The organism is Pseudomonas fluorescens (genome assembly GCF_001708445.1).
GTDB classification, from domain to species: Bacteria; Pseudomonadota; Gammaproteobacteria; order Pseudomonadales; family Pseudomonadaceae; genus Aquipseudomonas; species Aquipseudomonas gorinensis.
Map to the genome: position 1 here is coordinate 6,522,675 of NZ_CP015637.1, position 57,113 is coordinate 6,579,787.

Here is a 57,113-nt window from a genome sequence, read left to right on the forward strand (position 1 = left end):
CAGCAGGCGGCTCATGGTTCAGAACTCGTTTTGCAGGGCTTTGTAACCGCGGACCAAGTCGACGTTGGTGCGTGCCACGTCTTCGGAAAACTCCGAGGCGCTGACACTGACCGGCGGGAACTGCGAAAGGTCAGTGTTCGGCCCGATGCGGGTAGTGGAGGGCACGTAGAACGCGGTGGGCAAGTCGCGGCCGTCGACCACCGAGTTATGACGCACCACGCAGCCGTCGCCGATGGTGCAGTTGAACAGCACGCTGTTGAAGCCGATGAAGACACGGTCGCCGACGCTGCAGGGGCCATGGACGATGGAGCGGTGGGCGATGGAGGTGAGCTCGCCGATGGTCACCGCCGCGCCCGATTTGGAGTGGATCACCACGCCGTCCTGGATATTGGAGTTGGCGCCGATGGTGATAGGGTCCATGGCGCCGCTGGCGTTGACTTCATCGGCGCGGATTACGGCGTAGGGGCCGACGAAGACGTTCTCGCCAATGATGACCTTGCCGCAGATGATCGCCGTCTTGTCGACGTAGGCCGATTCGGCGATCACCGGCAGATCGCCGGAAGGGTTCTTGCGAATCATGGCTTACCCAACGCGGCGCATAAGGTATTGAGGTTGTATTCGAACAGCCCGGTAAAGGTGCTGGCCGGGCCTTCTGCTGCAAGAGCGTCGGAGTAAAGCGTGCCGCCGATCTGCGCGCCGCTTTCGTCGGCGATCTGCTTGAGCAGGCGTGAGTCCTTGATGTTTTCCATAAACACGGCTTTGACCTTGTCTTTACGGATCTGGGTGATCAGCGCGGCGACTTCGGCGGCCGAAGGCTCACGTTCGGTGGACAGGCCCTGAGGCGCCAGGAACTGGATGCCATAGGCCTGGCCCAGGTAGCCGAAGGCGTCATGAGAGGTCACGATGCGACGGTTGCCCGGTGGCAGCGCGCCGAATTTGGTCTTGGCTTCGGCGAGCAGGCGGTAGATTTCTTTCAGGTAGGCTTGGCTGTTGTGCAGGTAGTCAGCCTTGTTGGCCGGGTCAGCGGCCACCAGCGCCTTGGTGATGTTGTTCACGTAGATTTCGGCGTTGGCCAGGTTGTGCCAGGCGTGCGGATCGGGGATGGTTTCGCCGTCCTCCTCCATGGTGTGGGAGATCACACCTTTGCTGGCGGTGACCACCGTGGCCTTGGTTTCGGTGCTGGTGACCAGGCGGTCCAGCCAGGGTTCAAAACCGAGGCCGTTCTTGATGATCAGCTTGGCCTTGAGCAACGCCTTGGCGTCGTCCGGGGTGGGCTCGTAGGTATGGGCGTCCGCGTCGGGGCCGACCATATTGCTGATCTGGATGTGATCACCACCAATCTGGTGGGTGATGTCATCGAGGATACTGAAGCTGGTAACCACTTGGAGTTTGTCGGCGGCCTGGGCCGTCGATAACGACAGGACGAGACTGAACAGCACGAGTAAAGCGCGCATCGGGAGACACCTCATTGGGATGACAGCAAGGGGGGGCGGCGCAGCAAGCCGTGCACCGGACCGAAGACCACGGACAGCAGGTACCCGCCGCCAGCCACCAGCACAATCGCCGGGCCGCTGGGCAGTGAGTAGTAGAACGACAGCAACAAACCCAGCCATACCGACAGGCATCCCAGCACCGCCGATATCGCGATCAACACCGGCAGGCGCCGGCTCCAGAACCGTGACGCGATGGCCGGTAACATCATCAAGCCCACCACCATCAACGCGCCGATGGCCTGGAAACCGATGACCAGGTTCAACACCACCAGGGTCAGGAACAAACCATGGGCCAGCGGGCCCAGGCGGCTGACGGTTTGCAGGAACAGCGGGTCGAGGGTATCCAGCAGCAGCGGCTTGTAGATCAGCACCATGGCCACCAGGCTGAACCCGGAGACCCAGAGCATGCCGGTCAGGGTGGCCTCGTCGACGGCCAGCGCTGAGCCGAACAGCAGATGCAGCAGGTCCAGGCGTTTGCCGGCAATGCCCAGGATCAGCACGCCGGCGGCCAGTGAAATGGGGTAGATAGCCGCGAGGCTGGCGTCTTCACGCAGGCCGGTGCGGCGAGTGATCCAGGCCGCCAGCCCGGCCATGCCCAGGCCGGCACCCAGGCCACCGACGGTCAGCGCGGGCAGGCTGAGCCCGGCGAACCAGAAGCCCAGGGCCGCACCGGGCAGGATGCCGTGGGCGACGGCGTCACCAATCAGGCTCATGCGCCGCAGGATCAGGAACACGCCCAGCGGCGCGGTGCTGCAGGCGAGTACCAGGCCTCCGATCAGGGCGCGACGCATGAAGACGAAGTCAGCAAAGGGCATCCACAGATGGGAGGCGAAGTGCATCAGGCCACCTGCATGCGAGGGTGTGGACGGATCAGTTCTTGACTGGGGCCGACGACGCAGCCGGTGCTTTTGATCTGCACCACTTGCTGGGTGTGCTCACGCACGGCGGCCAGGTCATGGCACACCACTACCAGCGTGCGACCTTGGGCATGCCAGGCGTGGATATGTTTCCAGCACAAGGCCTGGCCATCTTCATCGAGGGCGGCGTGGGGTTCGTCGAGCAACAGCACCGACGCCTCGGCCAGGCTCATGCGGGCGAGCAGGGCACGTTGCAGTTCGCCGCCAGACAAGGCCATCAACGGGCGATGTTCCAGGCCACTGAGGCACCAGTCCTCCAGCACCGCTTGCAGGCGTTGGCTGCGTTGTTGCGGGGTGAGTTGGGTGCCCCAAAAGCCGGCGGCCACCAACTCTTGCAGGCTGATGGGGAACTGGCGGTCGAGGTGCTGCTGCTGGGGCAGGAACGACAGGCCGCCGCGCCGTGGCACATTCACGGTGACTTTGCCCGCCAATGGCTTTTGCAGCCCGGCGATAACCTTCAGCAGGCTGCTTTTGCCGGTGCCGTTGGCGCCGATCACACCGGTGAGGCTGCCTTTTTCCAGGGTGAAATCCACGGCGGGGGTCAGCGGTTGCCCAGGGGCACCCCAGCGTAAAGCGGTACAGGTGATCATGCAGAGGGTCTCGTCCAGCGGCTTTCAGCCACGGCATCGTGCGCATGCAGGCTTTCGGCGTGGATCACTTTGAGGTGGAAGGCTTTGACGGCATCCGAGCGTTTCAAGGCGAGGTTCAGGCGGCGGGCGGCGTCTTCGCAGAACATCAGGTTCTGCCCATTGGCCAGGGCGAAGGCTTGTTCGTCTGCACGCTTTACGGCGGTTTGCACGGCAGTGCCAAGGGCGGCTTCTGCGTCGTTGATCAACTCGGTCAGCGCCAGATGCTCGCCTTGCAGGTGGACGCGCAGCTGTGCGCTGCTGCGCTGGCTGTGGGGCGTGGCCACAATGCCATTGGCGCTGCCGAGCCAGGTCAGCACGTCTTCATGTCGCAACGGTGTGTTGGCGAAGTCATCGACAAATTGCTGCTGAATCAACTGCCTGGCGAGGGCAGCAGAGCAGGGGCAGGTTGAGGAATAAGTAACGTCAATTTTTAGTTCCACGTGGAACATCTGGTTTTCCAGGTGTGCCTCGATGCTCACCGGGTAGGCCTTCCAGCCGGCCAGTGGGCTGACCAGGGCCGGACGATTCAGGAGCAAATCGGTATGGATACGCAGGTAGGCATTCTTAGATAAACCTTCATGACTGGCAAGAAAATGCTGCAGTACATTACGCAGAAGTGTCGGCGTCAGGGGCTGTTGGCCGAGCATTTCCAGCGCCAGGTACAGGCGTGACATATGAATGCCACGGGCGGTGCCGTCGTCGAGGCTGACGCCGGCATCGGCTTTGGCCGTCAGACGCTGGCCATCGATCAAGATGGGCAGGGCGATGCCGCACATGCCGACCCAGTCGAGGGGCAAGGCTTGGCGTGATGCTTGCGCGGCGATATCCGGCAGAGTCAGCGCATTCATAAGCAGGTCCATCGTTGGAAATAAAAAGACATGTTATATTATAACCATTGAGTCGACGATGAATTTTCTGCTCCAGCCTTTGTTCAGTCATGTCGAGCAGGGACGCTCCTTTATTTGCGGTATATGTCATGCACAGACGTCAGCTCCTCAACCTGCTCCTGGTCAGCCCGCTGTTCACCTTGCCGTTCGCCGCATCGGCCACGCAGATTCGCAATGCCCGCCTGTGGCGCTCGGACGACAAACTGCGGCTGGTGTTCGACCTGAGCGGCCCGGTGCAGTACAAGACTTTCTCCCTGGCTGCACCCGAACGGGTGATCATCGACCTGAGCGGTGCCGGCCTCAGTGGTGACTTTTCTCAACTGGCCTTGAAGAACAGCGGGATCACCTCGATTCGCTCGGGGCATTTCGGCAAAGGCGATACGCGGATCGTGCTCGACCTGGCTGCGCCGATGCAGCTCAACAGTTTTCTACTACCGCCTCAGGATGGCCAAGGTCATCGCCTGGTACTGGACCTGACCAGCGCCACCCACGCGCCACGCCAGATCGCAGTTGAACCGGCGCCCTTGGTCGCTCCGATCGACAAGGCGCATCCCAAGCGCGACATCATTGTGGTAGTCGACCCGGGCCACGGCGGCAAGGACCCCGGCGCGGTCGGCTCCAAGGGCCAGCGCGAAAAAGACGTGGTGTTGTCGATCGCGCAATTGCTGGCCAAGCGCTTGAAACGCGAGAGGGGCTTTGACGTGAAACTGGTGCGCAACGACGACTTCTTCGTGCCGCTGCGCAAGCGCGTGGAGATTGCCCACAAGTACAACGCCGACATGTTTATCTCGGTACACGCAGATGCGGCACCGCGGATCACCGCCTCGGGGGCGTCGGTGTATGCCTTGTCCGAAGGGGGGGCTACCTCGGCCACTGCGCGGTTCATGGCACAACGGGAAAACGGCGCCGATCTGCTGGGCGCCACCAGTCTGCTGAACCTCAAGGACAAGGACCCGATGCTGGCCGGGGTGATTCTCGATATGTCGATGAACGCCACCATCGCCTCCAGCCTGCAATTGGGCAGCTCCATCCTCGGCAGCCTGGAGGGCATCACCTCGTTGCATCAGAAGCGCGTGGAACAGGCCGGGTTTGCGGTGCTCAAGTCACCGGATGTGCCGTCGATCCTGGTGGAAACCGGGTTTATCTCCAATGCGCGGGACAGTGCGCGCCTGGTCACCGCGCGTCATCAACAGGCGGTAGCCGATGGCTTGTTCGAAGGGTTGAAAAAATACTTCCAGAAGAACCCGCCGATGAACAGCTACGTGGCCTGGCTGCAGGAGCAGAAAAACGGCCAGGTCTAACAGCCGGTTATCCGGCTGCAGGTGAACTTGGCGCTGGCGCCACCGGAACTGGAAAACCGGTTGAGGGTGGTCCAGCCCACGCGCCGTGTGTAGCCGACCCACGCTTCACCGTCCGACGCCAACCCGGTAAAGAACGTCAGTTGCCCATAGCGGCTATTGGTCTGGGCCCAATAGCGTTTGCCGATGACTTCGAAACCGCGCAAATACGTGGTACTGCCGGCCGTCGCCACGCTGTAGGCATTGCCTTGCGGGTCCACACACGCCAGCAGGTTGGCGCTGCGCGTGCAGTTGGCCAACAGGCTCGGTACTTGGGCGCAGGCAGATCCTGCTGCTGCCAATAACAGGCCGCACACCAGGTATTTCATAGGGGTTCTCGGGGCAGGAAGATGATCAAGCATTGCGCCCTTCGTCGTGACGAGCAAGGGGGATTGGCTTATTTGTGTTGTTATAATATAACATAAAAGCACAGCCTGACCCGTGAACCGTTCCCATGACCGAACAAGACCTCCTGGCCCAACCGCCCGCCGACTACATGAACGAAGCCCAGCAAGGCTTCTTCCGCACGCTGCTCCTGGCCCAGCGCAACGAGCTGCAAGCGCGAATCGACGCTGAGTTCCTGGTGCTGCGCGAACAGGAACCCAACAGCGACCCTGCCGATGTGGGCAGCGCCGAAGAACAGCGCCAATGGCAACTGCGCCTGCTGGAGCGGGAAAAGAAGCTGTTGGACAAGATCGATGACGCCCTGGAACGGCTGGCCCGCGGCGAATACGGCTGGTGCCGCGAAACGGGCGAACCCATTGGCCTGCAACGCCTGTTGCTACGCCCCACCGCCACCCTGTGTATCGAAGCCAAAGAACGCGAAGAGCTGCGCGAACGCCATAAACGGGCGATTTGACCGGCCAACCCTGATGAGGACTACCTGATGCCCAATCGTCTCCCCGTTACCGTGTTGTCCGGCTTTCTCGGCGCCGGTAAAAGTACGCTGCTCAACTATGTCCTGCGCAACCGCGACAACCTGCGGGTTGCGGTGATCGTCAACGACATGAGCGAAATCAACATTGATGGCAGCGAGGTTCAGCGCGACGTCACCCTTAATCGTTCCGAAGAAAAACTGGTGGAAATGAGCAACGGCTGCATCTGCTGCACCTTGCGCGAAGACTTGCTGGAAGAAGTCGGAAAACTCGCCAAAGAAGGGCGGTTTGATTACCTGTTGATCGAGTCCACCGGCATCTCCGAACCCTTGCCCGTGGCCGAAACGTTTACCTTCCGTGATGAAAACGAACAAAGCCTGGCCGATATCGCGCGCCTGGACACGATGGTCACCGTGGTTGACGGCATGAACTTCCTGCTCGACTACCAGACCGCCGAAAGCCTCGCTTCTCGTGGCGAAACCCTGGGAGAAGAAGACGAACGCTCCATCACCGACTTGCTGATCGAGCAGATCGAGTTCGCCGACGTCATTTTGATCAGCAAGATCGACCTGATCAGCAGCCACGAACGTGAGGAGCTGATGGCCATCCTCGAACGCCTGAATGCTCAGGCGGAAATCATCCCGATGGTCATGGGCGAAGTGCCGCTGAACAAGATCCTCAACACCGGCCGCTTTGACTTTGAACGCGCCGCCCAGGCCCCCGGCTGGTTGCAGGAATTGCGCGGCGAACACGTACCGGAAACCGAAGAATATGGCATCGCATCCACTGTCTATCGCGCCCGCCGACCTTTTCATCCGCAACGCTTCTTCGACTTTATCGATCGCCCGTGGGTGAACGGCAAGTTGCTACGCTCCAAGGGGTTTTTCTGGCTGGCCAGCAAGCACCAGGACGCTGGCAGTTGGTCACAGGCGGGTGGCCTGATGCGCCATGGCTTTGCTGGACGCTGGTGGCGCTTTGTACCGAAAAGCCAGTGGCCGCAGGATGAAGAAAGCGTCGCCGCGATCATGGGCAACTGGCAACTGAGCACGGGCGACTGCCGCCAGGAACTGGTGTTTATCGGGCAGAACATCGACTTCGCACAGATGCGTGCCGAGTTGGACGCTTGTTTGCTCACCGACGAAGAAATGGCCCTGGGCGTCGACGCCTGGCGCTTACTGGCCGATCCTTTCGGCCCTTGGTATGAAGAGGTGGCCGCCTGATGCTGGCGCCGGTCATGTCCCTGCGTCCCGTGATTCGCCAGACCCGCGGTGAAACCCCGCTGGCGCTGTCCGATATCCTTGAGGATGGTGTGAACCTGGCGCTGTGGCAGCGCCAATTACCCCTGCATATCGCCGAGTTCGGCGCCTTGCTGGTGGCGCTCAATGAGCCGTTGGCTGAATCGCTGGTGATCGAGCTGGACAGCGAAGGCGCCGAGCCCAATCTGCACGGCCTGGCGTCCAGTTGCCGCGATCTTGAGGGTTATGAGGGCTTTATCGCCGATGTGTCGTGGCTGATCAGCGCCTTTGCCTGCCTGCTGGGCGCCAGGCGCATCGGCGTGCGCCTGCGGTTGTTGGACAAGGCCATGTGCCCGCGTTTTCATGTTGATCATGTGCCTGTGCGGCTGATCACCACCTATGCCGGCATCGGCAGCCAGTGGTTGCGCGAGGGGGTGATGGACCGTCGCACGTTGGGCCAGTCGGATGCTGAACCCACTGACCGCATCGAGCAAATCCTCTGCGGTGAGGTGGCTCTACTCAAGGGTACGAAATGGCATGGCAACGAGGGTCATGGCCTGATTCACCGCTCGCCGGCCTTGAAGGCGGATGAGCGACGCTTGATCCTGACGCTGGATTGGCTGGCATAACCGCGTAGGATCAAGCGCTCTACACGGTCAAAATGATGCCTCTTATGCTGCAGAACATTCCCACCCACGTGATTGCCGGGCCCCTGGGTGCCGGCAAGACCAGCCTGATCCAGCACCTGCTCGCTCAACGTCCGGCCAACGAGCGCTGGGCGGTGTTGATCAACGAGTTCGGGCAGATTGGCCTGGACGCCGCGCTGCTGACTCAGGATGACGATGGCATTGCCTTGGGCGAAGTTGCCGGTGGCTGCCTGTGCTGTGTGAATGGCGCCCCGTTCCAGGTGGGCCTTGGCCGTCTGCTGCGTAAGGCCAAGCCTGACCGTGTCTTTATCGAGCCTTCGGGCCTGGGCCACCCGGCGCAATTGCTCAAGCAACTGCGGGACCCGCCGTGGCAGGACGTGCTGACGGTTCAACCCTGCGTCCTGGTACTGGATGCCCAAGCCCTGGCGGCGGGCAAGCCCTTGCCACCTGCGCAGCTGGAAGCGCTGGCCAGTGCCGGGCTGTTGGTCTTGAACAAAGATGAGGCGCTGGACACCGCACAGCGTCAGGCCATCGAACGGCAGTTACCCGATTGCCCGGTGTATTGGACCCGCCAGGCGCAATTGCCGCTGAACCGCTTACCAGGCTCAAGCGCACGGGCCGGCGCCACTGTGGATAACTTCACGGTGCCCAAAGGCCTCGCACAAATACCGGCCATCTGGAGCGATCCCCTGCTGCCGATCTGCCTGAGCCAGGCTCAGGACGGTGGCTGGAGCATCGGCTGGCGCTGGCACCCGAGCCAGCAATTCGACCCGCAGCGCCTGCATCAGTGGCTGACCGGTCTCGGCTGGCGCCGCGCCAAACTGGTTATCCACAGTGGCGAGGGCTGGCTATCCGCCAACGCTGTGGATAACAGCCCGATTGCCTGGCAACCCAGCGAATGGCGGCGCGACTCACGCATCGAATTGATCTTCAGCGAACCCCAGGACGTGGCCCTGCTACAGCGTTCGCTGGCCGCCTGCCGTCAGTGACGATGCTTGGTGGCGTGGTCCTGGCGCCATTGGCTCAGCTCGATGACCTCGGCGCTGGGCAGTGGTGTCTTGATCTCGAAGGGGTAGGGCGCCAGTTCGATTTGTGCGCTGTGGGCGCCGAACTGGGTGATGGTTCCCGGATGGCGGGTTTCCCCGGTCACCGTGAATTCAAAGTTGTAGACCCGCGCCAGGCGCCGGCGGCCGTTGGCATCTTTCACAAAGCCGATGCGCTTGAGTGCCACGGCGCCATCCAACAGCTCGATGTCGAGTTTGGCGCAATGCTGCTTGACCCGCTCCAACGCCAGCTCGCGCAGGCCGTGGTTGTGCCAGACCCAGGCGGCACCGGTCGCCAGCAGCATCAACACGAAGATGTTTCCCAAGGTCAGCATGCGAAAAACTCCAACAAAGTGAGAGCAGCTTAACTGTGTCGCCGGTCTGTCGTATAGGCTGCGTTTAGTCGCATACTGCGCGGCCAGAATTTAAACGGCTTTACGGAAATCTCCTGCATGAAACGCACACCTCATCTGCTTGCGATCCAGTCTCATGTGGTCTTTGGCCACGCCGGAAACAGCGCCGCCGTGTTTCCCATGCAGCGCGTCGGGGTGAACGTCTGGCCGCTGAACACGGTGCAGTTCTCCAACCACACCCAGTATGGACAGTGGGCAGGGGAAGTGTTGGCGCCGCAGCAGATTCCGGCGTTGGTGGAAGGCATTGCGGCCATTGGTGAGTTGGGCAACTGCGACGCTATCTTGTCCGGTTACCTGGGCAGTGCCGATCAGGGTCGCGCCATTCTCACCGGTGTGGCGCGGATCAAAGCGATCAACCCGAAGGCCCTGTACCTGTGCGACCCGGTCATGGGGCACCCGGAAAAAGGCTGCATCGTGCCGCAGGAGGTCAGCGATTTCCTGCTGGAGGAGGCCGCCGCCATGGCCGACTTCCTCTGCCCAAACCAACTGGAGCTGGACAGCTTTGCCGGTCGTAAGCCGCAGTCGCTGTTCGACTGCCTGGGCATGGCCAAGGCGTTGCTGGCCCGGGGGCCGAAGGCGGTGCTGGTCAAACACTTGGATTATCCGGGCAAGCTGCCGGATGGCTTCGAAATGCTGTTGGTTACTGCCGACGGCAGCTGGCACCTGCGCCGCCCGCTGTTGGCGTTCCCCCGCCAGCCAGTGGGCGTGGGCGACCTGACCTCGGGGTTGTTCCTGGCGCGGGTGCTGCTGGGCGATAGCCTGCTGGCCGCCTTCGAATTCACCGCCGCGGCGGTGCATGAAGTGCTGCTGGAAACCCAGGCCTGTGCCAGTTACGAGTTGGAATTGGTGCGGGCCCAGGATCGTATTGCTCATCCGCGCGTGCGCTTCGAAGCGACGCCGATCGGCCTGTAAATACGCAGAACCCCATGTGGGAGGGAGCAAGTCCCTCCCACATTTTGATTGGGTTTACCGCTTGGGGTTTATAGCGCGTCGGCTTTTATTTCCTGGTAACGCTTTTCCAGCTCCTGGCGAATCTGCCGGCGTTGCTGGGCCTGCACGAACCGGCGTCTTTCCTCACTGTTATGCGGTTGCAGCGGCGGCACGGCGGCGGGTTTGCGCTGATCGTCCACGGCTACCATGGTGAAGAAGCAACTGTTGGTATGGCGCACCGAGCGTTCGCGGATGTTCTCGGTCACCACCTTGATGCCCACTTCCATCGACGTATTGCCGGTGTAGTTGACCGACGCGAGGAAGGTCACCAGCTCGCCGACATGGATCGGTTCACGAAAAATCACCTGGTCTACCGACAACGTCACCACATAGCGGCCGGCGTAACGGCTGGCGCAGGCGTAGGCCACTTCGTCGAGGTACTTGAGCAGGGTGCCCCCGTGGACATTGCCAGAGAAGTTGGCCATATCGGGGGTCATCAATACCGTCATCGACAGCTGGGCGTTTCCGGGTTCCATAGCACACTCACGGTTGTAGGCATTGGTTGGGGAGGCACCTCTTCGGGTGCTGGAATCTTTGCAGCGCCATCCCTAACGGGACGCCGGTGGGCGCCTTGCCGTCACGCCTGCACCGATCTGTTTCCATATATTGCACCGGCTTTCCGGCGGAAGTCGCGGTGTTAACCTTCAAAAGCCCATATCAGGGCATTTCTTACGATCAAGGCAGACTTTTCCTTCCGCACTTTGCGACCGTTCAAAGGTGCGGGCGGAAGTGGGAAAAGCGCCAGCACCCTCAAGGAGGCCCTCGCCATGCACGCCATCAGCTTTATCCAGGACCTGGCCGTGATCATGCTGGTGGCCGGGGTTGTCACCATCCTGTTTCACCGTCTCAAACAACCTGTGGTGCTGGGGTACATCGTCGCCGGGTTCATCATCGGGCCCCACACCCCGCCATTTGGCCTGATCCACGACGAAGACACCATCAAGACCCTCGCCGAGCTGGGGGTGATCTTCCTGATGTTCTGTCTGGGCCTGGAGTTCAGCCTGCGCAAGTTGTTCAAGGTGGGCGCCACGGCATTTATTGCCGCCTTCCTCGAAATCATCCTCATGATCTGGATCGGCTACGAGATTGGCCGCTGGTTCGATTGGAGCACGATGGACTCGCTGTTCCTCGGCGCGATCCTGGCGATCTCCTCGACCACCATCATCGTCAAGGCACTCAATGACCTGAAGATGAAAAACCAGCGCTTCGCCCAGCTGATTTTCGGCGTGCTGATCGTGGAAGACATCCTCGGCATCGGCATCATCGCTTTGCTGTCGAGTATCGCCGTCAGTGGCACGGTCAGCTCGGGCGAAGTGTTTTCCACGGTCGGTAAGCTCTCGCTGTTCATGATCGTCGCGTTGGTCATCGGCATTTTGCTGGTGCCGCGTTTGTTGGCCTATGTGGCCAAGTTCGACAGCAACGAGATGCTGCTGATCACTGTATTGGGCCTGTGCTTCGGTTTTTGCCTGCTGGTGGTCAAGCTGGAATACAGCATGGTGCTGGGGGCGTTCCTGATCGGCGCGATCATGGCTGAGTCCCGCGAGTTGATTAAGATCGAGCGCTTGATCGAGCCGGTTCGCGACATGTTCAGCGCGATCTTCTTCGTGGCTATTGGCTTGATGATCGACCCGCAGATCCTGTTGCAATACGCCTGGCCGATTGCAGTGATCACCGTCGCCGTGGTGTTGGGCAAGATGCTGTCCTGTGGGATCGGCGCGTTTATCGCTGGCAACGATGGCCGCACTTCGTTGCGGGTTGGCATGGGGCTGTCACAGATTGGCGAGTTTTCCTTCATCATCGCCGCGCTGGGGATGACGTTACAGGTGACCAGCGACTTCCTGTACCCGGTGGCGGTGGCCGTTTCGGCGATCACCACGCTGCTCACGCCGTACCTGATTCGCGGCGCCGACCCGTTGTCGTTGAAGATCGCGGCAGTGATGCCCAAGCGTATGAGCCGAGTGTTCGGGTTGTATGGTGAATGGTTGCGCAGCATTCAGCCTCAGGGTGAAGGCGCGATGCTGGTGTCGATGATCCGCAAGATCATCCTGCAAGTGGGGGTGAACCTGGCGCTGGTGGTGTCGATCTTTTTTGCAGGCAGCTACTTCGCGGTGCGTATTGGCGCGTCTCTGGAAGGTTGGATCAGTGATCCAAGCTGGCAGAAGGCATTGATCTGGGGCGGGGCATTATTGTTGTCGCTGCCGTTCCTGATTGCGGCGTACCGCAAGCTCAAGGCATTGTCGATGTTGCTGGCAGAGATGAGCGTCAAGCCGGAGATGGCCGGACGACATACCCAGCGCGTGCGTCGGGTGATCGCCGAGCTGATCCCGATCCTGTCGCTGCTGGTGATTTTCCTGCTATTGGCCGCCTTGTCGGCGAGTATTCTGCCGACCAACAAGCTGCTGGTGCTGATCGCTGTGGTCGCGGCGGCGGTGGCGGCTGTGCTGTGGCGCTGGTTTATCCGTGTGCATACGCGGATGCAGGTCGCCTTGCTGGAGACGCTGGATAACCATAAGGATACGCCGGAGCACTGATGGGGGGCTGCTGCGCAGCCCAACGCGGGCGGTGCGACGATTCGACAAGCCCGCTCGCCACGGGGATCAGGTCTTAGCTTTCCAACCAGACGTCCCGCGCCCAGTGCCATACCGATTCCCAAGACTCCTCGGTGACAAGTTCTTCTTCGCCGGACCACAGCACCACCGTGCCGTCTTCTTCAACGCAGTAATAGTCGTCGCCGTCCTGGCAGATCGGGATCAACTCGCGCGGCACGCCGCTATCCCAGGCATTTGCTGCGACTTCCGGCAGGTAGGTGTGGGATTGCGGGTCGGTGACGGTCACCGGCTCAAGGCTGCCGTACACCACGTCGCTGACGGTCAGCAGAAACTCCTTGAAGACGAACGGAATATTGATGAACAGCTCTTCTTCGATTTCCACCAGCTGGTCTTCATCAGGCAGCTCCAGAGGAACCGGAACCGGTTCGTTGGCTTCACGCAATTGTTCGATGACTTCTTCCACGTCCGGGATCCTCTTGCTAGATGGCGCGGTTATAGGGGCGTTTTATACAGTAGCTCGCTATAAGTGCAACCGTGAAATAGAAAACCCCGGACAAGTCCGGGGTTTTTGTTACGGCTTGCACAAGCGTGCGGGTATCAGCCGTTCTGACGGATACCGGCGACCAGCCATGGCTGGTTGTCGCCTTGGGCACGTTCCATGTTCCAGCTTTCGCTGAACACTTCACCTTGGTCGAAGCGCGAGGTTTTCGACACACCGCTGAACGTCAGGGTGGCGATGGTCTTGTCGGCGCGGTCATCCACACCGTCCAGCTGGACATGCAGGTCATCGATGTAGGTCGACTGGAAGCCGTCGCCCAGGTCGGCGCGTTCGCGCTTGAGGAACTCCAGCAGTTGCGGGGTCACGAACTCGGAGATCTTGTCCATTTCGTTGGCGTCCCAGTGCTGTTGCAGGGACTGGAAGTGGCTGCGGGCCGCTTCGACGAAACGCTCTTCGTTGAACCAGGCCGGTGCGTTGATCACTGGGCGGGCGGCAGCAGGGGCTGACGAACCACCGAAGATCGAACCCATGGCGGGTTTCTGCTCGAACACTTCACGCTGCATCGGCGCGCCGGCGGGCGCCAGGTGCTCCTGCTGCTTGCGGCGACGGGCGGCGATAAAGCGGAAGATCAGGAAGGCGATGACCGCCATGATCAGGATGTCGAAGATCTGCATGCCCTGGAAGCCGCCGCCCATGAACATGGAGGCGAGCAGGCCACCGGCCGCGATACCGGCCAGAGGGCCCAACCAGCGCGAAGCACCGCCGGCCTTGGCAGCAGCGCCAGCAGCACCGGCTGCGCCTGCGGTAGCGGCAGCACCGCCTACACCGGCGGATGGGGCCATTTGGCTGGTCTGGTGAGTCGGTGCCGAGCCCATGCTTTTGCCGCCACCGAAGCGTTTGGCGTTGGCGTCGAGGCTCATCGTCAGGCCTATGCATAACGCCATGGCGATGCTAAGAAAACGTTTCATAAAGGGAATTCCCATTTGTGGATTGCACGCGCGCCATGTTGCACAGGTGTCGTGACAGTGGCTAGCAACATAATGTTTCGGGCTTTTGCGTAAGATCGATTCAGGATGGTCTGTAGGACTTGTTACAGATATTGGCCCGCGCTCGTTAAAAACAAGGGCGGGCCAGCAACCTTCATGTTTGGAATTGTTTCAGACCGCTTCGAGTTTCGCGTAGCCCATCATCAGCCATTTGCTGCCTTCGGCGAAGTTCACCTGCACCCGTGCCTGGGCGCCGGCACCTTCGAAGTTGAGGATCACCCCTTCGCCGAAGATCGCATGCTTGACCTGCTGGCCCAGGCTGAACGGCGTTTCCGGAATCTCGGAACCCGCAAACATGCTGCTGGAGTTCTGCTGCTGGCCACCGCCGAACGGGCGGCTGACGCTGTTGGAAAGGCGTACTTCCTGGATCAGCCCTTTCGGCACTTCACGTACGAAGCGTGACACCTTGTTGTAGGTCTCGCTGCCGTACAGGCGTCGGGTCTCAGCGTAGGTCATCACCAGGTTCTGCATCGCCCGGGTAATGCCCACATAGGCCAGGCGGCGTTCTTCCTCAAGGCGGCCGGGTTCTTCCAGGCTCATCTTGTGGGGGAACAGGCCTTCTTCCATGCCCACCAGGAACACATAGGGAAACTCCAGGCCCTTGGCGCTGTGCAAGGTCATCAGCTGGATGCTGTCTTCGTGCTCGTCGGCCTGGGTGTCACCCGCCTCCAGCGAGGCGTGGCCGAGGAAGGCTGCGAGCGGGGTCAGCTCTTCATCTTCCTCGGTGTTTTCGAATGCACGGGCGGCGCTGACCAATTCCTCAAGGTTTTCTACCCGGGCCTGGCCTTTTTCACCCTTTTCGGCTTCGTGATAGGCAATCAGCCCGGACTGTTCAATGACGGTCTGGGTCATCAAATGCAGCGGCATTTCCGAACATTTGGCCGCCAGGTTCTCGATCAGCTCAACAAACACCCCCAGCGCCCCGGCAGCCCGGCCGGTCAAGCCTTTGTTGGCGATCAGCAAGCGCATGGCTTCCCACATCGACACATCGGCATGGCGCGCGTGGTCGCGAATGGCTTCAACGGTTTTCTCGCCGATGCCACGGGCCGGGATATTGATCACCCGCTCCAGCGCCGCATCGTTGCCGCGGCCTTCGAGCAAACGCAGGTAGGCCATGGCGTTCTTGATTTCCGCACGCTCGAAGAAGCGCTGGCCGCCATAGATGCGGTACGGGATGCGCTCGCGCAGCAGGGCTTCTTCCAATACCCGCGATTGGGCGTTGGAACGGTACAGAATCGCGATATCACTGCGCGCCAGGCCGGTTTTCAGCGCGCTCTCGATGGTTTCCACCACGTAGCGTGCTTCATCGTGTTCGTTGAAGGCCGCGTACAGGTTGATCGCTTCGCCTTCGCCACCGTCGGTCCACAGCTCTTTGCCCAGGCGCCCGGTGTTGTTGGCGATCAAGGCGTTGGCAGCCTTGAGGATACCGGCGGTGGAGCGGTAGTTCTGCTCCAGGCGAATGGTGACCGCGTCGGGGAAGTCTTCGGAATACTGGTAGATGTTCTCGATTTTCGCGCCACGCCAGCCGTAGATCGACTGATCGTCGTCGCCCACCACCATCAGGCTGTCGCCGCCTTTGGCCAACAGGCGCAACCAGGCGTACTGCACGGCGTTGGTGTCCTGGAACTCGTCCACCAGGATATGCCGGAAGCGCTTCTGGTAATGGGCCAGCAAGCCTGGGTTGTCGCGCCACAGGTCGAGGGCGCGCAGCAGCAACTCGGAGAAGTCGATCACGCCGGCGCGCGCGCAGGCGGCCTCATAGGCTTCATAAATGCTGCGCATGGTGGCCAGGAACAGGTCGCCGCTGGCCTGGATATGCTGCGGGCGCAGGCCCTCGTCTTTCTGGCCGTTGATAAACCACTGGGCCTGGCGCGCAGGCCAGCGCTGTTCGTCGAGCCCCAGTTCGCGGATCACGCGCTTGACCAGGCGTTGCTGGTCATCGCTGTCGAGGATCTGGAACGTCTGGGCGAGCCCGGCCTCCTGCCAGTGCGCCCGCAACAGGCGGTGCGCCAGGCCGTGGAAGGTGCCCACCCACATACCGGCCGGGCTGATGCCCATCAACTGCTCGATGCGGTGGCGCATCTCGGCAGCGGCCTTGTTGGTGAAGGTCACCGACAGGATGGAGTGCGGGGACGCGTTCTCGACCTGGATCAACCAGGCGATACGGTGCACCAGCACTCGGGTTTTACCGGAGCCAGCACCGGCCAGGACCAACTGACGGCCAACGGGGGCCGCTACGGCCTGGCGTTGGGCATCGTTGAGGGAGTTCAGCAAAAGAGAGAGATCATCGCGCATCGGCGCATTCTAGGGTGCTGGGGGGAGTGGGGCAAACCCCAATGCCGGGTGGTCGACGGAAAACATCCACGGTGATTCCGGGCGGCTGAACATTCTGCATGGGGTGATGACCGGTCAGTCAATGGCCGCAGCCCGCGCAGCGTCTCGCTCAAGCTGTCTGGCCCCTGGGTTTGCGCCGGATGACCATGCAGTTTTTATGACGTGGAGCAGTTTGGCCCAAGCGCTTGCTTGTGTATGCTCCGTCGACGTTTCGGGCTCACCATTATAAGAACACTGCCTATGACTCTCAGCACCGATCTGTTCAGCCCCTCGGCGGCGCCAGCGCAGGTCATCCACAAACACTACGCCACCGAGATGGCGGTCGAGCGCACACGCCTGCTCTATCAGGGCTCGCTGCTGCCGACCCTGTTGATGCTGGTCAACGGCCTGGTCTGCGCCTGGCTGCTCTGGAACCCCACGCAATACCTGTTGGACAGCATTTGGCTGGTCTGGCTGCTCGCCCTGGTGGCCATGCGCGTGATCCAGGTGGCGGCCTTTGATTCGGCCATGCCCAGCCGCCAGGCGCAGCCGATCTGGCGCCGCAGGTTCATGCTCGGCTCGGCCGCCAGCGGGCTGACCCTGGCCACTGCCGCCATTGCCCTGGTGCCGGTGGACAGCTTTACGCAGCAGGCCTGGGTGTTCGGCCTGATCGGTGCGGCCACGTTGTCTGCCAGCGTGGCCTACGCGGTGAGCTTGCCCGCATTCCTGTCATTCGCCTTGCCATGCCTGGTGCCGGCCATCGTCTATCTGTTCTGGAACGGTGCCCCGCAACAACAAGGCTGGGGGGTACTTGGCCTGATCCTGCTGGCGTCCCTGAGCGTGGTGGCGTGGCAGGTCAATCGCCTGATCCAGCGCGGGCTGTTGCGACGTTTCCAAAACCAGGCGCTGATCGAACATCTCCAGCAGGCGCAACAGCGCAGTGAGCAGTTGAACCAGGACCTGGTGCGCGAAGTCGAGCAACGCCGCCAAGTCGAACAGGAACTGCGCGAAGCGCAAATCGGCCTGCAAGACCGTGTGGCGCAACGCAGCCAGGAACTGGACGCGGCCAGCCTGGCCCTGAATAAAAGCGAAGCGCGCCTGGCGATGGCCTTGCAAGCCAGCGAACTGGGGCTGTGGGACTGGAACCTGCAAACCGACGAGGTGCACCACACCCAGCTCAAAGAGCTGTTCGGGCTGGAGCCCGAGTACGTCACGGCGATGCTCAGCCACCTCAAGCCGCGCCTGCACCCCGACGACCTGCCGTTGCTCAAGCGTGCCCTGGTGGAGCACCTCAAGGGCCGCAGTGAGGACTACCAGGTGGAATACCGCGTGCGTCATGGCGATGGCCACTGGGTGTGGATCGAAGACCGTGGCCGCGCCGTGGAGCGTGCGCCCAGCGGACGGGTCACGCGCATGCTGGGTACCCGTCGCGATATCAGTGCCGGCAAGGCCCTGGAAGAACAACAGCGCCTGGCCTCGACCGTGTTCGAAGCCGCCAGTGAAGGCATTGTGATCCTTGACCCGGACTACGTGCTGATCGCCGTCAACCGGGCTTTCAGCCGCGTCACCGGCTTCGACATCGACGATATGCTGGGTCGCAATGTCGTGGAGTTGCCCAGCAGTCGTGATGCGCGGCGTCACTTCCCGGTGATCCGCCAGGCGCTGCTCAGCCACGGCACCTGGCAGGGTGAACTGGTGGAGACACGCAAGAGCGGCGAGTTGTATCCGCAGTGGCTGCAACTGAATGTCGTGCGGGATGCTCGAGGAAAAGTCAGCCATATCGTGGGCTTTTTCGCCGATCTGTCGGCGCGGCGTGAGTCCGAGGAGCGTATGCGCTACCTCACCCACTATGACGAATTGACCGGCCTGGCCAATCGCTCGCTGTTTCGCGAACGCCTGCGCGAAGCCCACCAGCGCGTCCGCCAGGGCGGGCGTAGCCTGGCGCTGCTGCATATCAACCTGGACCGCTTCAAGTTGCTCAATGACAGCCTGGGCCATGAAGTGGCCGACCAGTTGTTACAGAAAATGGCGCGGCGCTTGATCAACGCCCTGCCGGAAGCCGACACCATTGCGCGACTGTCCGGCGACGAATTCGCTGTGCTCTTCGATGCCTATGGCAACTTGTCGAGCCTCGCGCGGGTCGCCACGCGGCTACTGGCCAAGCTGCGTGTGCCGGTGGCAGTGGAAGGGCATGAGCTGGTAGTCAGTGCCTCCATGGGGGTCAGCCTGTTACCGGACAACGCGCGGGAAATTTCAGCCTTGGTCAGCCAGGCGAACATGGCCATGCAGCATGCCAAGCACCTGGGCGGTAATAACTTCCAGTTCTACACCGACAGCCTGCAAGCCAGCACGCTGGAGCGTTTGCAACTGGAAAACCATCTGCGTAAAGCCATTGAAGAGCGCCAGCTCACGGTGTTCTACCAACCCAAATTATGCCTGGCCACCGGCCAACTGAACGCCGCCGAGGCGTTGATTCGCTGGGAGCATCCGCAATGGGGCATGGTGCCACCGGGGGACTTTATCGGCCTGGCCGAAGAAACCGGCCTGATCGTGCCGCTGGGCGAGTTCGTGCTGCGCCAGGCCTGCTGGCAGGCCTGCGAGTGGCAGCGCCAAGGGTTGGCGCCGATCCGGGTGTCGGTGAACCTGTCGGTGCACCAGTTGCGCCAGGGCAAGCTGGTCAGCCTGGTGCGCCAGGTGCTGGAAGAAACCGGGCTGGACCCGCAATACCTCGAATTGGAGCTGACCGAAAGCCAGCTGCTCGACAGCGTGGAACACATCATCGCGACTTTCCAGCAACTGCGGGACCTGGGGGTGAAGCTGGCCATTGATGATTTCGGCACCGGTTATTCGTCCCTCAGCTACCTCAAGCGCATCCCGGTGGACTACGTGAAGATCGACCAGACCTTTATTCGTGGCCTCGGCCAGGGGCGCGAAGACGCGGCCATTACGCGGGCGATCATTGCAATGGCCCACGGGCTGGCGCTCAAGGTGGTGGCCGAAGGCGTGGAAGACCAACAGCAGTTGGATTTCCTGCGGGGGGAGCGTTGTGACGAGGTGCAGGGCTACCTGATCAGTCGACCGATGGAAGCCGATGGCCTGGCAGAGTTGTTACGAAAAAAAGCAGATTTTTCCTAGCACCGGGCCTTCAGCCATTGTGGCTACAACTCGCCTGCCCTTAGATTCAAAGGGCAGCAGGGCGATTAAGTGATGCATCGGACGGGCAAAACGACAATTCTTGTAGTATAACTACAAGCTTGCTACATCCCTGGCGCCTGCCAATAACAAGAGTCCTGCCCTTTGAACCTGTTGCAACATATCGCCCAGTCGCGCCACCTGTTACGCAAATCGGAACTCAAGGTTGCCGATCACGTGCTGCTAGACCCTGCGGCCGTCATGCACAGTTCCATGGCCGACCTGGCCCACAGCGTGGGCATCAGTGAGCCGACCATCGTGCGTTTTTGCCGCGCCATCGGTTGCTCCGGGTTCCAGGACTTGAAACTCAAGCTGGCCCAAAGCCTGGCCGCTGGCGCGAGCTTCGGGCAGTTTGCGATCCATGAAGACGACTCGGTCGCTGACTACAGCCTGAAAATCTTCGACACCACCCTGCACACCCTGATGGAAGTGCGTGAGAAGCTCGACCCGGTGGAGCTGCAAAAGGCCGTGACCGCCATGTCCCAGGCCCAGCGTGTCGAGTTCTACGGTTTTGGCGCATCAGGTGCTGTCGCCGCGGATGCCCAGCACAAGTTCTTCCGCCTGCTGTTGACCGCTGCGGCCTATAGCGATCCGCATATGCAGGCAATGTCGGCCGTGACCTTGAAGCCGACCGACGTGGCCATCTGCATTTCCCAGTCCGGTCGCTCCAAAGACCTGCTGATCACCGCCAACCTGGTGCGTGAAAGCGGCGCCACGTTGATCACCTTGTGCCCGAGCCAGACGCCGTTGGCGGAACTGTCCACGGTCAACCTGGCGATCGACGTGCATGAAGACACGGAAATCTACACGCCGCTGACGTCGCGCATCGCCCACCTGGTGGTGATCGACGTGTTGGCGATGGGTGTGGCCATGGCGCGCGGTCCGAGCCTGGTCAATCACCTCAAGAGCGTGAAGCGCAGTCTGCGCAGCCTGCGGCTCTCGCCCAAGTCCGTCAAAGCCCTCGACGACTGATTCTAAGGTTGCATTCGTTCCAAAGGTGGGAGGGGGCTTGTCCCCTCCCACCTTTGCATCTTCTGTGTGTCCAGAATCTTCACCAGGCTGTCATCGTCATGTCATCCGCCGAGCCGATCCTGTACTCCCCGTACTCGCATTGGGAGACTCCAAAATGACCCGGCACTACGAAGACAGCAACAGCTCCGTCAAGACCCGTCGTCAACAGGAAGACCAGCGCCGCATGGCGTTCCGTCGCGCAATCGAAGACCGCTGCGACCAGCGCCAGCTGCAGCAGAGCATCAGTGACTACCCGGAACTGCACTGGCAGGCACCCGCGGCTGCCCAGCGAAGCGCTCAGCCAACGCGCTGATCTGCACCCGCTCGCTGCGGATAAAGCCCAGGAATGCATGGGCCACCGGTGACAGGCGCTTGGCCTTGGCCTGCACCAGGCACCAACTGCGGTACAGCGGCAGCTCTTCCACCGGCAGCTCCTTGAGCCCGCCGGTGGCCAGTTCCAGGTTCAGGGCGTGGCGCGTCAACAAGGCCACGCCCAACCCTGCCACCACGCACTCACGCTGCGCCTCGGCCGAGGCCACCTCCACCGTCTGGGTGAAGTGCACGCGTTTTTCCTTGAAGTACTCCTCGCAGGCCAGCCGTGTACCGGAGCCCGGTTCGCGCAGCAACAGCGTGTAGGGTTCCAGGTCCTGCAAGCGCAAGGGGCCCTGGAGGCTCAAAGGGTGATCGGGTGGCGCCACGGCAACGATGGGGTTGTTAAGGAACGGCAGGAACTCCAGGCCCATGTCCTGAGGCACCATGGACATGATCACCAAGTCATCACGGTTGTCCGAAAGCCTGCGGATCACCTGGGCACGGTTGACCACCGTCAGGTGCAACTGCACTTCGGGATGCTGGCGCTTGAACGCGGCAAACAGGTGCGGTACGAAATACTTGGCGCTGGATTCCACGGCCAGCTTCAACTGGCCCTGCAACGAACCCTGCATGTCTGATAGCTGCATATCGAGGTTTTCCAGGCGCCCGAAAATATCGCGACTGGCCCGTTGCAGGGCTTCGGCGGCCTCGGTCATGTAGAGCTTTTTGCCCACATAGTCGAACAACGGCTGGCCGATCAGCTCTTCCAGCTGGCGAATTTGTAGGCTGACGGCCGGTTGGGTGAGAGACATTTCCTCGGCGGCACGGCTGTACGAGCGCAAATCACACACCTCATTGAAGATCTGCAATTGCCGTAATGTCAGTCTCATCAATGACTTACGCATTTTTAAATCCCCTCGATCCCATCCAGTGTGTCGACTATAAGTCTTTACTTATGCGCGACCCAATAATTATTGATTTTTGTTAATCCCTCTACGGGCTTAGTGTGGGGCTGCGACTGGCTTGAAACATTTGGTCACGCGCCGACCCGGGTCTAGCGGGTCGAAGAACGCAGCAATCGGCTCAAGGGAATTTCCAAGTGATAAAAAAGATCCTGATCGCCAACCGTGGTGAAATTGCCGTACGAATCGTGCGTGCTTGCGCCGAGATGGGCATTCGCTCGGTCGCGGTCTATTCCGACGCCGACCGCCATGCGTTGCACGTCAAGCGTGCCGACGAGGCCCACAGCATCGGTGCCGAGCCCCTGTCCGGCTACCTGAACCCGCGCAAGCTGGTGAACCTGGCGGTGGAAACCGGCTGTGATGCCTTGCACCCCGGCTACGGCTTCCTGTCGGAAAACGCCGAACTGGCAGACATTTGTGCCGAACGTGGGATCAAATTCATTGGTCCTTCGGCTGAAGTGATTCGCCGTATGGGCGACAAGACCGAAGCGCGCCGCAGCATGATCAAGGCCGGCGTACCGGTCACGCCCGGTACTGAAGGCAATGTCGCCGATATCGCCGAAGCCCTCACTGAAGGCGACCGTATCGGTTACCCGGTGATGCTCAAGGCCACCTCCGGTGGTGGCGGTCGCGGCATCCGTCGTTGCAACAGCCGCGAAGAACTTGAACAAGCCTTCCCTCGCGTGATCTCCGAAGCTACCAAGGCGTTCGGTTCGGCGGAAGTGTTCCTGGAAAAATGCATCGTCAACCCCAAGCATATCGAGGCGCAGATCCTCGGTGACAGCTTTGGCAATGTGGTGCACCTGTTCGAGCGCGATTGCTCGATCCAGCGCCGCAACCAAAAGCTTATCGAAATCGCCCCGAGCCCGCAGTTGACCCCGGAACAGCGCGCCTATATCGGCGACCTGTCGGTGCGCGCGGCCAAGGCTGTGGGCTACGAAAACGCCGGCACCGTGGAGTTCCTGCTCGCCGAGGGCGAGGTGTACTTCATGGAGATGAACACCCGGGTGCAGGTGGAACACACCATCACCGAAGAAATCACCGGGATCGACATTGTCCGCGAGCAGATCCGCATCGCCTCGGGCCTGCCGCTGTCGGTGAAGCAGGAAGACATCCAGCACCGTGGTTTCGCGTTGCAGTTCCGTATCAACGCCGAAGACCCGAAAAACAACTTCCTGCCCAGTTTCGGCAAGATCACCCGTTACTACGCGCCCGGCGGCCCCGGCGTGCGCACCGACACGGCGATCTATACCGGCTACACCATCCCGCCGTTCTACGACTCCATGTGCCTGAAACTGGTGGTGTGGGCGTTGACCTGGGAAGAAGCCATGGACCGCGGCCTGCGTGCCCTGGATGACATGCGCCTGCAAGGCGTGAAGACCACCGCCGCTTACTATCAGGAAATCCTGCGCAACCCGGAATTCCGCAGCGGCCAGTTCAACACCAGTTTTGTGGAAAGCCATCCTGAGCTGACCAACTACTCGATCAAGCGCAAACCCGAAGAGCTGGCCCTGGCCATCGCCGCCGCCATCGCCGCCCACGCAGGCCTGTGAGGAACATAATAATGAGCAAGAAAATCTTCGTTACTGACACCATCCTGCGCGACGCTCACCAATCGTTGCTGGCGACCCGCATGCGCACCGACGACATGCTGCCGATCTGCGACAAGCTCGACAAAGTCGGCTACTGGTCCCTGGAAGTCTGGGGCGGCGCGACCTTCGATGCCTGTGTGCGCTTTTTGAAGGAAGACCCGTGGGAACGCCTGCGTAAACTGCGCGCCGCATTGCCTAACACGCGCCTGCAAATGCTGCTGCGTGGCCAGAACCTGCTGGGCTACCGCCACTACAGTGACGACGTGGTCAGGGCCTTCGTCGCCAAGGCTGCCGTGAATGGCATCGACGTGTTCCGCATCTTCGACGCCATGAATGACGTGCGTAACCTGCGCGTGGCCATTGAAGCGGTCAAGGCCGCCGGCAAGCATGCCCAGGGCACCATCGCCTATACCACCAGCCCGGTGCACACCATCGACGCCTTTGTGGCCCAGGCCAAGCAAATGGAAGCCATGGGCTGCGACTCGGTGGCGATCAAGGACATGGCCGGCCTGCTGACCCCGTACGCCACGGGCGAACTGGTCAAGGCGCTGAAAGCCGAGCAGAACCTGCCGGTGTTCATCCACTCGCACGACACGGCGGGTTTGGCCGCGATGTGCCAACTCAAGGCCATCGAAAACGGTGCCGACCATATCGACACCGCGATCTCCAGCTTCGCCTGGGGCACCAGCCACCCAGGTACCGAGTCGATGGTCGCCGCCCTTAAAGGCAGCGAGTTCGACACAGGGCTCGACCTGGAATTGCTGCAGGAAATTGGTTTGTACTTCTACGCGGTGCGCAAGAAGTACCACCAGTTTGAGAGCGAATTCACCGCCGTCGATACCCGCGTGCAAGTCAACCAGGTGCCGGGCGGGATGATTTCCAACCTGGCCAACCAGCTCAAGGAGCAGGGCGCGCTCAACCGCATGGGGGAAGTGCTGGCTGAAATTCCTCGGGTGCGTGAGGACCTCGGCTTCCCGCCGTTGGTCACCCCGACTTCGCAGATCGTCGGCACCCAGGCGTTCTTCAACGTGCTAGCTGGCGAGCGCTACAAGACCATCACCAACGAAGTGAAGTTGTACCTGCAAGGCGGCTACGGCAAGGCGCCGGGCACGGTGAACGAGAAGTTGCGCCGCCAGGCCATCGGCAGCGAAGACGTGATCGACGTGCGCCCGGCCGATTTGCTCAAGCCGGAAATGACCAAGCTGCGCGGTGAAATCGGCACATTGGCCAAGTCTGAAGAAGACGTGCTGACCTACGCCATGTTCCCGGACATCGGTCGCAAATTCCTCGAAGAGCGCGACGCCGGCACCCTCACCCCGGAAGTGCTGTTGCCGATCCCCGAAGCAGGCGGCGTGGCCCGTGCCGGTGGCGAAGGCGTACCGACCGAGTTCGTCATCGACGTGCACGGCGAGAGCTACCGCGTGGACATCACCGGTGTTGGCGTGAAGGCTGAAGGCAAGCGCCATTTCTACCTGTCCATCGACGGCATGCCTGAAGAAGTGGTGTTCGAACCGCTCAACGAGTTTGTCAGCGGCGGCAGCAGCAAGCGCAAGCAAGCCACCGAGCCGGGTCATGTGAGCACGGCGATGCCGGGCAATATCGTAGACGTGCTGGTCAAGGTTGGTGACGTGGTCAAGGCCGGCCAGGCCGTGTTGATTACCGAAGCCATGAAGATGGAAACCGAAGTGCAGGCTGCGATTGCCGGCAAGGTGGCTGCGGTTCACGTGACCAAGGGCGACCGGGTCAACCCGGGCGAAATCCTGATTGAAATCGAAGGCTGATCCCTAGCCTTCGACACTACCGCTTAATCCTCGGGGGGGCAGGTGCCCCCCTTTTTTTTGTCCGCGATTTGGTACTCAGGCGGTGGGATCATTGCGTTTGAAGGTGACGAAGACGCCGTCAGGGCGATAAGTCAGCGTAGGGACCAGGGTCTTCAAGTTGCTGGTGATGCCGGCGAACGGGCTTTCGACGTGCTTGGCGCTGAGGAGCTGCAAGGGTTGCGAGAGCAGCGCATCGTTTTCGTTTTCGACGTGGATAGCCAGCGTCGCCCCGCGCAGGTCGGCGGTGTTGCCAATGTTCGAGGGGGTATGGGTTTGGTCTGCGCCCAGCGTCAGGGCCAGCGTCGAGCCATGTTGCATGCGCAGGTCCTGCTCGACGTGGGTGGCTGGATCCAGCCGCAATGTTCCCGCGACCTCAAGGTTGGCCACGGTGCCGCCGGCGTAGGTGGCGTCAGGTTGGACGGTCATGGAACCGCCGATTTTGCTCTGGTTGACCAGGGTTGCACCGCTGTAGACCGCACCTTGCTGATTGACCGGGACTTCACCTGTGAGGGTCCAGTTGCCAGAGCCCACCCACAGATGCTGCATCTGGCGGGCACCATCGAATGTGCCGCCCCTGGCATCGTCCAGAATTACCTGGTTGGTGCCACTGCCCCCGTCAACCACGCCTTCGAAGCGCCCACCGCTGCGGACGATGAGCATATCGTTGCCGCCCCCCATGCTCAGCGCTACGCCATGGTTGCCAATGATCAAGCCGGCGTTGACCACTTCATCATCCTGGTCGCCGTCCAGCCTTACCCCGGCGCCATTCTTGCCGGTGATGCTGCCGTGGTTTTCGAGCCACACCGGTGCCAGGCCGGTGCTGGTGAAGCCGTTGCGCTCGCCAACGGTTTTGGCCGTCGCGCTGTTGATAATCTCGATGCCGCGCAACGAGGTTGCAGTGCCGGCTGGAGCACTAGGGATAAGCAGCCTGGCGGCGTTGTCGATGTCCAGGCCATTGCCATTGTTGAGTGTGATGGTTGCCGAGCTGAACCGGGCGTCGGGCTTGATCGCAGGTTGATCGTTGAGCGCAGCGGCGATGTCTGTGCGGCCGGCCGGCTTGTCCTGGCGGGTACCTGCGGCGGTGCCAGGCGGCGTCTGCGATATGGATTGCGCCAGTGTGTGTATGCCATACCCCATCAGGGCACCGACGGAAGGGATGTACGGGAAGATCGACGACATAATTTCCGGCCTCGCAAGTGTAGGAGACCGGAATGTAGCCAGTAACGTAGCCGGCGGCTGTCAGGCCTGATAACAACGCTATGAGGGAATGTTCCTCGGTTTCATGAGGTTAAAACCTCATTTGCCATTGCCCCATCAGGCCCTGGCTGTGGCTGTTGGTGCCCGCTTCCCCCTGGTAGGCCAGGCCGACGGTGTGTTGCGGCGACAGCGCGAGGTCCAGCCCGGCCTGCCAGTTCAGGCTGTTGCGGTCCAGGGAAGCGCCGACCAGGGTGAAGTCGTCAATCGCGAACGGCATGTAGCGGTAGGACTGGCGGACGCGGCTGTCGACCTTGCCATAGAGGCGTTTCCAATCGGCGCTGATATGGGGGATGAGCCTGACCTGGTTATCGAACCGATACTGGCTCGCCAGGCGCAGGCCCAGGGTGCTGTTCAGGTTTTGCTGGGTTTGTGAGCCAACGATCAGTGCCGCCAGGCCACCTTTTTCCTGGAACCGGTCGCGGTGATAGCGTTGATAACCAAGGCCGCCGAAGGGCTCGATACTCAAGTCCGCGCTGCCCAACTGATAGCCCACTTCCGAGAACAGGGTTTGGCTCTGGGCTTTGTAGTCGCCCTTGAGTTGCTGTTTGTTATCGAGCAACTGGACGCTGCGTTTGTTCTGCCCGGCGTGGCGGCTATAGATCGCCCCCAGGCGCAGGCCCAGCGGGCCGTCCTGGTGCACGGCATAACCGCCCAGGTGCCAACTGTCCAGGTCGGCGGAAAAACGCTGGGCGTCGAGGCGGCTGGTGGATTTTGCGCCCATTACGCCGATCCGCCAGGCGTGGTCCAGTGCCCAGTCGGCGCCTGTCAGCAGGCCTCGGTTGGCGTACTTCAGGCCCGCACTGCCGCCTTGTTTGTCGAGGCGGCCGTCTTGGCCCAGTCCCTGTACCCAGACATGAGCGTCGTCATTGGTGGGCAGGGCGCGCAGGGTCGACAGCAATTGGCTGCCCAGTTGCTGTGTGATGTTCTGGGTCGCCGCCGCCAGGTTGGCATTCTGGCTGCCGGCCAATTGTTCAAGGGCCGCACCGACCCCTCCGGGCTGCTGCATCAATGCCTCATTGAAGCGTTCCAACTCTTTGATCTGCTCTGAGGTCAGCTCGCCGGATTCCAGTAACCGAATCAAGGCAGGCTCCAGCACCTGGGCCACCCGTAGGCCATTGAGGGTCGTGGCTTGGCGAGTCAGGTAGCCGTCGAGGGGAGTGGCTTGCTCGATCGGGGCCGACATCCATTCGTCGTAATCGTCATAGTCGTCGTAGTCAGGCACAAGCAGTTCGAACTGATAAGGTGTGCCTGTTTGCGCCTGGGCGAGGGGAGCGCTGGCAATACCAATGGCGAGGATGACCGCACGCGTGAGTTTCTGGAGTGTAAAGGGCATGAATTCCTGACCTCTGATAAGTGAGGCCGGGAATTTAGCGAGATGGCGGGGCGATAACTGTCAGGCCATCGACCGCTGGTTTGCGGGAGTTGTCTCTAGTTCAGGGCGATTAAAAACGGATCTGTTTTGACCGAACGATGGTGTACGGGACCTTGATAGATATGCATTTTAATGCAGCTAAGGGTCCAACTTTAGCGCTTTGATTGCATTATATTGCGCTTCGTCTGCTGCTACAGTCAGATTTATGCACTATGTTGCGTTTATCAGGCCGGTCAATTACCTCGAGGTGCATTTAGTTGCGTATGGACAATGCCTACAGGCTTACCTTGCAGATATTCGATGCCGGTCATTGGCAGGATGCGATGACGCTAGAGTTTTCCGAGCCTGATAAAGGTTTTGCAAGCCCCTGCCGTTTTGGCTACGAGTCCACCTACCTGGTCGATCACCTGGACGAGATGGATACCCTTTTTGCCAAGGCGGTGAGTGTAAGGGTGCCATTGAACTGGTCACAGGAGACACCCAAGCACGCGCCGGCCTTTCTCCAATGAGTCTCTCGCTCAGTCAGCGTGCACAAGTGATTGAAAGCATCGAGCAGGGCTTGTCTGACGGTTCGCTCGAAATAGGCGACGCCGTACGCCGCCTGCGTACCGAAGTCACAGGCCTGCACCAGAGCCAGTTCGCGCAGATGTGCAAGATATCCGTGCGTACCCTGGTGCATATCGAGCATGGCGAAGGCAATCAAACCTTGAAATCGCTGAACGCCGTGTTCCGCCCCTTTGGTTTGCAGATGGGCGTGGTCAAGGTGCGTCGCAAAAGGGATGACTAGGTCCGTCGTACGTAGCCCTTGCCGTAATGCCGCTCCATGCGCGCCTGGATCAGCTCCAGCCCGAGGGACATCACCCAATAGATGATCGCTGCAGTGGTGAGCATCTCGATGTAGCGATAGCTGGAGCGACCATAGGATTGGGCCAGGAACATCACTTCCCATACCCCCATCACTGAGATCAGGGACGAGTCCTTGAGCATCGAGATAAATTGGTTGGTGGCAGGGGGAATGATCGTGCGCATGGCCTGGGGCAGGGTGACATGCCAGAAGATCGCACTGTCGCGCATGCCCAGGGCCAGGGCTGCTTCCCGTTGGCCATGGGGTACTCCGAGGATGCCGGCGCGGAAAATCTCGCTCAGGTAGGCGCCATAGTTCAGCGACAGCGCGATGATCCCGGCGACGATGGCGCCCGGTACCAGGCCCAGTTGCGGCAGTCCCAGATAGATCAGCAGGATCTGGATCAGCAACGGCGTACCCCGAAAGAAGGAGGCGTAAAAACTCGCAATGCCAAAGGCCACGGCGCTTTTCGACAGACGCCCCAGCGCAGTGATGAAACCCAGTATCGATGATGCCACGATCGAGCACAGGCACAGGAATACCGTCAGCGCCGCGCCTTGCAGAAAACCGTTGGGCGCCAGGTGCACGCCCACCAGGTTGGGCAGCTTGTCGAGGATGATCGAGAACTTCAGGTCAAAGCTCAGGAAGAAACTGGCGAACAGGCAAAACAGCGCGGCCCAGGTCAGGTACAGGCGCGTACGAAAACCCAGGAGTCGCTGGCGTCGCGACTCGGTCACGGGTGGCTTGGGAGGAGTGGGGAACGCGGTCATTGGCTGATGTCGGCGCCAATCCATTTCTTCGACAGCTGGCTCAAGGTGCCGTCCTGCTTCAACTGCGCAAAGACCTCACGCACTTTGGCGTCCCACTGCGGGTCGCCTTTTTCGATGGACACCGAGTTGGGTTCGGCGTACAGCGGTTCGCCGGCAAGCTTGAAGCGTTTGTCCTGGTTCAGGCGTGGTTGGGCGGTGACCAGGTTGGTCAGGATGGCGTCCAGGCGTACGCCGGCGCCCAGGCCCAGGTCCTGGAAGGCCACGTTATCGGTATCGTACGGGGCGATCTGGACGTTCTCGAAGGGGTACTGCAGTTGCGTGTCTTCGGCGCCTTCGATCACCAGGTTTTTGTTCAGGTAGCTTTCGTAACTGGAGGCGCTGGTGAGGCCGACTTTTTTGCCGCTCAAGTCCTTGGCGCCGTGGATGCGCTCATCCTGGGCGTTGACCACGATCACCGCAGGCGAGGCGTAGTACTCCACCGGGAAGTCGAACACTTCGGCGCGGGCCTTGCTCGGGGTCATCGAGCAGATGCAAATGTCATAGCGCCCGCTCCAGCGGCCGGCGGCAATGACGTCCCAGGAAGGGGTTTCCAGGCGCAGTTTCACGCCCAGTTTTTGCGCCACGGCCTTCGCCACATCGACGTCAAAACCATCGAGTTGGTTTTGTTCGTTGAGGAACGAGAAAGGCGGGTAGCTTTCCATCAGCACCCCCACCAGTTCTTTCTTCTGTTCAACCCGGTCCAGAGTCGCACCGCCGAAGGCTTGGGTGGAGGCAGCCAGAATCGTTAGGCCCAAGGCCAGGAGCGGTTTTAGTTTCAAGGGCGACACCTAAATAAAAAAGAGGTTGTGATGAACCGAAGTGTACGTATTAAATAGTTATAAGAACGACTCTCATAGTGAGTTATTTTCATAAGCTTATGAGTAAAAAGCATATGCCCGCAACACGCACAGTAATTCTCGATGGTGGCATGGGCCGCGAACTGCAACGCCGAGGCGCGCCGTTTCGGCAGCCGGAGTGGTCAGCGCTGGCGTTGAGTGAAGCTCCCCAGGCCGTGGAGGCGGTGCATGCGGCTTACATCCAGAGCGGCGCCAATGTGATCACCAGCAACAGCTACGCCGTTGTGCCGTTTCATATCGGCGAAGCCCGGTTTGCCGCCGAGGGCCAGGCCCTGGCGGCGCTGGCAGGTGAGTTGGCGCGGCGCGCGGTGGAGGCTTCCGGCCAGGCCGTACGCGTGGCAGGCTCATTGCCGCCGCTGTTTGGTTCTTATCGGCCAGACCTGTTTGAGGCCGACCGAGTCAACGAGTTGCTGACACCACTGGTGCAGGGCCTGGCCCCCCACGTCGACCTGTGGCTGGCGGAAACCCAGAGTTCGATCGTCGAGGCGCAGGCCATCCATGCCGGCCTGCCGCGGGATGGGAAACCGTTCTGGCTGTCATTTACCTTGAAGGATGAAGACACCGACGAAGTCCCGCGCCTGCGCTCCGGCGAACCGGTGGTAGACGCGGCCGAAGCGGCGGCACAACTGGGGGTGGAGGTCCTGCTGTTCAATTGCAGCCAACCTGAAGTGATTGGCGCGGCGATCGATGCGGCGCGCCAGACCTTCGAACGCTTGGGCGTGGCGATCCAGATCGGCGCCTACGCCAATGCGTTCCCGCCGCAACCCAAGGAGGCCACGGCCAACGACGGCCTCGACCCGCTGCGTGATGATCTCGACCCGCCCGGCTACCTGCACTGGGCCGCCGACTGGCAGGCGCGCGGCGCCAGCCACCTGGGCGGTTGCTGCGGGATCGGGCCGGAGCATATTGCGGTGTTGGCCCAGAAGCTGGCTTAACCGTTTAAAGAGCCTGGCGGCGACACTCCGCCAGGCTTTTCAATTGGCCTGAACCTGCCTGGTTCGCCTGCGACAACCACGCTTCAAACCCCGCCCCAACGGTTGGCCATTCCGAGTCGATGATCGAATACCACGCGGTGTCCCGGTTCTTGCCCTTGACCACCGTATGCTGGCGAAACACCCCTTCAAAACTGAAGCCCAACCGTTCGGCCGCGTATTTGGAGCGGTCGTTGGCGTTGTTGCACTTCCATTCCAGGCGGCGATAGCCCTGGTCAAAGGCGTACTTGGCCAGCAGGTACACCGCCTCGGTGCTTTTTGGCGAGCGTTGCATCGGGGCGCCGAAGGTCACGTGGCCGATTTCGATGCGGCCATGCTCCGGGACGATGGACATCAGGCTGAGGATGCCTTGGACCTGGCCGGTCGCACGGTCGATCACGCTGAAAAAATAGGGGTCGCTGTGCGCAGCATGGTTGTTCAGCCAGTCATTGAAGGCGCTGCGCTCGGGGAAGGGGCCATAGGGCAGATAGTCCCACAGCTTGGGATCGGCGCCGGGACCTTGCAGGGCGTTGAACAGATCGTCGCCATGGCGGGCCGGGTCGAGTTTCTCCAGGCGGATGAAGCGCCCTTCGAGCAGTTGAACGGTGGGCGCCGGGACGCCTTTCCAGTCGGCGAGAGAAGTGGGCATGCTGCGCTCCTTAAAGACCTTTGCGAAATTGGATGAAACCAGGGCGTTCGGCGATGCGCTCGTAGAGCTGGATCGCGGTGGCATTGGTCTCGTGGGTCAGCCAATGCACCTTGCAGCAACCATCGGCCTTGGCGGTGGTGTAGACGAATTCGATCAGCTTGCGGCCGACACCCGTACCCCGTTGGGCCGGGTCCACCAGCAAGTCTTGCAGGTAGCAGGAATTCTCGATGCTCCAGTTGGAGCGGTGGTAGATGAAGTTGACCATGCCCACGGCCTTGCCGTCTTGCCAGGCCATGGCTGAATGGGTTGGCTCCTGGGGATCGATCAGGCGTTGCCAGGTGTTCTGGCTCACGGCGTCCGGCAGTTCGGTGTTGTAGAACTTCAAGTACGCTTGCCACAGCGGCAGCCAGGCGGCGTGGTCGGCGGCGGTAACGGGGCGGATATCGATCTGGCTCATTCTGGCGCTCCTTGAGGCATAAAGCGGGCGAGGGTCTGGTCGCGCACGTCGACACTGGTGGCCAGGCCCGCCTGCACGCCGGCGATATCCGCCGCGCTGCGGTTCTGGCTGAGTTTGCGTTTGCCGACCAGGCGCTCGATCGGCAGGGCGAAGGCAACAATGGCCTTGAGCATGCCGTCAATGTAGTCGGCCGGGGCGTCGCTGACTTTCCATGGCTGGGGGCGGTTGCCTTCATGACGATCGGTCAGCGCGGTGACCACGGCGAGCACACGTTCGGCGTCGGTGAATACCTCGGCCTTGCCATAGGCATGCACCGCGATGTAATTCCAGGTGGGCACCACTTTGCCGTGCTCGGCTTTCGCTGGGTAAAACGCCGGGCTGATGTAGGCGTCTGCGCCGGCAAAGATCACCAGCGCATCGCTGCCATTTTGCAGGTCGTGCCACTGGGGATTGGCTTTGGCCAAGTGCCCGTAGAGTGTGCCGTTGGGGCCTTCGTCGGGGTTGATCAACAGCGGCAGGTGGCTGGCTTGCAGGCCTTGCTCACCAAAGGTCACCAACTGCGCCAGGCGGGTGTGCTGGATCAGTTGCTGCAGTTCGGGCAAATCGTCGAGAACAAAGGCGCGGGGTGTGTACATGGAAATATTCCTTGGCGAATGCCTGCATCCTAGGCAGGCTAATGGTTCGTTGTAAGAGCCATCTAGGGCCAATTTCATAGGTCCAATTCGCGAGAGTCCAGCATGTCATCCAGTGCGCCGCCGTTATCGTTCAACCCAGCCGGCATTGAGCTGGATCGCCGCCAAGGGCTGACTCGCCAGCTGTACGAAGCGTTGCGCCAACGGGTGCTGGACGGTCGTCTGGTCAGTGGCACGCGGTTGCCCGCCAGCCGTGACCTGGCGGCGGCGCTGTCGATTTCTCGCAACAGTGTGGTGCGCGCCTACGATCAGCTCTACGCCGAGGGGTTTATTGAGAGCCGGGTCGGCGACGGCACTTATGTGGCGCAACTGCCCACCTCAAAAAAACTATCCACAAAACTATCCACAGGGTTTTCAACAGGCTTATCCCCAGGGTTATCCACAAATGACCTTCAAAAAGAGGCTTCAGCGGCCGAAAAAGTTATCCACAGTCTGGCCATGGGACGCCTTGAAACCAATCATTTGCCCCTGCCACCTGTGGGGCCACCTCGGGCATTTCGAGTGGGGGTGCCTGCATTCGATCTGTTCCCTTTCGATGTCTGGGCCAAGCTGAATGCGGCTTTCTGGCGCAAGCCGAACTTAGAACACCTGTGTTACGGCCACCCGGCGGGGGATGAACGACTGCGCGGGTTGATCGCTGCCTACTTGCGCACCTCCCGAGGCTTGCAGTGCACGGCTGAGCAAATTGTGATCACCAGTGGCGCGCAGCAGGCAATCAGCCTTTGTGCACAGTTGCTGGTGGCGCCTGGCGATGGGGTCGCGGTTGAAAACCCGGGTTACCGCGCGGCCGGGCATGCCTTTGCGCTTGCCGGGGGGCGTTTGCATGGCGTGGCGGTGGACGGGGAGGGCATTGATTGCACGGCGTTGAGCCGCCTCATCGACTGCCGTCTGGCCTATGTCACTCCGTCCCACCAGTACCCCCTGGGTGTGGTCATGAGCCTGGCCCGACGCCTGGAGTTGCTGGCCTGGGCGGAACGCAGCGGTGGCTGGATCGTCGAGGATGACTATGACGGCGAGTATCGCTACAGCGGCGCGCCCCTGTCGCCGCTGGCGGCGTTGGACCGTAGCGGGCGCGTGCTGTATGTGGGCACCTTCGGCAAAGTCGCGTTTCCGGCATTGCGCTTGGGCTACCTGGTATTGCCGCCAACCTTGGTCGATGCGTTTGCTCGGCGTCGTGCCGTGGATGTGCGGCACTCAGAGGTCAGCACCCAGGCGGTGATGGCCGAGTTCATGGCGGCGGGCCATTTCCAACGCCATATCCGCCGCATGCGCCGCGCCGCCCTCAGCCGGCGTAATGCGCTGCTGAACGGATGGCCGAGCGGACTCGAGGGGGTGAGCGGCCTGCCGAATGTCGCAGCGGGCCTGCACCTTACCGTGCGGGTGGACAGCCTGGCCCGTGAACAACAGTTGGTGGCGCAGGCTCGTGCGGTAGCGGTGGAGGTCAACGGCTTGAGCAGCTATTGGCTGCCCGACTCCAGCACGCCACCGGACCTGCGGGCCGGGCTGGTGCTGGGGTTTGCCGCAGTGCCGCAGGCGGATATCGCACAGGCCCTGGCGCGTCTCTACAAGGCCTGGCATTGCCAGCCGCCGTCAGGGCGCGGGCACCGACGGAGCGGGCTGTTTGAAGAACAGTAAACGGGCCAGGTGAGGGCCTATTTCGCTGCGGTACACGGCGATGCTCTCGTGGTCGTCGGTTCTGGTCGGTGTCTGGTACTTGCCACCCAATCGTCGCTGCGCCTTGGTCTTGAGGTGTGCGGCGGTGTAAGCCTCTTCGGGACCTACCAGCTCTTTATAGTGAAAGTGGGCATACCACAGCGCATTCGAGCTTTGCGTGTCGAGAATCTCGTACTCCTTCAAATAGCCTTTGTTGCGCCCGGAGAGCTTGCTGCGTGAGCCGGGCAACGGTTTGATAACGATCTCTTTTTCGCGGTACAGCAGTTCGACATGGGCGGCTGTGGGTGGGCGCTGCTTGAGCATGTTGAGCTTGAGCCGGCGTCCCTCGTCATAGAGGCGCTTGACCGCCGTATCGAGATTACGATTGATCAGGGCTGCCGACGGAGCCCCGCTTTCAGTCAGGTTGCTGGCGGTCAATGCCTCCTCGATATCACGGCCGGCCTGTTCCAACTGTTTGATCTGGCGGTGGAAACGCTCTTCGATTTCCACGGGCAACCGTCGTGTGTCACTGGCCAGGCCCTTGGTGCGCTCGATGAAGGGCTCCATCTCGTCGAGCAACGTCTGGCCGCTGGCAATGGCGGCGCTCACGGTGCGTGGCATGGCGTGTGTCGATGGCGCGCTCGGGCGCTCGTGCTCCACCCACACCCCCGGTTCCTTTTCATGAAACAAGGCAATCACTTTGCCGGTCAGCGGTTGCTTCACCTCCACCAGGGGAGTGGATTCGCCACTTAATGGCGCGCGCTCTTCTCCTACCACCACGCCCTGGAAGCGGGTCTTGATCACCTTTTTCTGCGGCCTCGGCACGGGCCTGGACGGGCCCGCCACGTGCGACTCCCAGGCTTTTCGCTGGCGCAGCAATGCCGTCAAGCGTTTGACCGCGCGCTGGGAGAACTCCTCGGTGAGCGCTCGCAGGTCTCCAAGGGCAGGCCGATGCACATCATCGGGAAAGTCAGCCGGTAAGTCGGCCAGGCTTTGGTCCAGGCTGGTGAACTGTTCCACCAGGCTATCGAGGGCTTCGATCTGGTCATCCAGCGGAACCGGGGTATCTGGTTGCAAGGTTTCGCAGAGGCTCTGTACCGCCAGTTCGGTTTTTTCGACGATCTGGTTGACGACCGCACGGGCGGTCGCTGAGCCGGCCGGGGCGTTCTCCTTAATACATAGGAAACGCGACAAGGTGATCCTGAAGGCCTTGAGATTCTCCAGTTCTATCTTGGGTAATAGCTTTTCATTGTGTTGAGCCCGCATCACACCCTTCTCGCCCAGGGCGCGGGCCTCGTTGAAACGCGAGTGCAGGTCACTGAAGCGATTGATCAAGTCCTGGGCCTGCAGGTCGATGGCGCGGCAGTCTTCCAGCGCTGCTTGTGTATCTGACGGCTCGGGATCGTCCAGGAATTGAGAGGCCGTGTTCAAGCTCTCCTGAAAACGCTCCAGCTGTTCGGCCGTGGCGCTTCGCGCCAGTATCATCTGCTCGTCCAGGTATTCGAGCATGGCCTCCTGGTAATTGGGCACGCTATCGAGCAGGTTCAACGATTTCAGCTGGGCGATCGGCACGTCCAACTCACTCAGGCGTGTGGAAACCTGTGTGAGGAAGGCGGTGCTGGCGGCTTCACGATCGGCCGGAGTTGCCGCGTCGATGGCTCTCTGGGACTCAATGATTTGCTCGCGCCGCTGCATGGTCCGGGAGTCGAAAGCCTCCAGTTGTTCGCGTAACTCGTGGATTTTCGGCGGCCTCAGGCGCTCGCCTTTCTTGCGTCGGCTACGCAGCCCGCCGCCCCGCAGCCGCAGCCGGGTGTCGACAAACCACTGCCCCAGGCGGTTGTTGATCAAGGATGGCCCCTCCCGTCGCGGGTCCTTGGGGTCGATAATCATCACCGCGTCATTTTCGTCGATGGTCACCTCAAACCAACGCTCCCCTACAGGGGCATACCATGCTTGGCCCTTGGCATACAGGTGCAGGTGGGGCCCAGGCGTGACGGTTTGGGCCGCCAACCCTTCGGGTTTGGGCAGGCTGAAGCTGTCCAGCAGCTTGGCCAGGCTGAGGCGGCCACGGGTCAATGCACCGCTGCTGCGCAGTATCGGTTCATGGGTTGGGGTCAGGTCGGCGGTGCTGACGGTGGGTTTTTGAATGAACACAGGTTTGCGCCGTAGCGGCGGCTCGGGTGCCAGGGCGGGCTTTTCAAGTGTGCGTGTCGGCGCGTGCTGGAGGCTGATATGCAGGGCCAGGACCAGGCCCAGGGTCAGGAACGCATCCACCAGCGCCGAGGTGCTGGCCGGGCGGTCGCCGCTCGCCTCGGCATCGATGATGTGCTGGATATCGTCCATGATTTGCCAGATCCAGGCCGCGGCACCCACGGTTCGGCCCAGGAATGGCAACGCATTATTGAGAATCAGCCAGCCCGCGTGCTTCAGGCTCTCCCAGCGAGCTTCGGCATTGGAGACTGACTGGCGGTCGGCCAAGGTCACCAGGGCACGGGCGTTAGCGTTGTAAAGTTCAGTGAAGGGATCTGTGCTCAGGGCCTGGGTACTGAATTCGATGGGACCACTCATCACCAATGAACTCACCGGCTCGCTGAGCAGCGTGGGGAGTATCCAGGGCGAAGGCACGCTACCGGGGAAGACGAACTGGGCGTAGTCCGAACGTACGGCTTCGGGAAGCCACGCGAGTACTGATTGGCGCAATGGTGTGTCTTGCTTGATCGCGTAAAGCAGGTTGGCCAATGAGGGGAATTGCATCAAAGGCGCGTCGGAAAGCGGTCGATACAAGAGGCATGGGCCGTTTTTCGGCTCCTGCGGCCCGATGATAAACATGTTGTCGACGGTGTCCGCACCGCCTAGCACACGCCACTTTGGGCGTAGCGCCAAGGGGCGAATGACCACTTCATCGCCATCCACCCGGCGTTCCTGCGCATGGGTGGCCATCGCCGCGCGCACATAGCGATAACCCTGTTCATCAATGTTGAACTGGTCGCGGATTTTGTACTGCAAGGCCAGCAAGGGCAGTTGCAGGCGTAGCTGCCCGCGGTACAACTGTTGACGCTTCAAGGCTTGTTCGGTGTTGGTCAATAACTGCGTGTTGACCTGCGCCGGGTAGCTTTGGCCGATATTCGCCTGGGTGACCAGTTGTTCCACATAGGTGGGCGTCAGCCAGGCGGGTGTCGGGCGCCCACTTTTGTAGCTCACGGTTTTGTTTCCCAGCGGGAGCGCGATCAGGTTTTGCAAGGCCAATTCAACCAGGCTGAATGTCTCGGTTTGCGTCCTGCCAGGTATCGTGACCGTGCCCCAGATCACTTGGCTGGTGACCGTTATTACAATGTGCTCAGGGTCCAGGCCGGTGGCCTCGGGGTGATCCCGGGTGAGCAATGCCTTCAGGGCCTGGCGCGTAAAATCGGTGATAGTCGGCAGGCCGTCCATGAAGGTTTTCCCCTCGTCCCGGGCGTTCTGATTGGCGAGGTCGATCATGTAGCGCCCGTAAGCCGATTGATCGGCCTGCGAGGCTTGCAGCAACCATTGCGGTAAGGCGCGTCGGATATGGCCCATATGCGACTGATCGAGCCGCAGGAGTTGGGCAGCTTCTGTGCTGCCTTCTTTCAGGGACAGCAGGTCCTGGGGTTCAGCGGTTAAAAAACCGAGCGAGCCAATGGCCTCGACTTGCAGGCCAATCAAACTGCAGGCCTGGTGTTCGAAAAAATCACCGTCTGGCTCCAGCAGCCGCCAGTTCAGGGTTTCACCGGATGAGTTGCCAATGCATGCCTGCAGTGATTCGCCGAGCGCCTGGGTGTCGACGAATTTTCTGTACCCGTCGATGATCGAGTAGCTGAGGATGATGGACCGGTCGCCGTGGCTGGCGATCAGTACGGCAACTGCCGTGACGTTAATATGCTGGTTGGCTGCACCATCCTGCATATCGATGTCCACCAGGTAGGCCCGCGTTCCATATTTGTCGCGGGGCTGGCGCTCGACGTAATCGGGGTAATGAAACACCGTGCGGGCAATGGCGCAGTCGTCGGCGTCCCAGCCGTCGACTTCCTGCACATTCCAGGCATTACGCAATGCCTGGGCCAAGGCTCGCCAGCGCGGGCCCCTGCCGTCGCTTTGGTTCCAGAATTCCATCTGCTGTTCCTGGTAGGCGACAAACATCAGCGGCGCCAGCTCGTTGATCAGCCGGGCAATCGCGTCGATTCTGACGGGCAGGTGCGCTTGCGGTTTACCCGTCGAGCGATAGGCCAGATAGTGTTCACGGTCCAGATAGGTCACCGGCTCGCCGGAAAAGGCACTGCGCGCCAGTGCGCTCGTGAGGGTTTCGGTGTGCGGCTTGCCCGGGAGGATTGTGTCATCCACCGGATACCATTGGGGTTGATACACCGTGGCCAGGTCCGGGTTGATTTCCAGTTCCGGGTACATCTCGTCCAAGGCCTGGCGCAGGGTGGCCGAGGCCACTTCACGCACGGAAGGGCCGGAGCTCAGTTGGGTCAGTATTTCGCTGTTTTCGGGTGAAACAACATCGTTCATGTGGGCAGTCCTGATCAGGCGGAAAACATCCGTGTGTCAGAACTTATCGAGGAGCGGTTCGCCCAGGGTGGTAACTAACTGTCGAGTACCTTCAACGACTTACCACCCCTTTGCATTGCCCTCCGATGCCTGCGTTATGTCCCGGACTTGATCTTGGTCCAGGCCCGCGTGCGGGCGCGTTCGGCGTCACGCCCCAGCGGCTTGAGCGTATAGAGCGTGGCCATCGCCGCCTCAGTCGGGTACAGGTTGGGGTTGTTGCGAATCGAGGGGTCGACCTGTTCGGTGGCGTCCTTGTTGGGGTTGGGGTAGCCGACAAAATCGCTGATCGGCGCGATCACCTGCGGTTGCAACAGGTAGTTGATAAAGGTGTAGGCGTCTTGCGGGTTCTTCGCCCCTTTGGGAATGGCGAGCATGTCGAACCAGATCGGTGCCCCTTCCTTGGGCAGGCGCATGTCAACGGTCACGCCGTTCTTGGCTTCCTTGGCGCGGTTGGCAGCCTGGGAGAAGCTGCCGGAATAACCGACGGCCACGCAGATGTCTCCATTGGCGATATCCGCCATGTATTTGGAGGAGTGGAAGTAGGTGATGTAGGGACGGATCTTCAGCAGCAGCGCTTCGGCTTTGTCATAGTCCTTGGGGTTGCGGCTGTTGGGATCCAGGCCCAGGTGCTGCAGGGCCAGCGGCAGGATCTCGGACGGCGAGTCGAGCAGTGCGACGCCGCATTGTTTGAGCTTGCTGATGTTCTCTTCCTTGAAGATCAGGTCCCAGCTGTCCACCGGCGCATCGGCGCCCAGCGCGGCCTTGACCTTGTCCGGGTTGAAGCCGATCAGGATGGTGCCGTACATATAGGGCACGGCGAATTTATTGCCGGGGTCATTGGCCTCGATCAGCTTCATCAGCTTGGGATCGAGGTGGTTCCAGTTCGGCAGTTGGCTGCGGTCCAGTGGCTGGAACACCCCGGCTTCGATCTGCTTGGCCAGGAACACATTGGACGGCACCACCACGTCATACCCGGAGTTGCCGGTGAGCAGCTTGGCTTCCAGGGCTTCGTTGGTGTCGAAGATGTCGTACACCAGCTTGAGGTTGGGGTTCTGTGCCTTGAAGTCTTCCAGTGCCTTGGGCGTGATGTAGTCGAACCAGTTGTAGACTCGCAGGGTTTTTTCTTCAGCGTGGACCATGCCGCTGATAACGGCGGCGCACAGCACGAGTGACTTGAGCATCTTCATTGGGCAGCCCCCTCAAAACCTTCGAGAACGTTGACGGCATTGATGCCGATTTCTTCGACGGCGTAGCCGCCTTCCATCACGAACAGCGTCGGCTTGCCCAAGTGCGCAATGCGCGCGCCCATCGCCAGGTAGTCCGGGCTGTCGAGTTTGAATTGCGAGATGGGGTCGTGCTTGAACGTGTCCACCCCCAGCGAAACGACAACGATGTCGGCGCCATAGCGCTCAATTTCTGTGCAAGCCTCTTCAAGGGCAGCGCTCCAGCGTTCCCAGCCTGAACCGGCCGGCAAGGGGTAGTTGAAGTTGAAGCCAGTGCCTGCGCCTTCGCCCAGTTCATCGGCATAGCCGAGGAAAAACGGAAACTCCGCTTCGGGGTGGCCGTGGATCGAGGTGAACAGCACATCGCTGCGTTCATAGAAAATCGACTGGGTGCCGTTGCCGTGGTGGTAATCCACATCGAGGATCGCGACGCGCTTGCAGCCTTGATCGAGGAAGGCTTGGGCGGCAATGGCGGCATTGTTGAGGTAGCAGTAGCCGCCCATCAAGTCGCTGGCGGCATGGTGCCCCGGCGGGCGGCACAGGGCGAAGGCACTGTGGGCGCCTTGTTGGATGGCAGCCTGGGCCGTGAGGGCGACTTGCGCCGCGCTGTAGGCGGCTTGCCAGGTGCCGGCGGTAATCGGCGCGCCGCCGTCGAAGCTGTAGTAGCCGAGCTGGCCGTGCAGGCTGGCGGGCAATACCCGGCGCAGGGTGCGGGCGGGCCAGGTGTAGGGCAACAGGTCGCCGTCCTGGCCGAATTCGGTCCAGCGTTGCCAGGCCCCCTGGAAGAAGTCGAGGTAGGCGTGGCTGTGGACCCGTTGCAGCGGCGCCAGGCCGAAGTCCCGCGGCCCGTGGACCGGGCCCAGTTCGCGGTCTTTGACCCGTTGCAGCACGTGGTCGGCACGCGAAGGCATCTCGAAGCAGGGCATCAGTTGCCCGTCCATCAGTTCACAACGGCCGTGGTGCAGGTGGTGATCGTCCGAGTAGATCGTCAGCATTTGTTGTTCTCCGCAGGCTGTGTCGGTGCATGCAGTCTTGCGGCGGAGGCGGTTTATGAGAACGGCAGGAGCGGCCAAAAGGGGATAAATACGGCCAAATTATCTGTCCGCAATTCGCCCCTCCGTGGGGCGTCATGCGCGAAATTGGCTCGGCGCCACGCCGCTCCAGCGCACAAATGCGTGCCGGAAGCTGGCCGTCTCGCTGAAGCCCAGCGCCTCGGCAATCCGGTAGATCGGCCATTGGTCTTGCGCCAACAGTTGCTTGGCACGCTCGAAGCGCAACTCGTCGAGCAGGTCCTGGTAGCTGCAACCCAGGTCATGCAAGTGCCGGCGCAAGGTTCGCGCTGAACAGTTCATTTGCGTGGCCAAGCCCTCCACGCCGGGCGCGGCGTGGAGCTGAGTGGTGAGCAGTTGGCGAATCCTGCCCAGCCAAGCCTGGCGCCCGGTGAACTCCAGGTTGTGTTTGCGGCAGCGTTCGGCCATGGCCTGGTGGGTAATCGCGTCAGCCAGGGGCAGCGGCTGTTCGAGCCAGTGCCTGTCGAATGCGAAAGCATTGGCGGTGGCCTGGAATTGCAGCGGGCAGGGGAAACGTTCCGCATAGCGCGCGCGGTAGTCCGGGGCGTCATGTTCGAAGCGTGCGGCGAGCAGCGGCAGGGGCTGGCCGAGCAGGTCGTCGCAGATCACTTTCAGCGACGCCAGGCACAGTTCGACGTTGAACGTCTCCAGCGTCGGGTTTTCCCGGTAGCCACTGGCAGTGAACCAGATGCGCTCGCCCTCTTCTTCAAGGCTCAGCTCGAACAGTGTTCCCAACAGCGCTGGATAACGCAGCGCCAGGCGCAAAGCGTCACCGAAGGTGGCACTGGTGAGCAGCGCGTAACCCAGCATGCCGTAGGCCGACACATGCATCTGGCGGCCCAGCTCCAGGCCGACATCGCGACGCAGGGCCACGGCGTTGGCGCACACGCGCATTTCCTGATTGGTGGTGATGCGCGTGTCGGCACGGCTCAAGTCCGCCGCACAGATGCCGCTGCCCGCAAGCAACGCCTCGCTGTCCTGGCCTTCGGCCTTGAAGGTGTTGAGCACCAGCGACACCGCGTTGAGGGTGGTGAGATGAGCGTGCAGCATCGACGGCTCCAACGTGGCAGGTGCGGTGAAAGAGCAAGTTGTGTGCCGTCGCCCGTGCATCAGGTCAAGTTGAAAAACAGTGTTTGAGCCTGGCTCTCGTTGATCTCGCTGCGGTGGAAGGCCACGCGTTGTGCGCTGCTCAGGCGCCTGATGGTGTCGGCTGTAGCGCCAAGGCTTTGCTCCTGGGGTGTCTTGAGGCGCGCACTGAGAAACGACCTGAGGGTGGTCCAGTCGGCCGAATAGTGGAAATGCGCATACCAGAGCACCTTATGGGTGCTGCGATCGGTGATGGAGTACTCGTCCAGGTAGTCCGGAGTGGCGGATTTTATGCGGCGTCGGTTGATTGTTTTTTTGATACTGATGGCGTTGCGATCCTTGAGCCATTGCACGCCGGAAGGCGTGGGCGGGTGCTGCTTGGTCATTCTCAGCACGTTTTCTATGGATTGCTGATACAGCGTGGCGGTAGCCTCGGCGAGGGATTTCTTGACGCTGCTGGCCAGGGTGACGTCGCCCTGGGCAAGGTTTTTCTGGGTCAGTGCTTGCTCGATGTCGCGGCTGGCCTGCTCCAGGCGATGGGCGTGTTGATGGTAGAGGTACTCGATGCCGATGGGCGTGCGTTGGGCTTGATTGGCCAGCTCGGTGATTCGCTGTTTGAAGGCTGTCAACCCAGTGAGCAGGGTGTTGCCCGTGGTCACACTGGCTTGCAGGTCGATGGGCAGGTTGACCGTTTTTACGGCCTTGGCCCGCTGGACCCAAAAGCCGTCTGATTTTTCGTGAAACGTGGCCACCACGGTATTGGACAGGGGTGAACGGACATCCACCAGCCCGGTTTCCTGGCCCGTTGCAGACAACTGCGGTTCGCCGACCACCATGCCGTGGTAGCGAGTTCTGATGAACTTTTTCTGTGGGAGTGGGGGCGTGGACGGCGGACGGGGGGTGGATCGCAGGGTGCTGCGGCTGGCGGCCAGCAGCGCCAGCTGAGTCGTGGTCTGTTTGGTGTACCCGCTGAGTTGGTCGCGCAAGCGAGTCAATGCTTGCGCCTGGGAAATGTCGGGGAATTCAGTGGGAAAGTCTCGCAGGCGTTCGTCCAGCAGCGTGAACTGTTCGATCAGGCTGCTCAGTGTTTCGATCTGCTCGTCGATCCGCCTGTCACTGCGCTCGCGCAATGTATCGCGCAGGGCCTGGATGGCGATGTCGCAGGCGTCGACAATCTGGTCGATGGCCAGCCACGCCTGGGGTTCGCTCAGTATGGTGTCTTCACGCAGGCAGAGATTGCGGGCAAGGGACACCTGTAACGCCTTGAGGTCATCGCTGCGGTAACTGGGCAGCAGGCTTTTGGTGCTTTGTATCAAGCGTAACCCTTCGCTTGAAAGATCGCGCAGTTGGGTGAATCGTGATTCGAAGTAATCCATGCATTGAATCATTCTCCCCAACATTTCAGTCATTTCGTTGGACTGGGGGATATCCCGCTCTTGCGGGGCTTTGGCCTGGCGCTCGATCTGCTCCAGCGTTGTCTTGAGCTTGGGGGCGAAGGTTTTCAGTATTTCAGTGAGGCCCGCCTGGCTCAAACTCAACTGAGCTTTGATGTACCCGATGGCGCGAAACTGGAAGTCTGGTGTCGGTGCAAAAACATTCAAGGTCTTGAGGTCTTGCAGGGCTGTTTCATAGTTCGCGCATTGACTGTCCAGCAGTCCGAGGTAGGCGTTGCGCTTGGCCTGGGCTGTGGCTGCGGGAGCGTCGAGCATGGCTTGCAGTGCACGTTGCAGCTCCTCTTGCGCAGCTTGTTTGCGTTGCTCGAAAGTCGTGAGTTGGTTGCGCATCTGGTTCACTTGACGCTCGGCCAGTGCCCGGGCTTTTCTTTCCTGGCTCTTGGAGCCGCCTCCGCGCAGACGCAAGCGGGTGTCGATGAACCACTCCCCCTTGAGGTTGCCGATCACAAAGGGGCCAGAGCGAGTGGGTTGCTGGGGATCGATGATCTGCACCTCGTCATTTTCGTCGACCGTGACTTCAAACCAGCGTTGGCCCACCGGTGCGTACCACTTACTGCGCAACGGGTAGAGGTATCGTTGAGGGCCCCTACGTGATGAGGCCGGGTTTTGCACCGCTGGTTTTTCGACTTTGAAACTGTCCAGCAGCTTGCCCAGGTCGGTGGTAGTACGGTTGATCGCGCCGAGGGTATGCAGCACGTGGGGATGATCGCTGGGCAGGGCAGGCGAACTGATGTCGGTCAGTTGTTTGATCACCGTGGGTTTTGCGGTGGCCGTTTGTTGCGTTTGCTCTACCGGTTCTTCGACTGCCAAAGCGCTGCCTGACGGGGCGTTGCGGCTGGCAATATGCAGGGTCAACGCCATGCCCAGGTTGAGGAACAGGCCTGTCAGGGCCGACCATTCGGCCGCTTTGTCTTGCTTTTTATCCGCGTCGACGGCCTCTTGCAGTTGGTCGAGGATCTGCCAGATCCAGGCCGCGGCGTTTACGGTTCGCCCCAAAAAAGGCAGTACGGCAGTGAACGCCAGCCAGCTGGCCTGCTTGAACGATGCCCAGCGGGCTTCTGCATTTGAAACCGATTGACGGTCTGCCAATGTAACCAGCGCATTGGCGTTGGCTTTGTACAATTGGCCGGCCAGGTGGTCGTTGAGCGTCTGGTGGCCCAGGCCCATGGGCCCGTTCATCAGCAGCAGCTTCGCAGGGTCTACGAGAAGCTCGACGGCGGCCCAGGGCGACGGCAGTTCGCCGGGAAAGGCGTAGCGGGCATAGTCGCTGCGCACACCGTCGGGCAGCCAGGCCAATACTGAGTCGCGCAACGCTTGGGATTGGCGGATCGCATACAGCAGGTTGGCCGGTGACGGGTATTGCATCAACTGCGGCTCCAGCATCGGACGGTACAACAGGCAAGGGCCGGTGTCCGGGTCCTGCGGGCCAATCACATACATATTGGCGACCGTGTCTTGCGTGGCGTTGTCACGGTGTTTCGGAATGAAAGCCAGGGGGCGCAGGACAATGGTCTGACCGTCGACCTGACGGTTTGACACCTCTTTATTCAATACGGCGACGATGTAGCGATACCCCAACTCGTCAATCCCATTTTCCTGACGGATCTTGAACTGCAATGCCAGGAGCGGCAGTTGGATACGCAAATGGTTGCTGTACAGGTATTGCCTGCGCGCGGACTCCAGCGGGTTGTCGAGCAGTTTCTGTTTGACCAGGGCGGGGTACTGTTGACCGATGTCCACCTTGCGAATCAGGGCCTCGACGTACGCTACGGTCATCCAGGCCGGTAAGGCATTGCTGTCGCTATCCAAGTGAATGCTTTTGTTACCGACCGGCAGGCTGATCAGGCTTTGCAGGGCAAGTTCGGCAAGGCTGAAGGTTGTGACGTCGACCTTGCCTGGAAGGGTAAAACTGCCCCAGACCACGGGGCTTTGCACCCGGATCTCGACTCTATCCAGGCGCAGGTTCGCGGCATCGCTGTGTTCCTTGAGCATTTCTGCGCGCAGCTTGGTCAGTGCGTATTCCTGAATGGGAGGGATGTCGTCTTGAAAAGACTTGCCAGCATTCAGGCTGTGCAGGGCGGCGAGGTCTTTCAGGTGGCGCGCATAGAGATCCAAGTCGCTGGTGGAGGCGACTTTCAGCCAATCGGGTAGCAGGTGACGTAAGCGTGCCAGGTCGGGGTGTTTATCACCGGCCAGTTCTTCAGCGGCGGCCGGGACGTTGAGTGAGGACTCGGTGGGGTCGACGCGACGCAGTTGCCCAAGGTCGAGCTGCCCGATGAACGCGATCTGCTGGGCAATCAACGCGCAGGCCTGGTGGTCAAAAAAGTGGCCATCGGGCTCGAACAGTCGCCACTGTATGTTCGTGGGGGCTGGGGAGGGCAAGTGACTGGGTAAGCTGCGTCCCAGTTGCTCCAGCGAGGTGAACTTTTCGTAGCCGTTGAGCAGTGAGTACATGAGGATCATCGGCTTCCCTGCGTGGCTGCCGATCAGCACGGCCATTGACAGCATGGCCAGGTGTTTGACGGTTTCGCCGTCCACCCTGTCGACATCTATCAGGTAGGCCCGGCTGGCATAGGGGTCCTTGGCTTGACGGAGCTTGTGCTCCGGCGACATGAACAGATTGCGGGCCATCGCGCATTCCTGCGCGTTCCAGTCTTCGACGGCAGTGACATTCCAGATTGATCGCAATGTGTTGGACAGCACCTGCCAGTGTGGGCCGGAGGTTCCATTGGTTGAGTTCCAGAAGTCCACTTGAAGTTCTTGATACGCCGTCTTCATCACGGGCGCGAGCACGTTGATCAACTGCGCTATTTGAGCGATACGCACGGGGAGATGGCGGGGGGAATGCGTGTTTTTTGGCTGAATGAGGTAATGCTGGCCCTCAGTGAACAACGTCGGAATGCCCGAGACCGCCTGGTTGGCGAGAATATCGGTGAGATGCTGTTGCGTCGGAGCGCCGACGACGATCTCGTCGTCAACGAGCTCGGCTACCGGTGTGACGACCGTGGCAACATCGGGATCGATATGCAGGTCCGGGTAAAGCTCTTGCAGTGATCGGCGCAACAGCACGCCGGCGGCTTCCCTGAAGGCGGGGCCTACGCAGAGCTGAGTGATCAGCGAATCAGTGGGGCTGTGAGGAGCGGTAGAAGGTAGTTGGCTCATGGGGTCCTGCCTTGCCGTTTCATGAATGCTGCCGAAAGAACAGCTTCGGCATGCTAGAAAGGCGCAAGGCAGGCATGAGGCTAACTATGTAGTGGGCCGGTGTTTTTACTCAGGTTTACAGCGCAGCTCAGGCCAGCTCACCGCACAGGTCAAGCTCCACCAGGTGTCGGACGTCATCCGTTGCAAGCCCTGCACCGAGCAGCGCGTGGAGCTTGCCGAAGACGGCTTCGCGGGTCATGCCACCGCCGGAAAGCACACCTGCACCGCGCAACCGGCTGCCGGCCTCGTACACGTCCAGTTCAACGCCGCCTTCGTGGCATTGGGTGATTGCAACCACGACCACGTCCAGGTCTTGCGCCCGCTTGAGGCTGGCGAGGAACGCAGGGTTATCACTCGGTCCCGTGCCGCTGCCAAAGCATTCCAGCACCAGCGCCTGAAGGCCGCTGTCGACCAGTGCATCCAGTTGCCCGGCGGCGATACCTGGCACCAATGGCAGCACGCCCACATTCGCGATGGCCTTGGGTTGGCGGTAATGCAGGGCGGCCGGGATCATTTCGGCCTGGGCGACGCCACCATTACGCTGCAAGGCCGCAAACGGATGGCGACCAAAGCTGCGGATCTTCGCGCAACGGGTCGGCGCCATCAGCGCACCGTGGAAGTACAGTTGCACACCCGGTGCCAGGCCTTCGCCCAGCGCCTGCAAGGCACCGCTGACGTTTTCCCAGGCATCGCTGTCGGGTACCCCGGCAGGCAGCATGGAACCGGTGAACACGACCGGCGCGGGCAGGCCCAGCAATTGAAAACTCATGGCGGCCGCGCTGTAGGCCAGGGTGTCGGTGCCGTGCAGGATCAGTACCGCGTCGCAACCCTCGTCCACGGCCTCGACCACGGCGGTGCGCAGGTGCTGCCAGTAGGCGGGGGTCATGTTGGCGCTGTCGATCAGCGGCGACATTTCCCGAAAGCGCCAGGCGGGCAATGGCTGGTTGGCAAGTTGTTCGCGCATGCGCGCTTCGAAACCGGACGCGGGCGCCAGGCCGTTGGCGCTGGCCTGCATGCCGATGGTGCCACCGGTGTAGAGCACCATGATGTTGTGGGATGGGGACATGAGTTTTCTCCTGAACGAAAAACGCCGCCGGGCCCAGAGCATGCCCAAGGCCGGGCGGCGTGTCATCTATCTACCTGGGCTCAGCGTTGCACTTGAGCGTTCAGCTCAGCTGCCGGGGCCGCTTGCGGCTTTACCGGGTTGGCCGGCCAGGCCTTGCGGTCCAGGTCCAGGTCAGGGAACTGGCTGGAGTCGAACACCGGGGTCTTGATGCCTGCCGCGCGCTGGTTGTCGTAGTCATTCAGGATGCGCATGGCAATCTTGAACAGGAACGCCAGGGCGAACAGGTTGACGAACGCCAGCAGGGTCATGGTGATGTCGGCGAAGGCGAACACGGTGCTCAGGTTCTCGATCGAGCCCCAGAAAATCAGCACCAGCACCAGCGCGCGGTAGCCCATCAGCACCTTGCGGTTGTTACCCACCAGGAAGCGCAGGTTGCTCTCGCCCAGGTAGTAGTTGTACATGATCGAGGTGAACACGAACAACGCCAGGGCCACCGAGATAAACATGCGGCCCCAGTCACCCACTACAGCCGCCAGGGAGTTCTGGGTCAGGGCAATGCCGTCGCCTTCAAAGCCTGGGGTGTAGAAGCCGGAGAGCAGAATCAGCAATGCGGTGCAGGTGCAGATCACGAAGGTGTCGAGGAACACGCTGAACGCTTGCACCACGCCTTGGGCGATCGGATGTTCCACCGACGCGACCGCTGCCACGTTCGGCGCACTGCCCAGTCCGGCTTCGTTGGCGAACACGCCGCGCTTCACACCCATGATGATCGCGCTGCCCACCAGGCCACCGAAGGCTTGGTCGAGGCCGAAGGCGCTCTTGACGATGGTCGCGAGCATGGCCGGCACGTGGTCGAATTGCAGCACGATCACATACAGGGTCACGGCGATGTACACCAGGGTCTTGACCGGTACCAGCAGGTCGGCAATCGACGCGATGCGCTTGATCCCGCCGATGAACACCAGGCCCAGCAGGACTGCGAGGGCCAGGCCGGTGTAGGTGGTATCCAGGCCAAAGGCGTTGTTCAGCGAGTGGGTCACGGCATGGGCTTGCAGGCCGTTGAACGCAAAGCCGAAGGTCACCAGCAGCAGGAACGCCATGACCATACCCAACCAGCGTTTGTGCAGGCCGTGCTGGATGTAATAGGCCGGGCCGCCACGGTAGGTGCCTTCAGCGTCAGTGCGCTTGTACAGCTGGCCGAGGGAGCACTCGATAAAGCTCGAAGACATGCCCACCAGCGCGGTGACCCACATCCAGAACACGGCACCCGGGCCACCCAGGGTCACGGCAATGCCGACACCTGCGATGTTACCGGCACCCACACGGCCGGCGAGGCTGAGCATCAGCGCCTGGAACGAACTGAGCTGGTCGGAGCTGTTTTTCAGGCTGTCGCGAAACACCGAAAACATGTGGAAAAAGTGACGCAACTGGACGAAACGCGAGCGGATCGTGAAATAACCGCCGAGCCCGACAATGAGCACGATCAGTACTTTCCCTGAGAGGAAGTCGTTGATGACTTCGAGCATGGAGTGTTCCTCGCTGATTTTTCTAATGGCAAACGCAGGACGGTCCTACCCCTCGCATAGCACCAGGCAGTGCGCGACGGTTCGACCCATCCTTTTGCGGGTGTTGTTATTCATGCGGTTTCGCGCGTGTCCGGGCCTCGTTGCCGACGGCCGCTGGCGCGAAGAGGGGCGGCACTATACCTAGGCGAACGTGATCCGTCTGCTCGGACTGATTAAAGGTTTCAGCCAAGGGGTGTCGGGTAGGGGCGATGTTGGAATTTTTATGGGCGTCATTTCACAACCTTGAGGCAAAAAAAAGGGCCTGAAGAACGAGCCTTCAGGCCCTCAAAAGGTGAGAGGTGTCTAGTCCCTCAACCTGGTGAGCGGTGCAACAAACGCTTAGGCCTTCAACGGGACCAAACGTGGAGCGATCATGTTTTCGGGGCGCAGGATGTCGTCGAGCATGGCGTCGTCGAGCAAGCCTTCTTCGCGCACCAGTTCCAGCACGCCGCGGCCGCTTTCGAGGGCGATACGCGCGATGCGGGTGGCGTTTTCATAGCCGATGTACGGGTTCAGCGCGGTGACCAGGCCGATGGAGTGCTCCACCAGCTCGCGGCAGCGGGCTTCGTTGGCGGTGATGCCGACGATGCAGTGTTCGCGCAGCATGTCCATGGCGCGTTGCAGCAGGCGGATGGAGTCGAAGATCTTGAAGGCGATCAGTGGCTCCATCACGTTCAACTGCAGTTGGCCACCTTCGGCCGCCATGGTCAGGGCCAGGTCGTTACCGATGACTTGGAACGCCACTTGGTTGACCGCTTCCGGGATCACCGGGTTGACCTTGCCGGGCATGATCGAGCTGCCTGGCTGGCGCGCCGGCAGGTTGATCTCGTTGATACCGGTGCGTGGGCCGCTGGACAGCAGGCGCAGGTCGTTGCAGATCTTCGACAGCTTCACAGCGGTACGCTTGAGCATGCCGGAGAACAGCACGAAGGCGCCCATGTCGGAGGTGGCTTCGATCAGGTCGGCAGCCGGGACCACGGGCTGGCCGCTGATAACGGCCAGGCGTTGTACGGCCAGGGCCTGGTAGCGCGGGTCGGCGTTGATGCCGGTGCCGATGGCGGTGCCGCCCAGGTTCACTTCAGTCAGCAGCTCTGGCGCCAGGGTTTTCAGGCGGGCCAGGTCTTCACCGAGGGTGGTGGCGAACGCGCGGAATTCCTGGCCGAGGGTCATCGGCACGGCGTCTTGCAGTTGGGTGCGGCCCATTTTCAGTACGTGGCTGAATTCGACGCCTTTGGCGGCGAACGCCTGGATCAGGCTGTCGAGGCTGGCCAGCAGCGCGTCATGGCCCAACAGCAGACCCAGGCGGATCGCGGTGGGGTAGGCGTCGTTGGTCGACTGAGCCATGTTCACGTCGTTGTTGGGGTGCAGGTACTGGTACTCGCCCTTCTGGTGGCCCATGGCCTCCAGTGCGATGTTGGCGATGACTTCGTTGGCATTCATGTTGGTTGAAGTGCCGGCGCCGCCTTGAATCATGTCCACCACGAATTCTTCGTGGAAATCGCCGCGGATCAGACGGGCACAGGCTTCGCTGATAGCGGCGTGCTTGGCTTCGCTGAGCTGGCCCAACTCACGGTTGGCGTCAGCGGCAGCTTGCTTGACCATTGCCAGGCCGACCACCAATTTCGGGTAATGCGAAATCGGAACGCCCGAGAGGCGGAAGTTATTCACCGCTCGCAGGGTCTGGATGCCGTAATACGCTTGAGCGGGTACTTCGAGTACGCCAAGCAGGTCTTTTTCTGTGCGGAATGATGCAGCGGAGGACATGACGGAAATCATCTCGATATGGACCCGGAACAGGCCGGAACGCTGCGAATGCTAGGCCTGTAGGAAATTTTGGGCCAATGCTGTTAAACACTGGCCTATGCATAAACGGCATAATGCAGGTGTGACCCGGCTATCATGACGGGCGTGTGTGCCAAAATGGTGCGTATCCGTGGGAGGCAGTGATGAACCTTGAGAGCAAATGGCTGGAAGACTTCAGCGCCTTGGCGGCGACTCGCAGCTTTTCCCAGGCGGCGGAGCGACGGTTTGTCACCCAGCCAGCGTTCAGCCGACGTATTCGCAGCCTTGAGGCCGCACTGGGCCTGACCCTGGTCAACCGCTCGCGCACGCCGGTTGAGCTGACGGCGGCCGGGCAACTGTTCCTGGTCACCGCGCGCACCGTGGTCGAACAACTCGGTGAAGTGCTGCGCCATTTGCATCACCTGGAAGGCGGGCAGGGTGAGGTCATGCAAGTGGCCGCTGCCCACTCCCTGGCATTGGGCTTCTTCCCGCGCTGGATCGCACAACTGCGCAATGAAGGTCTGAACATCGCCACGCGGCTGGTGGCCACCAACGTCGGCGACGCCGTACACGCCCTGCGCGAAGGTGGTTGCGACCTGATGCTGGCGTTCTATGACCCGGATGCGGCGATGCAGATGGACGCCGAGATCTTCCCGTCGCTGCACCTGGGCAACACCGAAATGCTCCCGGTGTGCGCGGCCGACGCCGAGGGCAAGCCGCTGTTCGACCTGGAAGGCGAGGGCAGCGTGCCGTTGCTGGCCTACAGTGCTGGCGCGTTCCTCGGCCGTTCGGTGCATTTGCTGTTACGTCAACGCGCCCTGCGTTTTACCACGGTTTACGAAACGGCCATGGCCGACAGCCTCAAGAGCATGGCCCTGGAAGGCCTGGGTATTGCCTGGGTGCCGCAATTGAGTGTGCGTGCCGAACTGGCGCGCGGTGAATTGGTGGTGTGCGGCGGGCCGCAATGGCATGTGCCGCTGGAAATTCGGCTGTATCGCTGTGCGTTGGTGCGTAAGGCGAATGTGCGGTTGTTGTGGCGTAAGTTGGAAGGTGGGGCGGCGCAGAACACCTGAGCCCAATCTCGGGCCGAATGCAGGGCAAATGTGGAAGGGGGACTTGCCCCCGATTACGGTGTGTCAGGCACTGAATATGTCACTACTACACTGCTATCGGGGTGTAGCCCCTCCCACAGGGTTTTGTGGTGATCTGGCTGACTTGAAAGTCAATAAAGCCGCCGGTTTGCACGGCTAGACAGATGGTCATCCCAGGGGCTGTTTATCTGCGTTATTACGGTATACTGCGCGGCCTTCGGCCGGTCCAACCGGCCAAATTTCGTACAACAAGCCACGCCGGATTTCCCGCGTGGCTTGTTGTTTTTTGACGCGCCTGCGGGCGCCCAGAGAGAAGAGGCACGACGATGAGTGCATTGGTTGGCGTGATCATGGGCTCCAAGTCCGATTGGTCCACCCTTAGCCACACCGCCGATATGCTGGAAAAACTCGGCATTCCGTATGAAGTGAAAGTGGTCTCTGCCCACCGCACCCCGGACTTGCTGTTCCAGTATGCCGATGAAGCAGAATCCCGTGGCATTGAGGTGATCATCGCCGGTGCCGGCGGTGCAGCGCACCTGCCAGGCATGTGTGCGGCCAAGACCCACCTGCCGGTGCTCGGCGTGCCGGTGCAGTCGTCGATGCTCTCGGGCGTGGATTCGCTGTTGTCCATCGTGCAGATGCCGGCCGGCATCCCGGTGGCGACCCTGGCAATCGGCAAGGCCGGCGCGATCAATGCCGCCTTGCTGTCTGCCAGCATCCTGGGCGCCAAGCATCCGCAGTTCCACGCTGCGCTGAAAAAATTCCGTGCTGAGCAGACAGACAGCGTGCTGGACAATCCAGACCCACGCATTGCCTGAGGTTGTTGACGATGAAAATCGGTGTAATCGGTGGCGGCCAACTGGGCCGCATGCTGGCCTTGGCGGGAACCCCGCTGGGGATGAACTTTGCTTTCCTGGACCCGGCGCCGGACGCCTGCGCGGCGGCCCTCGGTGAACACCTGCGCGCTGACTACAGCGACCCGGATCACCTGCGCCAGCTGGCGGACGAAGTTGACCTGGTGACCTTCGAGTTCGAAAGTGTCCCGGCTGAAACCGTGGCGTTCCTGTCGCAGTTCGTGCCGGTATACCCGAGCGCCGAAGCCTTGCGTATCGCTCGCGACCGCTGGTTCGAGAAGAGCATGTTCAAGGACCTGGGCATTCCAACCCCGGCCTTCGCCGATATCCAGTCCCAGGCGGACCTGGACGCCGCCGTTGCCAGTATCGGCCTGCCGGCTGTGCTGAAAACCCGCACCCTGGGTTACGACGGTAAGGGCCAGAAAGTCCTGCGCACCCCAGCGGATGTGGTCGGCACCTTCGCCGAGCTGGGCAGCGTGGCCTGTCTGCTGGAAGGCTTCGTACCCTTCACCGGTGAAGTGTCGTTGATCGCCGTGCGCGCTCGTGATGGCGAAACCCGCTTTTACCCGCTGGTGCACAACACTCACGACAGCGGCATCCTCAAACTGTCCGTGGCCAGCACCGATCACCCGTTGCAGGCCCTGGCCGAAGACTATTCCAGCCGGGTGCTCAAGCAGCTGGATTATGTCGGTGTGATGGCGTTCGAGTTCTTTGAAGTCGACGGTGGCCTCAAGGCCAACGAAATCGCCCCGCGTGTACACAACTCCGGGCACTGGACCACCGAAGGCGCCGAGTGCAGCCAGTTTGAAAACCACCTGCGTGCTATCGCAGGCTTGCCCCTGGGTTCCACGGCCAAGGTGGGCGAGAGCGCGATGCTCAACTTTATCGGCGTCGTACCGTCGGTCGAGCGCGTCGTTGCCATCGATGACTGCCACCTGCATCACTACGGCAAGGCCTTCAAGGCCGGGCGCAAGGTCGGTCACGCCAACCTGCGCTGCAAGGATCGCGCAACGCTGCAAGCGCAGATCCTCAAGGTCGAAGCGCTGATCGCCGAGCAATAAACACAGGGGGCGGCGGGAACCATTCGGCTATTGCCGTCCTCTGATTGCAGGATGCCAAAGCCTGTCCAGGCTTTGGCATAGCTCACTTCATTCAGAGGGAAATGCCATGGGTATCATCGGAACCATCTTTATCGGCTTGATCGTCGGCCTGCTGGCGCGTTTCCTCAAGCCCGGCGACGACAGCATGGGTTGGATCATGACCATCCTGTTGGGTATCGCCGGTTCCCTGGCCGCGACCTACGGTGGTCAGGCACTGGGTATCTACCAGGCGGGCCAAGGTGCGGGCTTTATCGGCGCACTCGTCGGCGCAATCATCCTGCTGGTGATCTACGGCCTGATCAAAAAGAACTGATCAGCCGACAAAGTCCTCTGCGCTGCGCAGGCGCAGAGGGCTAGAATACTCGGCACTTGTTACTTGCCGAGCCTTTCCATGCGCCGTTTTCTGTTGACTCTTCTCTTGCTGGGCTCTGGCCTGGCACACGCCGGCGAACTGCCGGAAACCGACTGGCTCGACCTGATGCCGCTGTCGGACCAGAAGGCCCTCGAGGCCATGCCCGAGATCGACCACAACTCCCCCGAAGCCCAAGGCACCTTCACCGATAAAGGTGGCTTGAAGCAGAGCAAAGGCTTGCCGGCGGTGATGTATTCCACCAAGACCGTGGCCGCCATGAACGGCAAGAACATCCGCATCGGCGGCTACCCGGTCCCGTTGGAAACCGATGCCAAGGGCCGCAGTACGCTGTTCTTCCTGGTGCCCTACCCAGGCGCGTGTATCCACGTGCCGCCACCGCCACCTAACCAGTTGGTGCTGGTGCGCTATCCCAAGGGCTTGAAGTTGGATGATATCTACACGCCGCTGTGGGTCACGGGCACGTTGAAGGTGGAGAAGGTGAATAACGACCTGGCGGATGCGGCGTATGCGCTGGATGCGGGCAAGGTGCGGGTGGTGAAGGAGTCGGATCTCTAAACCACACTGCAAATCAATGTGGGAGGGGGCTTGCCCCCGATAGCGGTGATGAAGTCACCAGAGACAGTGACTGACCCCCTGCAATCGGGAGCAAGCCCCCTCCCACATTTTGATTGGGTTTACAAAGTGATACTGGTGATGCTCACGCCCAGCGTGTGGCTTTCACCCGGCGCCAACGCCACCACATCATCCAGCACATTCGCCGTCTCGATGCACAGCATGCCCTGCCAGCCATCGTCGGCCATGTCGTCGAAAGCCTTGGCGCGTTCGGTCCAGGGGTTCCAGATCACGGTGGATTTCGAGCCTTGGCTGGTGAGCTGGATGCGGCGCTGCCAGTCGTTATCGACGATGTTCAGTTGCGCGGGTGTATCGAGGTAGATGCGGTCGGTCTCGGCGCTGAACTGCAGCAGGCCGGTTTGCGTCTTCTCGCTCCAGCCATCGGCGGTATCGATGTACGCCGAGCCGTCCAGGCCTTCGACCTGCACGTTGCGTACGTCGCTGACGGCGAAGTAGGTGTGCAGCGCCTGGCTGAGCGTGACAGTGTGGTCGCCACGGTTATGGCTGGTCAGACGGATATGCAGTTGGTCGTCCAACAGCAGGCTCAGCTTCAGGTCGACCTGATGGGGCCAGCCGGGGAAGCCGCCTGTGGGCACTGGCAGCACCAGGTCGACGCGCAACCCTGTGCCTTCAAGTGCGGTCCCGGCCAACGCCCATAGGGCGGTGCGCACAAAACCGTGGGCGCCGGCCGGGGTATCACTCTGGCGCATCGCCTTGACGCTTTGAGGGTTGCGATCGAACACG

Annotated in this window: 50 protein-coding genes (2 of these 50 cut by a window edge); 21 read left to right on the top strand and 29 right to left on the bottom strand. The window is 61.1% G+C overall.

All coding sequences use genetic code 11. The annotated features are described in order from the left end of the window. The 6 genes in view from A7317_RS29225 to folE2 are tightly spaced (at most 11 nt apart) and all read right to left on the bottom strand, a layout consistent with a single transcriptional unit that may run on beyond the window. Nucleotides 1-15: the 5' end (the start) of a dihydroorotase gene (locus tag A7317_RS29225; RefSeq protein WP_069077321.1), read on the bottom strand. 1,323 nt of this gene lie to the left of the window's left edge; 15 of the gene's 1,338 nt are visible here — the first part of the coding sequence; the start codon lies at nt 13-15; its stop codon lies off the left edge, out of view. A 3-nt stretch (nt 16-18) separates the two neighbouring features. Continuing rightward, a complete protein-coding gene (locus A7317_RS29230) occupies nt 19-579 on the bottom strand; it encodes a DapH/DapD/GlmU-related protein (RefSeq protein WP_069077322.1) in 561 nt (186 codons plus the stop codon). Then, on the bottom strand, nt 576-1,454 hold the full coding sequence (locus A7317_RS29235) for a metal ABC transporter substrate-binding protein (protein ID WP_024078200.1): 879 nt from the start codon (nt 1,452-1,454) through the stop codon (nt 576-578). Before A7317_RS29235 ends, A7317_RS29230 begins: the two co-directional genes overlap by 4 nt. Nucleotides 1,455-1,465: 11 nt before the next feature. Next, the gene (locus A7317_RS29240) at nt 1,466-2,332 is read right to left on the bottom strand and encodes a metal ABC transporter permease (RefSeq protein WP_024078199.1); all 867 of its coding nucleotides are present in this window, start codon (nt 2,330-2,332) and stop codon (nt 1,466-1,468) included. After that, nucleotides 2,332-3,000, bottom strand: a complete 669-nt coding sequence (locus A7317_RS29245) for a metal ABC transporter ATP-binding protein (protein WP_069077323.1) — start codon at nt 2,998-3,000, stop codon at nt 2,332-2,334. The genes A7317_RS29240 and A7317_RS29245 overlap by 1 nt, the downstream gene beginning before the upstream one ends. Then, nucleotides 2,997-3,887 (bottom strand): GTP cyclohydrolase FolE2, encoded by an 891-nt coding sequence (folE2, locus tag A7317_RS29250; protein ID WP_024078197.1) that lies wholly within the window; start codon nt 3,885-3,887, stop codon nt 2,997-2,999. The genes A7317_RS29245 and folE2 overlap by 4 nt, the downstream gene beginning before the upstream one ends. Nucleotides 3,888-4,015: 128 nt before the next feature. Here folE2 and A7317_RS29255 point away from each other — a divergent pair, with 128 nt between their 5' ends. Next, a complete protein-coding gene (locus tag A7317_RS29255) occupies nt 4,016-5,227 on the top strand; it encodes an N-acetylmuramoyl-L-alanine amidase (RefSeq protein ID WP_069077324.1) in 1,212 nt (403 codons plus the stop codon). Here A7317_RS29255 and A7317_RS29260 read toward each other — a convergent pair. Beyond that, complete coding sequence (locus A7317_RS29260; RefSeq protein WP_069077325.1) at nt 5,224-5,592, bottom strand: glutamine synthetase; 369 nt, start codon at nt 5,590-5,592, stop codon at nt 5,224-5,226. The genes A7317_RS29255 and A7317_RS29260 overlap by 4 nt on opposite strands. A gap of 125 nt (nt 5,593-5,717) precedes the next feature. On the opposite strand from A7317_RS29260, the gene dksA reads away from it, so the two are divergent. From dksA to A7317_RS29280, 4 genes are read left to right on the top strand one after another with little or no spacing between them, the layout of a single operon-like run. Continuing rightward, the gene (gene dksA / locus A7317_RS29265) at nt 5,718-6,122 is read left to right on the top strand and encodes an RNA polymerase-binding protein DksA (RefSeq protein WP_024078194.1); all 405 of its coding nucleotides are present in this window, start codon (nt 5,718-5,720) and stop codon (nt 6,120-6,122) included. Nucleotides 6,123-6,149: 27 nt separating this feature from the next. After that, the gene (gene zigA, locus A7317_RS29270) at nt 6,150-7,358 is read left to right on the top strand and encodes a zinc metallochaperone GTPase ZigA (protein ID WP_024078193.1); all 1,209 of its coding nucleotides are present in this window, start codon (nt 6,150-6,152) and stop codon (nt 7,356-7,358) included. Further along, nucleotides 7,358-8,002: a DUF1826 domain-containing protein gene (locus A7317_RS29275; RefSeq protein WP_069077326.1), complete on the top strand. Its 645-nt coding sequence runs from the start codon at nt 7,358-7,360 to the stop codon at nt 8,000-8,002. The genes zigA and A7317_RS29275 overlap by 1 nt, the downstream gene beginning before the upstream one ends. A 44-nt stretch (nt 8,003-8,046) precedes the next feature. Further along, nucleotides 8,047-9,009 carry a CobW family GTP-binding protein gene (locus tag A7317_RS29280; protein WP_069077327.1) on the top strand — a complete coding sequence of 321 codons (963 nt, stop codon included), beginning with the start codon at nt 8,047-8,049 and terminating at the stop codon, nt 9,007-9,009. Here A7317_RS29280 and A7317_RS29285 read toward each other — a convergent pair. Continuing rightward, complete coding sequence (locus A7317_RS29285) at nt 9,003-9,398, bottom strand: DUF3301 domain-containing protein (protein ID WP_069077328.1); 396 nt, start codon at nt 9,396-9,398, stop codon at nt 9,003-9,005. The two genes, A7317_RS29280 and A7317_RS29285, sit on opposite strands and share 7 nt — an antisense overlap. A gap of 117 nt (nt 9,399-9,515) precedes the next feature. Between A7317_RS29285 and pdxY the strand changes: the two genes are divergently transcribed. Then, complete coding sequence (gene pdxY, locus A7317_RS29290) at nt 9,516-10,388, top strand: pyridoxal kinase PdxY (protein ID WP_024078189.1); 873 nt, start codon at nt 9,516-9,518, stop codon at nt 10,386-10,388. Nucleotides 10,389-10,456: 68 nt separating this feature from the next. On the opposite strand, the gene A7317_RS29295 is transcribed toward pdxY, so the two are convergent. Next, the gene (locus A7317_RS29295) at nt 10,457-10,942 is read right to left on the bottom strand and encodes an acyl-CoA thioesterase (protein ID WP_024078188.1); all 486 of its coding nucleotides are present in this window, start codon (nt 10,940-10,942) and stop codon (nt 10,457-10,459) included. A 291-nt stretch (nt 10,943-11,233) separates the two neighbouring features. Between A7317_RS29295 and A7317_RS29300 the strand changes: the two genes are divergently transcribed. Continuing rightward, on the top strand, nt 11,234-12,997 hold the full coding sequence (locus tag A7317_RS29300) for a cation:proton antiporter (protein ID WP_024078187.1): 1,764 nt from the start codon (nt 11,234-11,236) through the stop codon (nt 12,995-12,997). Between the two features lie 73 nt (nt 12,998-13,070). Here A7317_RS29300 and A7317_RS29305 read toward each other — a convergent pair whose 3' ends face one another. From A7317_RS29305 to uvrD, 3 genes are all read right to left on the bottom strand, one after another. Continuing rightward, nucleotides 13,071-13,478, bottom strand: coding sequence for an SMI1/KNR4 family protein (locus tag A7317_RS29305; RefSeq protein WP_024078186.1), 408 nt, complete (start codon nt 13,476-13,478; stop codon nt 13,071-13,073). Between the two features lie 134 nt (nt 13,479-13,612). Then, nucleotides 13,613-14,482 carry a Tim44 domain-containing protein gene (locus tag A7317_RS29310; protein ID WP_024078185.1) on the bottom strand — a complete coding sequence of 290 codons (870 nt, stop codon included), beginning with the start codon at nt 14,480-14,482 and terminating at the stop codon, nt 13,613-13,615. 189 nt (nt 14,483-14,671) lie between these two features. After that, nucleotides 14,672-16,855, bottom strand: coding sequence for a DNA helicase II (uvrD, locus tag A7317_RS29315; RefSeq protein WP_024078184.1), 2,184 nt, complete (start codon nt 16,853-16,855; stop codon nt 14,672-14,674). A 279-nt stretch (nt 16,856-17,134) separates the two neighbouring features. Here uvrD and A7317_RS29320 point away from each other — a divergent pair, with 279 nt between their 5' ends. The 3 genes from A7317_RS29320 to A7317_RS30505 all read left to right on the top strand — a co-directional run bounded on the left by A7317_RS29320 (nt 17,135) and on the right by A7317_RS30505 (nt 21,389). Further along, nucleotides 17,135-20,008, top strand: coding sequence for an EAL domain-containing protein (locus A7317_RS29320; RefSeq protein WP_024078183.1), 2,874 nt, complete (start codon nt 17,135-17,137; stop codon nt 20,006-20,008). A gap of 162 nt (nt 20,009-20,170) precedes the next feature. Beyond that, nucleotides 20,171-21,037 (top strand): transcriptional regulator HexR, encoded by an 867-nt coding sequence (hexR, locus tag A7317_RS29325; RefSeq protein ID WP_010168370.1) that lies wholly within the window; start codon nt 20,171-20,173, stop codon nt 21,035-21,037. 154 nt (nt 21,038-21,191) lie between these two features. After that, nucleotides 21,192-21,389: a PA3496 family putative envelope integrity protein gene (locus tag A7317_RS30505; protein ID WP_081329271.1), complete on the top strand. Its 198-nt coding sequence runs from the start codon at nt 21,192-21,194 to the stop codon at nt 21,387-21,389. Here the strand turns inward: A7317_RS30505 and A7317_RS29335 are convergent. Next, the gene (locus A7317_RS29335; RefSeq protein WP_024078182.1) at nt 21,319-22,293 is read right to left on the bottom strand and encodes a LysR family transcriptional regulator; all 975 of its coding nucleotides are present in this window, start codon (nt 22,291-22,293) and stop codon (nt 21,319-21,321) included. The two genes, A7317_RS30505 and A7317_RS29335, sit on opposite strands and share 71 nt — an antisense overlap. A 194-nt stretch (nt 22,294-22,487) precedes the next feature. Here A7317_RS29335 and A7317_RS29340 point away from each other — a divergent pair, with 194 nt between their 5' ends. Both A7317_RS29340 and oadA read left to right on the top strand, forming a co-directional pair. After that, the gene (locus A7317_RS29340; RefSeq protein ID WP_024078181.1) at nt 22,488-23,903 is read left to right on the top strand and encodes an acetyl-CoA carboxylase biotin carboxylase subunit; all 1,416 of its coding nucleotides are present in this window, start codon (nt 22,488-22,490) and stop codon (nt 23,901-23,903) included. Between the two features lie 11 nt (nt 23,904-23,914). Next, nucleotides 23,915-25,723, top strand: a complete 1,809-nt coding sequence (oadA, locus tag A7317_RS29345) for a sodium-extruding oxaloacetate decarboxylase subunit alpha (RefSeq protein WP_024078180.1) — start codon at nt 23,915-23,917, stop codon at nt 25,721-25,723. A 75-nt stretch (nt 25,724-25,798) separates the two neighbouring features. Here the strand turns inward: oadA and A7317_RS29350 are convergent, their stop codons facing one another. Together A7317_RS29350 and A7317_RS29355 are read right to left on the bottom strand one after the other, a co-directional pair. After that, the gene (locus A7317_RS29350) at nt 25,799-26,941 is read right to left on the bottom strand and encodes a hypothetical protein (protein WP_069077329.1); all 1,143 of its coding nucleotides are present in this window, start codon (nt 26,939-26,941) and stop codon (nt 25,799-25,801) included. Between the two features lie 109 nt (nt 26,942-27,050). After that, entirely contained in the window at nt 27,051-28,352 is a 1,302-nt protein-coding gene (locus tag A7317_RS29355; RefSeq protein WP_069077330.1) for an autotransporter outer membrane beta-barrel domain-containing protein, read from the bottom strand. A 302-nt stretch (nt 28,353-28,654) separates the two neighbouring features. Between A7317_RS29355 and A7317_RS29360 the strand changes: the two genes are divergently transcribed. Further along, a complete protein-coding gene (locus A7317_RS29360; RefSeq protein WP_024078177.1) occupies nt 28,655-28,900 on the top strand; it encodes a hypothetical protein in 246 nt (81 codons plus the stop codon). Further along, the gene (locus A7317_RS29365; protein ID WP_024078176.1) at nt 28,897-29,178 is read left to right on the top strand and encodes a helix-turn-helix domain-containing protein; all 282 of its coding nucleotides are present in this window, start codon (nt 28,897-28,899) and stop codon (nt 29,176-29,178) included. The genes A7317_RS29360 and A7317_RS29365 overlap by 4 nt, the downstream gene beginning before the upstream one ends. On the opposite strand, the gene A7317_RS29370 is transcribed toward A7317_RS29365, so the two are convergent. Both A7317_RS29370 and A7317_RS29375 read right to left on the bottom strand, forming a co-directional pair. Beyond that, a complete protein-coding gene (locus A7317_RS29370; RefSeq protein ID WP_024078175.1) occupies nt 29,175-30,005 on the bottom strand; it encodes an amino acid ABC transporter permease in 831 nt (276 codons plus the stop codon). The genes A7317_RS29365 and A7317_RS29370 overlap by 4 nt on opposite strands. Further along, nucleotides 30,002-30,823 (bottom strand): ABC transporter substrate-binding protein, encoded by an 822-nt coding sequence (locus A7317_RS29375; protein WP_069077331.1) that lies wholly within the window; start codon nt 30,821-30,823, stop codon nt 30,002-30,004. The genes A7317_RS29370 and A7317_RS29375 overlap by 4 nt, the downstream gene beginning before the upstream one ends. Before the next feature lie 113 nt (nt 30,824-30,936). Here A7317_RS29375 and A7317_RS29380 point away from each other — a divergent pair, with 113 nt between their 5' ends. Continuing rightward, on the top strand, nt 30,937-31,836 hold the full coding sequence (locus tag A7317_RS29380) for a homocysteine S-methyltransferase family protein (protein ID WP_069077332.1): 900 nt from the start codon (nt 30,937-30,939) through the stop codon (nt 31,834-31,836). Between the two features lie 4 nt (nt 31,837-31,840). Here the strand turns inward: A7317_RS29380 and A7317_RS29385 are convergent, their stop codons facing one another. The 3 genes from A7317_RS29385 to A7317_RS29395 are packed head-to-tail and all read right to left on the bottom strand — an operon-like array spanning nt 31,841 to nt 33,613. Then, entirely contained in the window at nt 31,841-32,521 is a 681-nt protein-coding gene (locus A7317_RS29385; protein WP_069077333.1) for a GNAT family N-acetyltransferase, read from the bottom strand. 10 nt (nt 32,522-32,531) lie between these two features. Further along, entirely contained in the window at nt 32,532-32,978 is a 447-nt protein-coding gene (locus tag A7317_RS29390; RefSeq protein WP_069077334.1) for a GNAT family N-acetyltransferase, read from the bottom strand. Continuing rightward, a complete protein-coding gene (locus tag A7317_RS29395; RefSeq protein ID WP_069077335.1) occupies nt 32,975-33,613 on the bottom strand; it encodes an FMN-binding negative transcriptional regulator in 639 nt (212 codons plus the stop codon). The genes A7317_RS29390 and A7317_RS29395 overlap by 4 nt, the downstream gene beginning before the upstream one ends. Before the next feature lie 102 nt (nt 33,614-33,715). On the opposite strand from A7317_RS29395, the gene A7317_RS29400 reads away from it, so the two are divergent. Then, nucleotides 33,716-35,305, top strand: a complete 1,590-nt coding sequence (locus tag A7317_RS29400; protein WP_069077336.1) for a PLP-dependent aminotransferase family protein — start codon at nt 33,716-33,718, stop codon at nt 35,303-35,305. On the opposite strand, the gene A7317_RS29405 is transcribed toward A7317_RS29400, so the two are convergent. The 8 genes from A7317_RS29405 to aspA all read right to left on the bottom strand — a co-directional run bounded on the left by A7317_RS29405 (nt 35,261) and on the right by aspA (nt 52,321). Then, complete coding sequence (locus A7317_RS29405) at nt 35,261-39,853, bottom strand: dermonecrotic toxin domain-containing protein (RefSeq protein WP_069077337.1); 4,593 nt, start codon at nt 39,851-39,853, stop codon at nt 35,261-35,263. The two genes, A7317_RS29400 and A7317_RS29405, sit on opposite strands and share 45 nt — an antisense overlap. A gap of 134 nt (nt 39,854-39,987) precedes the next feature. Then, nucleotides 39,988-41,079 (bottom strand): polyamine ABC transporter substrate-binding protein, encoded by a 1,092-nt coding sequence (locus A7317_RS29410; RefSeq protein WP_024078167.1) that lies wholly within the window; start codon nt 41,077-41,079, stop codon nt 39,988-39,990. After that, nucleotides 41,076-42,110, bottom strand: a complete 1,035-nt coding sequence (locus A7317_RS29415; protein ID WP_024078166.1) for a histone deacetylase family protein — start codon at nt 42,108-42,110, stop codon at nt 41,076-41,078. The genes A7317_RS29410 and A7317_RS29415 overlap by 4 nt, the downstream gene beginning before the upstream one ends. A 132-nt stretch (nt 42,111-42,242) precedes the next feature. After that, complete coding sequence (locus A7317_RS29420) at nt 42,243-43,235, bottom strand: AraC family transcriptional regulator (protein ID WP_069077338.1); 993 nt, start codon at nt 43,233-43,235, stop codon at nt 42,243-42,245. A 59-nt stretch (nt 43,236-43,294) separates the two neighbouring features. Then, entirely contained in the window at nt 43,295-47,887 is a 4,593-nt protein-coding gene (locus A7317_RS29425; protein ID WP_069077339.1) for a dermonecrotic toxin domain-containing protein, read from the bottom strand. A gap of 127 nt (nt 47,888-48,014) precedes the next feature. Then, the gene (locus A7317_RS29430; protein ID WP_024078163.1) at nt 48,015-48,992 is read right to left on the bottom strand and encodes an asparaginase; all 978 of its coding nucleotides are present in this window, start codon (nt 48,990-48,992) and stop codon (nt 48,015-48,017) included. A gap of 80 nt (nt 48,993-49,072) precedes the next feature. Beyond that, entirely contained in the window at nt 49,073-50,518 is a 1,446-nt protein-coding gene (locus A7317_RS29435) for an alanine/glycine:cation symporter family protein (protein ID WP_069077340.1), read from the bottom strand. 378 nt (nt 50,519-50,896) lie between these two features. Further along, nucleotides 50,897-52,321: an aspartate ammonia-lyase gene (gene aspA / locus A7317_RS29440; protein WP_041161057.1), complete on the bottom strand. Its 1,425-nt coding sequence runs from the start codon at nt 52,319-52,321 to the stop codon at nt 50,897-50,899. Nucleotides 52,322-52,503: 182 nt separating this feature from the next. Between aspA and A7317_RS29445 the strand changes: the two genes are divergently transcribed. The 5 genes from A7317_RS29445 to A7317_RS29465 all read left to right on the top strand — a co-directional run bounded on the left by A7317_RS29445 (nt 52,504) and on the right by A7317_RS29465 (nt 56,312). After that, nucleotides 52,504-53,412 (top strand): LysR substrate-binding domain-containing protein, encoded by a 909-nt coding sequence (locus A7317_RS29445; RefSeq protein WP_024078160.1) that lies wholly within the window; start codon nt 52,504-52,506, stop codon nt 53,410-53,412. A 344-nt stretch (nt 53,413-53,756) separates the two neighbouring features. Beyond that, nucleotides 53,757-54,248: a 5-(carboxyamino)imidazole ribonucleotide mutase gene (gene purE, locus A7317_RS29450; RefSeq protein ID WP_003213411.1), complete on the top strand. Its 492-nt coding sequence runs from the start codon at nt 53,757-53,759 to the stop codon at nt 54,246-54,248. An 11-nt stretch (nt 54,249-54,259) separates the two neighbouring features. Further along, nucleotides 54,260-55,345, top strand: coding sequence for a 5-(carboxyamino)imidazole ribonucleotide synthase (locus A7317_RS29455; RefSeq protein ID WP_069077341.1), 1,086 nt, complete (start codon nt 54,260-54,262; stop codon nt 55,343-55,345). Nucleotides 55,346-55,451: 106 nt separating this feature from the next. Next, nucleotides 55,452-55,697: a GlsB/YeaQ/YmgE family stress response membrane protein gene (locus tag A7317_RS29460; RefSeq protein WP_024078158.1), complete on the top strand. Its 246-nt coding sequence runs from the start codon at nt 55,452-55,454 to the stop codon at nt 55,695-55,697. 78 nt (nt 55,698-55,775) lie between these two features. After that, nucleotides 55,776-56,312, top strand: a complete 537-nt coding sequence (locus A7317_RS29465; RefSeq protein ID WP_041161056.1) for a DUF3299 domain-containing protein — start codon at nt 55,776-55,778, stop codon at nt 56,310-56,312. Between the two features lie 119 nt (nt 56,313-56,431). Here A7317_RS29465 and A7317_RS29470 read toward each other — a convergent pair whose 3' ends face one another. After that, a protein-coding gene (locus A7317_RS29470) for a D-hexose-6-phosphate mutarotase (RefSeq protein WP_024078156.1) crosses the window boundary here: on the bottom strand, nt 56,432-57,113 show its 3' portion. The gene runs 218 nt beyond the window's last position; only the last 682 of its 900 coding nucleotides appear in the window; the start codon falls outside the window, past its right edge — the gene reads right to left on this strand; the stop codon is at nt 56,432-56,434.

Coding starts and splice junctions, on each gene's coding strand:
- A7317_RS29230 (WP_069077322.1), bottom strand. CDS start 579: ATGATTCGCAAGAACCCTTCCGGCGATCTGCCGGTGATCGCCGAATCG.
- A7317_RS29235 (WP_024078200.1), bottom strand. CDS start 1,454: ATGCGCGCTTTACTCGTGCTGTTCAGTCTCGTCCTGTCGTTATCGACG.
- A7317_RS29240 (WP_024078199.1), bottom strand. CDS start 2,332: ATGCACTTCGCCTCCCATCTGTGGATGCCCTTTGCTGACTTCGTCTTC.
- A7317_RS29245 (WP_069077323.1), bottom strand. CDS start 3,000: ATGATCACCTGTACCGCTTTACGCTGGGGTGCCCCTGGGCAACCGCTG.
- folE2 (WP_024078197.1), bottom strand. CDS start 3,887: ATGAATGCGCTGACTCTGCCGGATATCGCCGCGCAAGCATCACGCCAA.
- A7317_RS29255 (WP_069077324.1), top strand. CDS start 4,016: ATGCACAGACGTCAGCTCCTCAACCTGCTCCTGGTCAGCCCGCTGTTC.
- A7317_RS29260 (WP_069077325.1), bottom strand. CDS start 5,592: ATGAAATACCTGGTGTGCGGCCTGTTATTGGCAGCAGCAGGATCTGCC.
- dksA (WP_024078194.1), top strand. CDS start 5,718: ATGACCGAACAAGACCTCCTGGCCCAACCGCCCGCCGACTACATGAAC.
- zigA (WP_024078193.1), top strand. CDS start 6,150: ATGCCCAATCGTCTCCCCGTTACCGTGTTGTCCGGCTTTCTCGGCGCC.
- A7317_RS29275 (WP_069077326.1), top strand. CDS start 7,358: ATGCTGGCGCCGGTCATGTCCCTGCGTCCCGTGATTCGCCAGACCCGC.
- A7317_RS29280 (WP_069077327.1), top strand. CDS start 8,047: ATGCTGCAGAACATTCCCACCCACGTGATTGCCGGGCCCCTGGGTGCC.
- A7317_RS29285 (WP_069077328.1), bottom strand. CDS start 9,398: ATGCTGACCTTGGGAAACATCTTCGTGTTGATGCTGCTGGCGACCGGT.
- pdxY (WP_024078189.1), top strand. CDS start 9,516: ATGAAACGCACACCTCATCTGCTTGCGATCCAGTCTCATGTGGTCTTT.
- A7317_RS29295 (WP_024078188.1), bottom strand. CDS start 10,942: ATGGAACCCGGAAACGCCCAGCTGTCGATGACGGTATTGATGACCCCC.
- A7317_RS29300 (WP_024078187.1), top strand. CDS start 11,234: ATGCACGCCATCAGCTTTATCCAGGACCTGGCCGTGATCATGCTGGTG.
- A7317_RS29310 (WP_024078185.1), bottom strand. CDS start 14,482: ATGAAACGTTTTCTTAGCATCGCCATGGCGTTATGCATAGGCCTGACG.
- uvrD (WP_024078184.1), bottom strand. CDS start 16,855: ATGCGCGATGATCTCTCTCTTTTGCTGAACTCCCTCAACGATGCCCAA.
- A7317_RS29320 (WP_024078183.1), top strand. CDS start 17,135: ATGACTCTCAGCACCGATCTGTTCAGCCCCTCGGCGGCGCCAGCGCAG.
- A7317_RS30505 (WP_081329271.1), top strand. CDS start 21,192: ATGACCCGGCACTACGAAGACAGCAACAGCTCCGTCAAGACCCGTCGT.
- A7317_RS29335 (WP_024078182.1), bottom strand. CDS start 22,293: ATGCGTAAGTCATTGATGAGACTGACATTACGGCAATTGCAGATCTTC.
- oadA (WP_024078180.1), top strand. CDS start 23,915: ATGAGCAAGAAAATCTTCGTTACTGACACCATCCTGCGCGACGCTCAC.
- A7317_RS29350 (WP_069077329.1), bottom strand. CDS start 26,941: ATGTCGTCGATCTTCCCGTACATCCCTTCCGTCGGTGCCCTGATGGGG.
- A7317_RS29355 (WP_069077330.1), bottom strand. CDS start 28,352: ATGCCCTTTACACTCCAGAAACTCACGCGTGCGGTCATCCTCGCCATT.
- A7317_RS29360 (WP_024078177.1), top strand. CDS start 28,655: ATGGACAATGCCTACAGGCTTACCTTGCAGATATTCGATGCCGGTCAT.
- A7317_RS29365 (WP_024078176.1), top strand. CDS start 28,897: ATGAGTCTCTCGCTCAGTCAGCGTGCACAAGTGATTGAAAGCATCGAG.
- A7317_RS29370 (WP_024078175.1), bottom strand. CDS start 30,005: ATGACCGCGTTCCCCACTCCTCCCAAGCCACCCGTGACCGAGTCGCGA.
- A7317_RS29380 (WP_069077332.1), top strand. CDS start 30,937: ATGCCCGCAACACGCACAGTAATTCTCGATGGTGGCATGGGCCGCGAA.
- A7317_RS29385 (WP_069077333.1), bottom strand. CDS start 32,521: ATGCCCACTTCTCTCGCCGACTGGAAAGGCGTCCCGGCGCCCACCGTT.
- A7317_RS29390 (WP_069077334.1), bottom strand. CDS start 32,978: ATGAGCCAGATCGATATCCGCCCCGTTACCGCCGCCGACCACGCCGCC.
- A7317_RS29395 (WP_069077335.1), bottom strand. CDS start 33,613: ATGTACACACCCCGCGCCTTTGTTCTCGACGATTTGCCCGAACTGCAG.
- A7317_RS29400 (WP_069077336.1), top strand. CDS start 33,716: ATGTCATCCAGTGCGCCGCCGTTATCGTTCAACCCAGCCGGCATTGAG.
- A7317_RS29405 (WP_069077337.1), bottom strand. CDS start 39,853: ATGAACGATGTTGTTTCACCCGAAAACAGCGAAATACTGACCCAACTG.
- A7317_RS29410 (WP_024078167.1), bottom strand. CDS start 41,079: ATGAAGATGCTCAAGTCACTCGTGCTGTGCGCCGCCGTTATCAGCGGC.
- A7317_RS29415 (WP_024078166.1), bottom strand. CDS start 42,110: ATGCTGACGATCTACTCGGACGATCACCACCTGCACCACGGCCGTTGT.
- A7317_RS29420 (WP_069077338.1), bottom strand. CDS start 43,235: ATGCTGCACGCTCATCTCACCACCCTCAACGCGGTGTCGCTGGTGCTC.
- A7317_RS29425 (WP_069077339.1), bottom strand. CDS start 47,887: ATGAGCCAACTACCTTCTACCGCTCCTCACAGCCCCACTGATTCGCTG.
- A7317_RS29430 (WP_024078163.1), bottom strand. CDS start 48,992: ATGTCCCCATCCCACAACATCATGGTGCTCTACACCGGTGGCACCATC.
- A7317_RS29435 (WP_069077340.1), bottom strand. CDS start 50,518: ATGCTCGAAGTCATCAACGACTTCCTCTCAGGGAAAGTACTGATCGTG.
- aspA (WP_041161057.1), bottom strand. CDS start 52,321: ATGTCCTCCGCTGCATCATTCCGCACAGAAAAAGACCTGCTTGGCGTA.
- A7317_RS29445 (WP_024078160.1), top strand. CDS start 52,504: ATGAACCTTGAGAGCAAATGGCTGGAAGACTTCAGCGCCTTGGCGGCG.
- purE (WP_003213411.1), top strand. CDS start 53,757: ATGAGTGCATTGGTTGGCGTGATCATGGGCTCCAAGTCCGATTGGTCC.
- A7317_RS29455 (WP_069077341.1), top strand. CDS start 54,260: ATGAAAATCGGTGTAATCGGTGGCGGCCAACTGGGCCGCATGCTGGCC.
- A7317_RS29460 (WP_024078158.1), top strand. CDS start 55,452: ATGGGTATCATCGGAACCATCTTTATCGGCTTGATCGTCGGCCTGCTG.
- A7317_RS29465 (WP_041161056.1), top strand. CDS start 55,776: ATGCGCCGTTTTCTGTTGACTCTTCTCTTGCTGGGCTCTGGCCTGGCA.